This window comes from Sphingopyxis sp. H115, assembly GCF_001468465.1.
GTDB lineage: Bacteria > Pseudomonadota > Alphaproteobacteria > Sphingomonadales > Sphingomonadaceae > Sphingopyxis.
Window position 1 is genome coordinate 57,672 of record NZ_LNSA01000011.1, and the last position, 55,690, is coordinate 113,361.

Here is a 55,690-nt window from a genome sequence, read left to right on the forward strand (position 1 = left end):
CGATGGGGGTCGGCAGCTCGATCATTTATGCGCCCGGCTCCTACGCCGAAACCGACGAACTCGTCGCGCTGACGAGCGAAGCCGCGAAGTGCGGCGGCATGTATATCAGCCATATGCGGTCCGAAGGCGACCGGATCGAGGAAGCGGTCGACGAGCTCATCGAGATTTCGCGCCGCTCGGGCGCGCCCGCCGAAATCTATCACCTCAAGATGGCGGGACGCAGCAATTGGGGCAAGCTCGACGCCATCGTGAAGAAGATCGAGGATGCCCGCGCCGCGGGACTGCGCATCACGACCGACATGTACACCTATACCGCAGGCGCGACCGGGCTCGACGCCGCGATGCCGACATGGGTGCAGGCGGGCGGGCTCGAGCAATGGATCGAGCGGCTGAAGGACCCAGCGATCCGCGCGCGCGTTTCCGAGGAGATGAAGAAGCCCGGCAGCGACTGGGAAAATCTCTATTTCGGCGCGGGCGCCGACAAGATGATCCTGTCGGGCTTCAAGAATGACGCGCTGAAACCGCTGACCGGCAAGACGCTGGCCGAGGTCGCGAAGATGCGCGGCAAGTCGCCCGAAGAGACGGCGATGGACCTCGTCGTCGAGGATGGCTCGCGCGTCGGCACCGTCTATTTCCTGATGTCCGAAGACAATGTGCGGAAGCAGATTCAGCTGCCGTGGATGAGCTTTGGTTCCGACGCCGCATCGCAGGCGACCGAGGGCGTTTTCCTGAAATCGGGCGCCCACCCGCGCACCTATGGCAATTTCGCGCGCCTGCTCGGCCGTTATGTCCGCGACGAGAAGCTTATTCCGCTCGAACAGGCGGTGTACCGGCTTACCACCCTGCCCGCGACCAATCTGGGCATCAAGGATCGCGGCGCGCTGAAACCCGGCTATTATGCCGACGTGGTTGTCTTCGATCCCGCGACGATCGGCGACCGCTCGACCTTCGAGAAACCGCACCAATATTCGGTCGGGGTGCGCGACGTGTTCGTCAACGGCGTAGCAGTGCTGCGGAACGGTGAGCATAGCGGCGCGACGCCGGGGCGTGCGGTGCGAGGCGCGGGCTTCAATCGCTGTTCCTAGGCGGCGAGCGGCAGGCGTCCGAGCAAACGCCGCTGTTCGGCGGGTGATTTGAACAGGAAATCATGCGGCAGGCCGACCCGGACGCTCGCCTGGCAATACGGCGCCGCACGGTCGACATGGTGGTCCGCGAGCCGGCCGGCGAGGCGTAGCGCGGTGCGATCGAGCCGCGTGAGGTCATAGCGCGAACCGAGGTCGAGCTTGCGGCGGATATGATCGGGCAGCAGCGAAACCGACGCACGCGCGATGGCGCGATGCAGGAAGCGCGGCACGCCGGGCGCGGCGCGGCCCGACTGGATGATATCGAGGAATTCGAAGATGATCGGATGTGGCTCGAAGCGCGGTTCGAGGTCGGCCATCATCGCGATGAAGGCCGCCACCGTCGGCGGCGTGCGCCGCGCCCCGAACTCACGGCCGATCGCATCGCCATCGGCCATGAAGCGATCCTTGTCGGCGTCACTCAGGGCGTGGGCAAAACGGTCATAGGCCATCAGGAAGCCGTACGAAGCGGTCGCCGCGACCCAGTCGAGCAGCACGGGATCCATCGCGCGATATCTGTCTCCGGCCGGCGTTTCGCCCTTCACCTTGCCGTGCATGCGGTTGACTTTGCCGATCACCTCTTTCGCCACGCTCGCGGGACCGTAACAGGCGAGCATCGCGACGAGCCCGGTCCGGCGCGAACGGCCGATCGGATCGGCCTTGTAAGTCGAATGATCCCACACCCCCGACCGGATGCGCGGCTCGGCGAATTCGAGCAGGACGGCGGCGATGCCCCCGATGCCGAGTGCGATCGGGTTCTTGTACACGCGCCACTGGACGCTGTCGGGGGCAAGCAGCGCGGGCTCGCCGATGGGCGCGGCGAAATCGATCGCCGTCCCCAGATATTCGTCCTGCATCGGCAAACGCGCCACGCCGCTTTTCTCCCTAGAATTCATAACCCATCGTCAGGCCATAGGTTCGCGGCTGGTTGGCGAAGCGCACCACGACGTTGGCGTTGCTCGCGACCGCCGACCAATAATATTTGTCGAAGAGGTTCTTCGCCCACAGCGACACCGACCAGCCGCTTTCGTCTTTCAGGCCCAGGCTGGCGTTGACGGTGCCATAGGCGTCGACCTTGTACAGATCGAGATCCTCGAAGATCGTGTTCGACTTGCTCTGATATCGCGCGCTGACCGCACCCGTCAGGCTGACCGTATCGCTGACCGGCGTGTCATAGGCGAGTGTCAAACTGCCTTGGAATTTCGGGCTATAGATAAATTCGGCGCCATCGAAATTCTCGGGCTGCCCCGCTGCGTTGGTCCCGTCATAGTCGTTGATCCGCGTTTTCAGGTACAATGCATTTGCGGCGATCGTCAGCCCGGTCGCGGGGCGGATCGTCAGCTCGCCCTCGACGCCATAAGCCTCGCTGTCGGGGACGTTATCGAGGCGCGAGAGCGCGGTGTAGATCGGGTCGGCAAAATAGGTGCTGATCTGCTTGTCGCGATAATCATAGTAGAAGGCCGACAGATTAGCTTGAACCGCACGGTCGGCGAGCGTCGCCTTCACACCCACTTCGTAGGCGGTCAGCTTCTCTTGCTTCACCGGCGCATTCTGGCGCGCAAGGTTCGCCGCGTTGATCGGCGTCGTCCCGGACTTGTAACCGCGCGAGACCGACGCATAGAGCAAGGTATCGTCGTTCGGCGACCAGTCGAGCGCGACGCGCCAGGCGACATTGTCTTCCTTGAGCAGCGATTGCACTTCGCCGAACGTGCCCGTCACGGGATCGAAGCTGTTGCACTGCCCCTCTGAAATCTGCGGTGCGAGCACGCCGTATGTTTGCAGGTAGAGCGCGCGGTTCACGACATTGACGTTGGGCAGCATGTTGCCGTTGAAGTCGCGCGAACAGCCATTGTAGCGTTGCTTGTCCTCGGTATAGCGCACGCCGACGGTCAGCTTCAGCTGGTCGGTCAGCTCGGCATCGACGTTGCCGAAGACGCTCCACGTCTTGGTACGGATGCGCCCGAAATCCTCATAGGTGCGGAACGCCTGACTGAGTTCGAGCGGCGTATAGCCGCCCGAGTTGAAGATCGGGCTCGCGAGCAGCGGCACCCCCGCGCCCCTGATCAGCCCGACATTGGCGTTCTGACCAAGCAAAGTGCGGTTGGAGTCGATGATGCGATCGTTGGCATAATAGGCGCCGATGAGCCAGTTCACCGCGCCGGCCTCGCCCTCAACATGCAGTTCCTGCGCGAAGCTCTTGATCCGCCCGACGGTATTCTGGAGGAGGATTTCGAACGGCGCCCCGCTCCAGTCGGAGAGTGCGTCGCGCTTGAAGTCGTTGTAGCTGGTGAGCGAGACGAGCTTCATCGTCTCCCCCAGATCCTGATCCCAGCGCAGCTTCAATCCCCAGAAACGGTTATCTTCGGCAAGCGGCCCATCGAGACCGAGCCCCGTGCCGATATCGGCAGACCGTCCAGCCTCGGGCGCCCAGTCGGCTTGGCTCGCCTTGGTCGGGAAATTGTTGGCGAGATAAGCCGCCAGCCCCGGCGCATTGAAAAAGCGCGAGTTGCTGGTGCCCGTCGCCGGATCGGTTGCGGGGGTGAAACCGATCCCCTGCCCCGCCACCGTGTCCGACTTGTTGCGCCAATATGTGACCGACAGGTCGAAATGCGTGCCCGGCGCCGGATCGATCGCGAGCGACCCGCGCACGCCATATTTCTCGACCTCGCCGAGCCGTTCGTCGCGGCTGTTGCTGACTTGCCAGCCCTTGTCGCTATTCTCGCTGCGGAAGGCGATGCGGGCGGCGATACCCTCGCCCAGCGGGCCCGACAGATGGCCGCCGATATTGTAGGTCTGGTAGTTGCCCAGATCGGCCTTGATGCTGCCCTCGAAGCTGTCGGTCGGCTTGGCGGCGATGAAGTTGATCAGGCCGGCGGTCGTGTTGCGGCCATAGAGCGTGCCCTGCGGTCCCTTGAGCACCTCGACGCGTTCGAGGTCCATGACCGGTCCGGTGTTCATGATCGGATAGGCATAGGCGACCTCGTCGACATAAGTACCGACGGTCGAGGTCGAGGAAAGGTTGATCGTGTTGAAGCCGATCCCGCGCAGCGTATATGTGGGCACACCCTGATAGCTTTGCGAAACGGTGAAGCTCGGCGCCACCGTGGTCAGGTCGCGCATGTCGGTAACGCGCAGATTTTCCAGGGTTGCGCCGTCGACCGCCTGGATTGCCATGCCGACGTCGTTCATCGATTCGGCGCGGCGCTGCGCGGTAACGATGATATCGCCGTCGGCCGCAAGGCTGTCGGGTGCGGTTTCCTCGGCGGCAAAAGCCGGTGCCGCGACAACGAGACCGATTGCGGTGCTCGCGGCCAGGAAAATACGCATTGCCTTCATCATTCATCCTCCCTCAAACGGCTTGTCGCGGGGCTCGTCTTTGTGCGAGCGTCGGGCGAAGCCGGACCCTGACAGAACAAAGGATTGCGGCTGGTCGAACAAGCTGACACCTGTGTCAGGGAGTGGAGGGACGCGCGCGTGATCGAGGAGAGGGCCGAATGCTGGGCGGACATGCCGGCGCTGATCGCGGCGGTGCAAGCCGCTGGCGACGAGATCGGCCTGCCCTATGTCGCGGCACAGGCCGACCTTGGCGATCCCGAACCGATGAGTGACGCCGACGGACGCCCCTATGCCGAAACCAGCTTTCGCTGGATCGATCCGGATTACGCCTATTGGCGCGACCGTAAACTGGCCTTGCAAATCGCCTTCCTGACCGCGGCGCGGCTAATCGGCGAACCCTTTTACTACAGCGAGGGCCGCCTTCGTACCTGGCGACCCACCCATCTGCTCGACGAGGTCGATTGCTCGCAGGCCCAGAATACGTCCAATTTCGGCGAGGCGATCATCGCGCCGGTGCATCTGCCGCGCGGGCTGGTCGGCGCGGTCTTCTGGTGTTCGCGCGAGCCCGTCGGGGTCGAGGCGATCTTTGCTGGGCAAGCCGGCCATCTGCACAATCTCGCAGTCAAGCTGGTCGCGACGCACAATGAAGCGCGCGGCCGGCCGCGCAATGCGACCGTTCCACAGACGTTGACGCGGCGCGAAGTGCAATGCCTGCGCTGGGCGGCGGCGGGCAAGACCGATGGCGAGATCGGGATTATCCTGTCGCTGTCGGTGTCGACGGTGCGCTTCCACCTGCGCAACGCCGCGGCGAAGCTCGGCGCGACGGGACGTGCGCAGTCGATCCAGATCGCGGCGGGGCTCGGCTTCGTCGGTGCGCGCGCGGCCTGATGCAGGTGACAGCTTGGCCCGGCAGCGTTCGAAAGCCTAAGCGGAGGCCATGGACATGCTGAACGATCCGGCGTTTACGGCCTTTCGAGACGAGGTTCGCACCTTTCTCGCGGCGCATCTGCCCGACGACATCCAGCGCGGCGCGGCACGCGCGACCAGCGTTTTTGTCGACCCCGCGATCACGCTGCCGTGGCAGCGCATCCTTCATGCCAAGGGCTGGGCTGCACCCGACTGGCCGGCGGAGTTCGGTGGGCCTGGCTGGAACGAGATCGAACGCTATATCTTCGCCGCCGAATGCGCGCGCGCGGGCGCGCCCAACCTTGCCCCGATGGGGCTGAAAATGGTCGCCCCGGTCATCATGCATTATGGCAGCCCCGAACAGCGCGCCCATTATCTGCCGCGCATATTGTCGGGCGAGGATTATTGGTGCCAAGGCTTTTCGGAACCGGGGGCTGGGTCGGACCTTGCCGCGTTGCAGTTGCGCGCGGTGCCGGATGGCGCCGACTATGTGCTGAACGGATCGAAAATCTGGACCACCCATGCGCATTTCGCAAACCGGATGTTCGCGCTCGTGCGCACATCGAACGAGGGCAAGCCGCAGGCCGGGATCAGTTTCCTCCTCCTCGACATGGACGCGCCGGGCATCACCGTCGAACCGATCCGCACGCTCGCGGGCGACCATGAATTTAACCAGGTCTTCTTCGACGATGTCCGCGTGCCGCAGGCGAATCGCCTTGGCCGCGAGAATGAGGGCTGGTCGGTCGCAAAGCATCTGCTCACCTTCGAGCGCGGCGGCAAATATGCGCCCGGGCTGATCGGTCGGCTCGAGCGGCTGCGCAAGCAGACGGAAATCGATGCGGTATTGCGCGCACAGGTCGACCGCGAAGCGATAAACCTGCAAGCGTTGCAGGCACTCGAACTCAAGGCGATGCGCGGTGTCGGCGGCAGCAGCGCACTTTATGCGTCGGCGTTGAAGATCCTTGGGACCGAGACGGCGCAGCGGATCGACGCACTCGCCTGCGAGATTGCGGGTCATCCTGCGTGGGCCGACGCCGACGGTCAGGCGCCCGACGAACTGGCCGTCGTGGTGCCGCGCTATCTGAACGACCGCGCGGCAAGCATCTACGCGGGATCGAACGAAATCCAGCGCGATCTGATCGCGCGCCTCCTGTTGGGCTAGGCTGTCGCCTGGGCAAAGCGCGCCAGATGGTCGGCGCGCGGGCCGAACGCCGCGGCGATCGCCAGCGCGCGTTTGAAATGGCCGCCAAGGTGCAGTTCCTCGGTCAGGCCCATCGCCCCGTGGATTTGCACCGCGGCTTCGCCGACGATCCGCACCGCGTCCGCCGTTTCGATGCAGGCGGCGCTGACCAGTCGGGAACGCTCGGCGCGACCCTGATCGATCGCGCCGATCGCGGCCTCGACCAGCGCCGCGGCCTTCATCGCCGCAAGTTTCATGTCCGCGGCGCGATGGCGGAGTGTCTGAAACAGGCCGATCGGCCTCCCGAACTGCTTGCGCTGACCCAGATAATCGACGCTGTCGGCAAGCATCCGGTCGATCAGTCCAAGCGCTTCGGCACAGCGGCCGACAAGCACCAGGTCGGTCGCGAATTCCGCAAGCCCGCGCGCCGCGGCATCGGACGCCAGCACCTCGGCATCACCCGGCTTTAGCGTGAAGCGAAGGTCGGCCGAGACGCTGCCGTCGTGCATGATGCGGTGGCGTTGCTCGACCTTGTCGTGTTCGGCCGCAATCCGCAGCAAGGCATCGCCGTCGGCCAGCACAAGCAGATCCGCTTCGGCGGCGCCGGCGACCAGCGTCGCACTGCCCCGGACCGACGCATCCTCATCCACCACCGGCATGGTCGCCGACGACGCGGGACAGATGATCGCCGCCCGCTTGGCGCCCGTCGCCAGGTCCGGCAATGCCGCGTCATCGGGCGCCACGCGGCCGAGCAACAGCGTTGCCGCGGCATGGGATAACCAATCGGCCCCGGCCAGCGCGGGCCCGAGTTCCGCCATGACAAGCGCGATTTCGATCGCGCCGCCGCCAAAGCCGCCTGTCGCCTCGGGTAATGCAAGACCCGCAAGGCCCAGCGATTCGGAAAGCTCGCACCAACTGGGCCGCGGCCTGTCGGCGAGCAAACGCTGGATGCTTGCCTGCAACAGTTGCTGCTCGCCCGATAGCGGGAGGTCTATACCGCCCATGCCCGCGCACCCCGCAGGTCCGAAACGACGGGCTTTGTCGGCCGCCTCACCCATATCGGCATTATATCTCTCACACCATCCTCCCGCCTTCCGCCTAGCGGCATAGCGTCGAGAGGGTCTAGCTGATTGGCGTATCAGGTCGAGTGTCCGGTGCCCCCTGTCCTATGGCAGCAAAATGTCGCGGGGGAACACCGGCTGGCTGGGGCGGCAGGATACTCACCTAGTATCCAAGCAACTAACTAAAATAAAACGGTTTCTGTCCTCAACTTCGCCGGCGTTGCCACGCCGGGGTATTTCCAAAGGGGCCACGGCCAATGACGCGCATCCAAAACAGCATCCGCAAGGATGGCACTTATTATTTCCGCCGTATCATCCGTTTAGGCAAAGATAAGCCTTTCCGGATACGCATATCGCTTCGGACAACGGACCACTGCCGGGCGCGGATCATGACGCCGACGCTGGTCGTGAAAAGCGAAGCGATACGCATGAGCATGATGCAGACGATTAACCGCGATGGATTGACCGCCGATCAACGTGCCGAGATTTTTCGGCGTCAGATGCTCCGCGAGCGCGATCGTCTCGAAGCCGGACACGCGCAATTGCAACTCGCCGATCTTGGCGACCAGCTTCCGGAAGAGGCGCTCGAAACCCACCTCGACTTGAGTGAAGCTGTCAGCGCCGACCTTGCGCGCAACGGCGACACGGGTCCGCTTCTTGTGATCCGCATCCCGCCGGAGGATCCGGAAGCGGGCGAAGGACCGCCCATCGAGATATTGACCTGGGAAGACTACATCGGCGCGCTCGCCGGTGAGGACGTCAACGCTTTAGCGCCGCTCCATCTCAGCGACCTGCAAATCCCGCTGTCGCCGCTCAATCTGCAGATGGCCAAACGTATCATCCACCAGGCAGGCGTTCAGGCGATCAAGGAATATCGCGAGATCGTCGCCAATCCCGGTGCGGCCTATCCCCCTATCGCAATGGCATCGCCCGCCGCTTATTTGGCGCCCACGCCCTCGCCCGCGCCTATCGCGTCGGCTCCCCCTTCACTCCCGGTCCCCACCGCTGCAGAAATTGTCGACGGGGCCGACGCGTCGATGTCCCAGTGGCGCACAATGTCTCCATCCGAGGCGGCCGCTGCCTTTATCGAGGCTAATCCGCGCACGGGCGGCAGCGACGGCAACGCCCGCAAGAAAGGGCCAAGCTGGACCGAGAAGACACGCGAGCAGTTCAAACTGCCAGCCCTCCTCCTCGAGCAGGTCATGGAGGGGCGGCCGCTCGCCAGCGTAACCGACGTCGATCTCGGACGGCTCAACGCGCACTTTAACCGGCTGCATGGTCGCAGTTTCCGCAAGTCCCCGAAGCATCGAACTATGACGATCCAGGAAATTGCCGACCAGACCGACGCGCTCGTGCGGGCGAAGAAGATCTCTGAGGAGGAAATCGGCCTCGGCATCGGCACGACGAACCGGCATTGGGGTTTTCTACGCCAGCTCACCGACTGGTTCGCGCGTCATCAGACGATCGCGAGCCTCGATTATTCGGCCTTCATCATTGCCGATGACCGCGACCCCCGCACGCTTCGCGACACTTATTCGATCGAAGAGGGCAGACAGCTGTTCGGCTTGGCGCCATGGTCGGGGAGCGCGTCGACCAGCCGCAGGTTCGCGCCGGGCAAGACAATCGTCCACGACGCCTGCTACTTTGTGCCATTGATCGCTTGGTATACCGGCCTCAGACGTGAGGAAATTTGCGGTCTTGAACTGGCCGATATCGAGCAGGAAGATGGCATCTGGCATTTTAATATCCGCGACAACACAGTCCGGAAGCTCAAGACCAAGACATCAAACCGGCTGGTCCCCTTCGCCAGTGAACTCGTGCGGCTGGGACTGCCGGGCTATATGAGCGCGATGCGCGATGCCGGAGAAACGTTGCTCTTTCCGGAACTGTCCGCAGAGAGTGGCAAAGGAACGCTGGGCGATGCCTATTACAAGCTGCATTGGGTCAAAATCGCATCCCGCCTACCGTTCATTGAGCGCGGGCAGGCCATGCATTCATTCCGCCACACGCTGACCGACGAGCTCAAAGCGAATATGGTCGATCAAGAGGTGCGCGCCGACCTTGTCGGCCACAAGATTAGTTCGGAGACTGGCGGTCGCTATTCCAAGGCCACACGCCTCGCACATTTGCGCGATGCGGTGGCAAAGGTGCCGGTGGTCACGGAGCACCTTGAAGCGGCACCGATTTCGCTACTCCCGCCAGCCAAACGGAGACCTCGCCGATCGCGGTCGCGCCGAGACATATTCAGTAACTGAAGCTACACGTCGGCACCGGGAAACCTAGACGCTCAGGCCACCGCATCCGCTTTAACGTTTCGGAGCAAGGCGGTTGTAAAAGGTGGTTGTGCGCCTTGGAGCCTACGAGCGTCATATCAGATCGCATTGCTGGGCAAGGCTGATCTCTGTCCGCAGCCGGTCTGGCATCGGGCGCGGCATACAGCACTACCGCCGTCGCCAGCATTCCACTTCGCACATGGAAATAGGTTCCAGTGTCCAGCGTATCGACAAGATGCGACACGGTATCGATTACGTCGCAAATTCCTTGCGCGTGCCGGAGATCGGAGAGGCAGGATTGCGCACGCCACGCCGTCCTGAGGCTCTTGGCAAGTCTGTGACCGCCACCCTTCGCCTCAACCGAGCTGCCCAGCTTCATCAGATCGACCGTGATTGGCAGTGGAAGTGGCAAATCATTATTCGGTAGATCAAAAATCATGTTTCAGCCTTTCGAGCATATAGCCGCATAAGGACGCGGATCCGTAAAGGATCGAAAATACCCGAAGAACCACGCCAAATTTGTTTCATTCGGAACCCACCCACCGCCGGTCCACAAACCGTCTTCTTTTTGGCGTTGATCGACGCTTGCCGGAGCGACCAACATCGGGCGCAAGGTGACGCGCGGCAGGTCCGGCGAGGCATATTGAAGCGTACATTCGACGGCCTTTTCGCACAAACGGCGGCAATCGACAGTGGCGCGCCGCGACCCTTGAGGTTTAGCACTACCGTTAGGAGCTCGCGCGATAACATACCCGCTCGATCACTGCTGCCGATTTGGAAACCACCTTCGGCTTAACTGGGGCCTTGACGAATCATCGGATGCTGAGCGAAAAACATTGCAGGCCGTCCCGCCCGACCTGCCATAGAGTTAAAGCGGACTATCTCTGGATACCGGATCGACCTTCACATCGAGGTCGATGCTTAAACTGTGGCCATCGACCAGTTGGAAGGATTGATCCATGGCAGCGATTCCGCTCACCGAAGAGGCCGTCTACAGCGTCAAGCAAACGCTCCGTCACCGTTTCCCGAAGGACAAGTCCTCGCATTTGTCCGAGGCGCTTGCGGCCGCCCTCAGTTTCAAGACGAGCATGTCGCTCGTAGAAACCATCCGGCAAACTGACCGGCAGGACCCTGATTATATCTTGGCGGACGAGGGGCAATTCCTGAGCAGGCTGGCTCAGTTGTCCGATCGCAAGTTCACCAGCGCCGACCGCAGCCTCAACTTCGATAACCTTCGCTATCCGGAGCCTGTTCCCATCGTCCGCACAAGGTCGAAGGGATGGGACAGGGTTAAATATGCCAAGTCGATCCGGCGCCGTGCCTGGCGCAACATGATGATCGCGGCGCTCAACGAAGGGATCAAGCTCCGCGCCTTCACTGTCCGCCCGGGCGACAACCGCTGGCCGGGGGCCGATCGAGACAAGCGCGGTCATCTTGTTTGCTTCGTATATCCCTTCTCGATCGGCGGCCTCTCGGGGATCGCGTCCGTCAACGACGCCGGCTACGACGAATTGTCCGTGCACGCTTCGCTTTGGCCGACCGAAGACGCGGCGCGCTGGATCCAGAGTTCGAATGCCTGCTTTCTGGCCGGGGAGGTGTTCGCGTCAGGTTGGTTGGAACGGCGTGATGGCGCTTGGCTTCAAGTAGGACGTGAACTGAGTGCCCATCAGTTCGCTTGTCGCAAGCACAGGCTTGCCGAAGTAGCCGCGCTCACGGTCGAACCAAATGGCTACGCCGATCGCGGAAGCTTCAAACTTTAGCGGATCGGTGGGTCCAGGCGCGCCGTGCCCTTTGGGTGCCGCGCGCTAGCCCCCTCGTTTCAAGTCTGCAATCCACTGCTTCAGTGCAGGACTTTTGCCGTAGCTGATGACCCCCGATGTAGTCAGAGCAAAGGCCTTTCCGATATCGAGGTTCTCCAGGCCATTTGTGTGGAATGTGCCACTGAATGAAGCGTGACGATCGAGCTTGATAGGCAAGGCCGTTCCGTCGACGAACATCTGAGCTGATATCGGTGCTCGACGGGGCAACGCCCCCTTGCTGCGTCCGATCGTAAAGCCGATCTCCGAAATGGTGATTGGAAAGGCGCTCAGATTGACGACTTCGATCGCCATGCCGCTGAAGCCCGGCGCTATGCTCCATTTGGGAACGACACGGATCCGCACCCGCCTGTCGTTGATGCTGTTCCAGGTGTTCAAGATCCCGAGCACGGCACCCAGAACGGCGATCGCCAATGTCATCGCTGCCGGCCAAGTCATTCTCTCAAATCCCCCACCTGTTCCTGCATAGGCTCTTCACGGTCTGTCTATGCAGGCAATGTAGGACTGCGCGAAAATATGTGTACTGATCGGGCGCCGCGCGTCAAAGCGACATAGAGATGCTGCCGGGACATCGCCGACCCGGGCTGATCGGCGTCGAGTATGACGACATGTTGCGCCTCAAGGCCCTTCAGAAGCAGGGTCGAACCGACCGCCTTGGAAGGTACGACACGCCCCGCCTGCCGATTCCGTTCGCGAAGCAGAGCGATTGCAGAGCCGAGATCGGGGCCTCCTCCTGCAGCCATCGTCAGTGCCTCGATCATGATGTTGAATGCGCTGCGCCTATAGACCCGGCGTTCGCGATCCGAAGCCATGCTCTTCAGAAACGCGATCGCCTGCGGATAGCCTCCCTGGTTGAACAGGGCTATGGCGGTGAGCTCCTGCGGTGTAGGCGGCGTTCGATTTCGATCGGCCTGGATCGACTGAATTCTCTGTTGCAGCCGATCGCCATATACATTCGTCATGACCTGGGTCAGAAACGCGATGCAGGCTTGCAGCAACGTGTCGCCGCTGAGGCCATCCATATTCTGGGCGGCGTTCACAATATCCCGAAAGTCCACGGGTTCAACAACGCTCACGCCGGCTGCCCGACTTGCATAATCGTGCCGCGATCCTGCCCGAATAGGATCGCCGACGATAAGGATGCTCTCGTTCGGGCTATTCCGAGAGATGTCGAACTGGACTCGGACCTGTTCGGTGATCGTCGCATTGGTGTCCGTTCCGATCGGGTGCCAGAATATCCGGTTCGGGCATGATCGAAGGTCGATGGACAAACCTTGCGAGAGCGCCTCGCGGGCACTAAGCAACCATTGTCCGAGATCGTCGGCGCCAGCGTTCGACCAGCGCCAAGGGGTCGTCAGCCGACCGATCTCGGGGAAGGTCGCAGCAACGTCCGAGTGCCAGTCGGCGAGCGGGTCTCCACCGAACCCGAAAATCGCCTGCATGGGGTCGCCGAAAATGACGGTGGGGATTGCATTGGCAATTCCGGACACGATGGAATGCTGCGTGACGGAGCAATCCTGATATTCGTCGACGAGCAGGCGACCGTAGGTTGCCTGCAGTTCCCTTGTGATATGACCCGACTGGCATAGTCGGCCAATTGCCGCTTGTACCTCGGGATAGATGGGCGCCGCGATCGGGTCTTGCCGGAATCCAGCCCGAGCGGGGAACATCGAGATTAACCCCAGCGCCCAGCCTGCGATCGTATTGAGCCGGTAATGGCTGGCCGGCACTCCGTCGCGCTTCAGCCGCTGGTGAAGGGCTGCGACCCCGGCGGTCGTGTGCGTAAGAATCAGCGTCGGCTTCTCGGCCGGGGATGCCACCGACCGCGCGATCAATTCGGTTTTGCCGCAGCCGGCAGGCGCGACCACATGACCGCGGCGCGACGCGAGGATCATCGAAACGTCCGCCACTAGCCGGCGGCTGTCCCTGCCGCGGCGGGCGCCACGGGAACGGTCCAGGCTCCAGTCCACTGCATCAATCTCGTGACCGGAGCGGTGTAAACGATGCCGGTGTCGAACCAAGCCTGCGCAAAGACGGCTCTCGATACCCGCTCCGCTGGCTCAATATCCTTGAACCATTTTCCTTCGCCAGCACATTGGCCCAGCAAGCCGCGCATGTCTTCCGCGAATGCGGTGCGGCAGAGATCCAATGTGTAGCGGTTGCCGCTCAGCTTCTGGATCTTCGCATCCACCGCATCCTCGCCGCGCCAGTCGACCGCGATCTGGAGCAAATCGGAAATCTTCGCTGCGGGCGCCGCAGCGAAGATGGCCGCCTCGGTCGAAAAACCATCTTGCCAGCGAATGACATGGACCCCGGCTTGCGTCAGGGCCGCATAGGTCTCCGCAGAATAGAGTACGTCGGAATCCATGAAGAGCGCAGTGCGATATCCCATCGATGCAAAAAGCTGTGCCCGCTCGATCATCGACGAGCCCGCACCATCGGCCCAATGACATCCGCGCGCGAGAAGGCTCCTGCTGCCGCTGTCCTGAAGCCAAAGGTCCATTCCACGCACCAAGCCGATTTCCGTCTTTCCTTCGCAAACGATGACGCTCGGTGCGAGAAACGCCTCCGCGCAGGCCCGCAAGGTCTTCTGAGCCTGCTCGCTCGCGCCGAGGTGGCGAACGACGTTCGTCGTGACCTTGGTTTCGGGCAGCATCAGATCGTCGAAGGTTGTTGCGGGCGTTGTCGTCCGCTCTGTGCGGACCGCGAACAATTGGGGCGCGGCGAGTTCACGCAGCACGATCGGCGAGTGCGTCGTCATAAAGACCTGCTGGCCCCCGTCGTCGGTCTTCGCGCCCAAGGAATCCAGAAGCCGCACGATGCGGTACGGCTCAAGGCCAAACTCGACTTCGTCGATGATGAAGATGGATGACCGGCCGACTTCCTTCTGCAGTCCGGCGACGAGAAGCCGCATCGAACCAGATCCCAAGCTCTTCATCGGGACATGGTCCTCGTCATGCAGCGCGATCGCCCCGCCCGACAGCGTGACGCCCCGGACATCGAGGAGCGCTCTGACTTCATCGACCCGGATCCCCATAGTGTCTGCAATGCGTTTGGAAGCCTCCAGGATCGGCTCAACGCCTTCGCAGCCTCGATCGGCGAAAGCCTGCCGCGCCTGCCTAGACGCGCCTGCGAGCGCGGCCGCCGCCTGCGTGGCGTCCGCCGACAGTTTCCCGAGGATGGAGCGCGGGCCAAGTGCCATATGGTGAGCGGCAACCGTACCAAGCCGCACAGGGGCAACCAGCTGACGATGTTTCCACTGGAGATTTCGCTCGCGTCCCTCTGCGCCCGCCCCTTCGGAATGAAGCAGCCATTGCGGCTCGAGATCGTCGCGAACGACGAGGCGCAGCGTCAACACCGTCTCTAGGTGAGAAGCGGGCTCATCTTCCATGGCGCCGTTGACTGGATTCCAGCCCCGAAGAAAATGCCCATAAACCTCAAGATTCTTCAATTCGTCGGACAGCGCGCCGAGCGTGACGTCGATGATGATCGGCTCGCCGATGTTGCAGCGATGGAAGTCGGCATCCGAGAAGGTGAAGGATTGCCTGGCGCCGAGCGTCAGCTCGATCGCATCAAGGATCGTCGACTTGCCCGCGTCCCCCGGTCCAATGAGGCAGTTTAGGCCTTTTCTCGGCCACCATTTCAAATAGGAAATCCCACGGAAATTCCGTATTTCTACCTCGCAGATCGCTACCATTATCCTCCCCCGCGCTCCTCAAGGCGCTTTGGGCCACATTGAGGGGCGGAGCTGAGATCATCAACAAGATTTGGATCCGGGACGGCGGTAGAGAATCGCCAAGGGCCCACTGAACTCAATCACGATCAACTGATCCGCGTCGTATCCCATTGGTATTCTTGCGCGAGCCATCGCTTACGTTTCGATCTGGCAATGCCTGCTTTTAGAATGCAGGCCACTGGTATCAAACAACCGACTTCGGGCGAAAAGCAGTCTTCGTCTGAGTGTCAGTCGAATGACCGCTTTCGGGGCTAGGCAGACGCGACGTGAATGGCCGCCATCAGGCGCGAAGCGGAAGTGCCCGAGAGGAAACTTGCTCGACCGCGTCCGCTGGTCCGGTTCCTAAACAGCGGTTTGCTTAAGGGGCGATTGTGCCGAGATCAGCGGCGCATTGTTGTTTGTCGTTGTTTGTCCGCGAGGCAAGCGCATCCATTCGCCTACACACCCGAGCCGCGATGGCTGCCGCGCAAATCCGGCTGGTTGCCGCCCTCAACTGCAATGACACGCCTCTTTAGATTGTATCTAATATTGGTCAAATTGGAATAGATGAAAAAAAATCACTCATCCGCTTGGGAGAACCTATCGACCATCCTAAAAATCAGGGTCGGCAAAATAAAAATGTCCGACGAGATTAAATTTTGTCTCGAAGGAGTGAAAAATGAAAAGTTGGATGAAAACGAATGATGTACTGCTGGACCAGTATTACACACGTCAACACGTAGCACAAAACCTCTATGGCGTTTTCCAAAAATTCCGCAATCCGGGGCGATACCAGCTAGTTGAACCGAGCGCCGGTACGGGATCGTTTTTTAGACTGATGCCCCAAGGAAGCTTGGCGTTTGATGTTGATCCGAAATATCCGGGTATCCGCACCGCTGATTTCCTATCTGTTGAAATCCGCAGCGAACGGGAGGTGGCTGTGGTCGGCAATCCGCCGTTCGGCCGGAATGCCAGTATGGCAGTACGCTTCTTCAACCATGCTGCATGGCAGGCGAGTGTCATCGCACTGATACTGCCGCGAACTTTTCGGAAGGCTTCCATAGAAAATCGCCTCGATCGTAACTTCCATCTAATCCACGAGGAGACCGTGCAGCGTGACGCGTTCCTATTCAGGTCCAAGCAGTACGACGTACCGGCGGTATTCCAAATCTGGGAGCGTCGCGATGACCTGCGAGAGTTGCGACATGTCGCAATCCATCATCCAGATTTTAGTTGGACGACGGCAGATCGAGCCGACTTCGGGATACAGCGCGTCGGTGCGCGAGCAGGTCGCGTACACCGAGACTTCACGCGGAGTCCGTCTTCCCACTATTTTATTCGAGGTAATGTGGAGTCAATAATGAAACGGCTCAACTTTACCAAGGTCGTGCACAACGTGGCGGGCAATCCGAGCTTGTCAAAGTCCGAAATCGTGTCGCTCTATCGCCAATTGACCGGGAGGTAAGCATTCACCCGAAAAGCCATCATCTGAGATCTCCGCTTCCTTGGAGACACTGGCTCCGCGACGTCGCACGGTTCGAATTTAAAGAATGCCGTATTTTGCGGGCAAGGCGAACCGCATGCAAGTCATTCTGGTAAATTGTCGCAGTCAAAATGGGCCTAACAGCCGATTTCAGCGGCTCAGGGGATAGAGTGAGCGAAACGTCGTCACACGCATCGTGGAGCGCATGGCGGCGTGCAACAACTTGCGATCTTCCGACGTTGCCGCCCAAGTCACTGGGACTTGGCGACCGCTAACCGCTTCCACGATCTGAGTGTGCCTAGCTGCCGACAGCCGGACGGCGATCCGGACGATTAGCAATGCAAACAGGCGCGGCATTTCGCGCGTAACGAGGGCCGTGACATACGCGGCAATGACTACAGCAGTTGGTTCAACGATAAACATTCTATTTTCTCCTCCGATCTTCAGATCACCCTATCCGCTCAATTTCTCTCCTATTCTGGTCTGGAGGCCTCACTATCCGATCCTTCTGAAGCCAGAACAGGCAATGCGATATTCAGGGTGTTCGGCACCGGGCGTTACCGGTGCTCGGTGCCGACCCGATCTCAGCGGGATTTTTGCGCTGTCGCTGCCATGACATATTCGGGCGGGACGATTCCGGTACGGTCCCACCAACGCTCGGCGAGGCGCTTGCGAGAGTTGTCCGTCCGCAGCCAGTTCTGGCGAACCTTGCCGTAATCGCGGTGCTCCGGGTCATATCCTCGCAAGGTAATGAGGAAATGCACGTGCGGTGCGATTTCGGGCTGATCGTCGGTTTCCGCTTGGTGATGGATCGCCCAGTCGACGACCATGCCGCGGGCCACGAGATAGTCCTCGGCAAAGCCTTCGATCAGATTGCGCCAGAAGGCGAGGTCCTCATGGCGCGGCAAGCTGCCAACGCAATGCGCGATTGTCGGCTCGTCGGGCCGATACCGGACCGCATTCTCATCCGCTTGTGCCCACAGCGCGATTCCCCCCAGCTTGGGTCCGGCGGCGCGGGCAGGAGCACATCGGCCCGCCGCCGCAAGGTCAGAGCGCGACGCCCAGTTCGGCGTCGGACCCCATTCATCGACGCTATTCTGGCGGTTGATGTAGGCATAGCTCGCCTGCGCCGTGCGGTGCGTGCGCAAGAGTTCGGGCGTATATCGGCTGGAGCGTTCCCGGATTACATATCGAGTGTTGAACGGGCGGATGTTGTGGATGGTCGTCATTTGGTACGTCTTTCTATAAAGGAGAAAGGGACCGCATCGCTGCGGTCCCCTTGCTGAGGTTATGTGTGATGGAGGGATGGCGAGACGGCGCCGCAGCGGCTGCTGGACGTCGATTCACCGGATATTTAAAGCTGGTCGCTAGACCGTGCCCTGACGGGCATGACAGCGGCCCGTCGCATGCGAAGCGTTGTGCATATGCACGCTCGCAGGCCTCGCTGCTCGCGCGACCCGAGCAGCGAGGCCATTTTTTCATCGATACTGGGTTTACGCGTTAGGCGCGCTCAGGCGTGGAACAGGCCGTCCTCGAAGCTGACCCATCTCGCGGTTTCGTCGCCCGCAGCAAGGCGTTGTCGATAGTCGCGATAATGATGCGCGAACGAGTCTGCACGGCGGATTGGGCGTGAGTTCCCGATATCGGCGAGCGCGGCCTTGAGATACTCGCTGGCATCGATCCAGTCGCGCAGGGCCAGCATGATCTCGAAGAAGGGTTCCGGTCGCGCGATGCGGAACGCCTCGACATGCGCCCACAGCATCAAGCGTGCGGTCGCGACGCGCAGCGCATGGTCTTCGGCTGCCGCAGGCGCCGAGCGCGACCAGGCAAGCTCGATGTCCGCATCGCCGATCTCGGGCATCGGGATCGAGAAACGACGGCACGCTGTTCGCTCATCGAACCCGTGTTCACCCATTGCTGCGGGACCTATAGCCGTATCGCCAAAGCAAAGTTCTGCAAGAGCCGGCTCGACGAAGAAGCGCCGGCTCATCGCGTCCATCGCCAGCGTCATGCGATCTGCGGTGGACACGATCTGGACCGCGCCGGGCAACAGCGTCTTATCGAGCAAGTGCGGCAATGGGATTTCCGACTTGCGCGCGTCGGAGACGCAGATCGTGTTGATCCAGCGATGACCATCATCTTGATCGACCATCGTCAGAACCGCCGCCGCAACCGGCCTGCGTGCCAGCGCCGGATGCTCGTCTGGTATGTCGTTGACGGGAATGCATGCCAGACCGATCACCTGCAGGCATTTGGGAAGTTGATACTCGTTCACGATATTCTCCTTTCGGAGGATCAGGGATCCGAGACAGAACTCCTGCCTCTTTTCCTTTCACCCTGTTCCTCGCTTCCCGCGTCAGCGTCTCCACGGTTCGGCGGGCGCTCAGCCGCGTCCCGCTTTTCCATCCGGCGGACATGCGAGGTCGGTCTGCGGCGGCGCCGCAGGGGTGGTCGTCATTTATGGGTGGCAAGTATTTCTGGCAGCCGGTGATCGGCGGCGGCGACCGCCGGTTAGTCTCTTCCCCATAGACTGGTACATGGCCAGAAGACCGACGGTGCGCCTGTCGTGTCGGCGAAACGAACGATGCCTGTCAATCCGATCCGCGCCTTACTTCTTCAGCAACTTCGGCCAGAGCTTCGCGCTCGTCACAGGCGATGACCGGATCACGCCCTCGTCCCCACGTATATTCCTTGAGCACTTTGCAGAAACAACGAATGTCGGTGTCGAACAGCCACATCGCAGCCCGGCACGAACTGCAAGCGGGATCGGGCGTCAACGTCACACCGGATACCGGATGGCTGAGTACTGGGCTGACATGATCATCATTTCGCCGCAGGGTTTGGAACTGGCTCGGCTGGAAAACATCATTGGTCGGCACTGCAATTCTCCTTGGTCAACGGTAAATTCGGTCATCGCGACCAATCAGGCGGCGACTGCCCTAGTGCCTGTTGCATGGCGGTTCTCGGCTCATCTGGCTTGATCGGCCCCGACCCGCGATCGGCATCGGTGTATTTATGCGGACCCGCGCGGGCGACGCTCGTGTCACGTTCGCGGTATTCTCCTGGATCCCAGTCCCAGCGGGCCAGCCGCTGTGCGACGAGCGCCCGGACCCGGCGACGCAGGCGCATATGCAGCCGATATCCATCCGAAGCATTGACCGGGGATGGTACTACGTCGCGGTCGATGGTGCTCGCCCTGTCGGCCTCGGGGCTTGGGTCCGCAGTATGGGATGCAACATTTTGTCCGCGACCTGCAGAAGCATCGATAGCCGGGTACCAGCGCTCAGCACGCCGCGAACGCTTGCGCACCGGTTCGGGCTGCGCGATCGGCCGTGCTTGAACGGGGATCCCGAGTTCGGCGCCGAGCCGTTGAGCTTGGCGAATAAAGTCCTTGCCGCCAAACGCAGCGACATCTCCATGACGATCCCTTGCCACCAACAGCGCAGCCCGAAGGGTCGCATCGGAAGTATTTTGCAGCCAGATGCGGTTGCCGCGCTCGACGAATGCAGGTTGCCTAAAACCCTCTTCGATGGACCAATATTGGATCGCATTTCCCACTTCGACTGACCGATAACCTCGCAATTCGCGCCGGCCCGGTTGGCTTGGCGCCCAGCCCAGGTCAAACGACGCATCGTTTCCCTCGAGCGATGGGAGGTCGATAGCCGCGGGATCCGGAAATTCGTCGATTTCAGCGCGCAATTGGCGCAGTGCAGTGATCCGGGCATCATATTGCGCTCGAACGTCGGCGATCCGAGATTTGAACATTGATGAGACCGCTGACTGAAGCGCGCCAACCCCGATGACCGCAGGGTCGGGCTCAAGCGCTGCAACCTCGGCGCGGCAAATCCGACGCTCAGCTTCCAGCATCGTCACCGCGGCCAATTTTTCCGCCATTAGCCGAGCGATGCGTTCTTGGATAATACCACAAGCGTCGGCGCGATGCTGGTCGCGTGTCGCCCAGGCTCCCGCCCTTTCCGGGTCGATGATGCGTGGAATGAACCGATGCTCCGGCGGTGCGGGCGCCGTCCAGGGGCCCCATTTCTTGATCAGCTTCGGCATGCTCAGCTTTCGGTCCACGACCGACATCTTGACGTGATGAAGGCCGTCCGCGCTTCGTAACTCGCCGCCCGACCCAGTCTGAACCGCCATCACGCCGTGCTCGGCCAATGCCGTCTGGGCATCGCTCCAGTTCTGGGCGGCATGCAGAAGTGGTGCGAGTTGCTTTTGGGCAAATCGCGTAAATGACTCGACGCCGCTTTCTTCCTCCCATTGCAGGGTTTTGAGCGAGGGCGAGGGATGCTTCGCTTTATCGGTCTTGGTTTCGATAGGCTCGACCCGGCGAACGTTGTGGGCATCGGCTACATAGCGGGCTCCTGGTTCCGGTCTCAGTCCAAGCTCATATTCCAACCGGGCACACGCCCGCTGCATTGCTTCATGCGACAAACCTCCAGGACCAAAGGGAGTCGCTCGCCCTTCCTGGTCGAGCGTTAGGACCAGCAGATGCGGATGTAGATTGTCGGTGTCGCCATGCAGGGCCCATAGGATCAGTGCGTCTGTGCAATCGAGTTCTTCGGCCAACACCATCGCAATCCGGCTGCAGGAGTTGCCATCAAGTATTTCATCGCCATGCACCGACGCGATCACATGCCGCGCTGGCTTCTTCGACCGCGAAGAGCGCAGCGCAAGTCGGCGTTCCATTTCATCGCGAGCGGCGGCCCAATCCATTTTTTGCCCTTGGGTGAGGCCGCCAAGGTCGATGACGCGTTCTTCCGGTGCGCCGGGCGACTTGTCGGTCAACAGATAATGGGCAAGATCCAGACCAAATTCGTGTGCCTGGCCATCACGCTTGGCGATTTCCATATAGCGGGCGAGCGACCGCGCGTGGCGGGGTCCCGCGCCGCCCTTTTCTTTCGCCGGTTTTTCGACAATGACCATCGTCGGGAGATGGAGGCGCTGCATGGCGCCGCCAATCTAATCTTCCGTAACAATCGCCTACGGCGCGGAACTGCTAATGACTTGAACTAATTTGCCATGGCTGCAAGAAGCGAAGCGCCGAGCAGCCGTGGCGTCGGCTTCACCTCTCAGGTGAAGCCCCATCCTGTGTCAAATAAATGGACCGGTATTACGCTGCGCGTCAAAGCGCAATCGCACCTAATCAGCTGGAACGCGACGTGATCGTGGGGGTCATGTCCAAACATGACATAACATAACAAAGCAGTGCAATGATCCGGCAGGAGGCTCGTATGGTCAGCGACGGCATAAGCTTGCTGACACCGGGTTCGATCAACCCATCGACATCACCACGTCAGTAGTCAGGTTCCGGCATGCGAGCGGCTTTGAGGCGATCTTCAGTGCCGCGTATTCGGGCGATGCGTTTTAGCCAAGGGGTGATGTCTTTCGCTCCCAAATAGGCGTCGGCATCGTCGACACCATCGAAACCGAGCGCCTTGGCATAGGCCTCGCTAATGTCCCCATATTTGGTGGAGTGTCGACTTTCTACGATGCCCCGGGGCGTCGCCTCGGCGCGTTCGAACTTCCTCACCGAGCTGATGCTGATCCCGACCGCCTGTGCAACATCGGCCATTGAACGTTTTCCGATCCAGCGCGCAAGATAGCAGCGATAATTGCGCCATCCCCCCGGCGCGTCGCCTAGACCGGCTTCTTGAGGCAAATGTTTGCCCAACACCTCCTCACGCAAAAGAATATCGCGAAATGCGCGTGACATTTTGCGTTGGCCGCTTTCAATTCTCGAGATTGTCTCCCGGCTGTAGCCAGTCCGCCGGGCGAGCTTGGCCTGTGTCAAATTGCACGCTTTCCGGGCCTTTCGTAATTCAGTCTCGGGTTCGAACAGTCGCATTGAGTATAACTTTCTCTAAAATTCCGCATGCCGATGAGACCGCAGATTAATCCTGACTAAAAAAATATGTGACATTTTGCATTTTAGTCAATGCCGCCAGACTAAAATGCAGGAATGAACACATCATCGCCCCTACCAAAGCCCGCAAGCGCGGCGCTATCCGATGGACGAACGACGTTACCTCAAGGCAAGCGTACATTGTTTGATGCCGCGGCCATCGAGACGGTGGTCAATGCTCAGCGCGAGGCAGACGTCCAAGATCCTCCCCAGCGGCGCGTCCCCCTTATGGGCGTCATTCGAACGGCAGCGCCGTTAATCCTTATTCGCCGTGCCAACGGCTGGACCGACGCGCAAATCGTCGAATTCCTGCATGAGCTTGGCGTTGCAATCTCGGCAGAGACTTTGCGGGTGTACCTCAGCCGCCTGCGCCGCGAAAATCCGGAAGAACCATCCATGGAGATGGACCAGATCGCGGAGCCGGCTGACGAAATGGATCCGCATGCCGCGGCAGCCCCGTCCGATCCCGCGCCGCCAGATAAACCGCCTGAGATCGTCGAACCACCGTCTGCCCAGGATGAAGCCATCCTGACGCCGCCCCAAACTTCATCAGCGTCCAAGGCCAAGACGATTGAGACCCCGTTCAAGCCGGGCATCGATCTCGATGAAGAAATCTGATCCGAAACGAAGGAGAAATGCAAATGACGACCAGAGGCATAAGACGCCGCATTGCAGTCATCGGCGCCAAAGATAAGGGGGGCGCAGGCCTCAGCACGACGGAGACCGCGCTAGCGACCGTTTTGCGGGCCACTGGCGAAGGTCATTTCCGTGTCCAGATCGTCGACGCCGACAAGGCCAATGGCTCTCTGACTCAGCGTTTGGGCGAGCGCGATGACTCCGGCAAACTGCTCGCTGAGCAGGATCCCTATAAGGGGATTATCAAGGCTGATCTGTTCGATCGCGACGGCGCCCGCCCAATCTTTCACGCGATAGAATCAGATGCCGAATTTGTAATCATCGATACGCCGTCAGGGTCGCTCGATCGCTTCGGATCCCTGTCTGAATCGCTGACGGCCCGCGATCTTGTCGATCATATTCGTCACAATGATCGCGAGCCGATCGTTCTTGTCCCGTTTGGACCGACCGTTGCTGCTATTCGTGGCGTTGGCAAGGCGATCGATACCTTCGGCGAGGTGTCCTATGTCGGGGCACGCTATATGGCGGGAGTGCGCGATGACGACTATCGGCTCTGGTCGTCCGATCCTCTCACCAATTTTTATGGCCGCACGGTCGGCGGCAACGTCCGTCGTAAGTTCGAAGAAGCAGGCGGTCAGGTTATCGACATGCCACCCGCCCCCATGCGGCCGTTCGCGCTGGCGGAGGCGCTGAGCCTGACATTTGCCCAGTCCGCGACTCATGTCGGTGGCGATTATGAACAATATGACCGGCTCAACATGGCATCATGGCTCAACAAATGGGTTCGCGAGTTCCAGAAGATCGAAGACCTGCTGGGCCTCGAAGGCATCGAATGGAGGCCTTTCTGATGAAAAAGCCCCATATCGATCTGCAAAATCTGTCCTCTACCTCGGCGCGAGAGCTGCTCGAGAAATATCTGTACGGCAGCGGCGACGTCGAACTGATCCTGCGCTTCGCCGAAGAACACAACCTTGAAAAGGACAATCTCGTCTGGCTGTTGACAGGCATATTGAAGGTCGGGAGCAACCTCGTGAACGATTTGCTGAGGGCTACCCAATACACGGGAGAGGTAATTGCAGTCGCGGAAACGCAGCGGCGGACGAGTATGCAGGACGCTGAAGAATTGGCGGGTCGACTGGTAGCTCAAATTTCTACCGCCGCCAGTCAGAGCGCCGGACAACTCGACATGCGGATTGCAAAAATTGAGCGGCTGGGGCGCGACGTCAGCCAACTTGCCGCCCACTTTGCGTCGGCGTACGGGGAATTCAAGTACACGCGTGATTCATTCCAAAAATTCATCGAAACGGAAATGCGCGTATGGGCCATAGAGTTTCTCGCACGAGCCCGCGAGCAGCTCAATCCGCAGCCCTGGAGGCTTTATACCATTAGCGCAGTCCAGACTGCGCTGATCATCGGCCTGTTCATTTGGCGATGATACTGATTGCCCACCTTGTCGCCGTGAAAAACCGTGCGCCCCAAGCCTCGGCGCATGTCGATCTGCCACCCTCAAAAAATTAACGGCGCGGTCATGTGCCATTGGAGCCTAACGCAATGAAAATGTGGTATAGACATGAGGGCAGGAGCAAAGCGTCCAAGCTCGCACTTGAAATACTTGAATATGTGGATGAGCATTTGAGGGGTTTCGAGTGGCGTCCCCGAATTACATCGATCGGTATAAGGGCAGACTGCGGTGACATTTATGACTTCGAGGTCGAGCTTGAATTCTCCCCGGGCGCATTTGTCGTTGTTCGATATGGCGATTGCGACGACACAGAACGAGGAGGGATATGCACCGACAGCGATGCGATCGGTCAGGCTATATTCGCCGTGTTTGAGGACTTTCGCGACAGAGGGATAAATGTTCTCTCCGCAATGCTTTATGACGCCCGCCATGAGGCACTGAAGACGCTTTCGACTTGGTCAGGAGGCGCAACGCATGCCGAACTAGTAAAACCGCGGCTGTTGAGAGACGAGTGGTGCGGAAGACAAGAATACCTATCAGATTTAGAATTTCGAGTGCTTGATAATAGACTCAGCCCTTCTGAACTCAATATTGTTGCAGACCATCCAAGTTTGCTGAACGCGAAGCTCAAAACGCACAGAGAACTTATGGACTTAAGATTTTCCAGGAAAACCGAACTGGCGCGCCAAGGAGCGGACGGGTCGATCGACCAAATCGCAATCAATGCTATCGCGCAGCGATGTGATATCGCTGACGGAATAAGGTGGGTCGCCAATCGGACTGTTGAAGCACGTCATATTGATTTGTACTTGTATGTCCGAGACGGACACATTGGCTGCGAAGGTTACGACGCGCAAAATTCCAATTTTCACTGGAATGGTAGCTCGCTCACGTTGTGGAATTGCACCCTTCCCGAGATCGCGATCAGCCAATTGGCGGGTCAGCCGATAACTCGCTTGATCGAGCATCCCATACTGTCCAGCGACATGATCATCACTGAAGCCAGTTCGATAGAAATTGGCGATCAACAGGCCATCCAGGTAAATTTCGACCAGCCGAAGCGACTATTTTGCAAAGTGTCCGGTCGTTCATGGTGAACATTTATATGGAAGGTTCCTACATCCAGTTTAGCATTATCCCAACAAGATCGCTGCCTTGCCGGGTGATATAGATTTCGCTTTCGACTTGTTCTGAACAGCTTCCTTGCCGAGACATCCCTCCGGAGAAAGCTGTCATGTCCTACGCGAATACAGAAGCTCCGTCATCGCGCGGACACGCTCAATTGGCCGTCGGCTCGACGACATGATAGACCACGCTCAACGGCCAGCTTGCATCTTCCCCGCGACGAGCGATCACCGAGCCAGGCCGCCCGCACCGACGATGACCGACAACAAATGGCTTGTCAGCGCAGACGCGCCCTTTCGGTAGGCGATTTCACCCCAATCATCCCAACGGTGCACCCGCCCGGCGAGCCAGGCGAAGAGATCATCGCGCGAATTTGCATCGGCGAAGGACTGCGACCACGCGATATTGCGCGTCGGCATCCGCGCGCCAACCTTAAGTCCGGTCAACGTCACCAGGTATCGCCTTCCCAGATTTTCGCGCGCGAACAGATGGCGACGAAACCCAACCTGCTGCTCAAAAGTGTTTAGTGCCCGCTCCCGTGCCTCGGCGTCGGGCCCCGCACTCGCACTTACCGCGGCAACAACCGCCGCTATTGGCAAGCGCTCGAATTCCGGCTCGCGCGTGGCCTGCAGCATCATGAGGACCGACTTCCCCAATGAGCTCAATCCCCCATCGAAGACGTTCCTCCCCTCCGATGTCTCGACCATACCGATGCTGGCGAGCCAGCACTGATAGAATCGCCAGAACATCATGTCCCCGCCGAAAACATCGTGGTTGCTCTCCGTGCCAAACCAGCTCGCATTGATCGCGGTCATTACCCTCAGCATCAGTTCATGCTGTTCGGGTGCGAAGTGGACCGGCGGGAAGCCAAGTTCTCCTTCCCAGAAGGCGTCCCTGACGCTCGACCAATGGCGTCCCGCTGCATCCTCGTAGCCGCGCGGATTGGCTCGAAACCACCATCCCCATGGGAGCTCGCTGGCGTGGCGATCAAAGTCGGCCACGGCCACCTCCGCGACTGGGATCGAGGCCGATCGGCGGCGGCTGGTCGTCGCGCTGGGGCGCTGCGTCCCCCTCCGCGATCGCGCGCAGCTGGGCAGCGAGCGCAACCGTTTCCCGGACAACATAGGCATCGTCGCGATAGGTCCGTGCGAGTTCCGATGACTTGGGCCTGGAGGAACCCTGCGCATGCCTGGGAATGAGATCGTACGCATGATCGCAACTGAAGCCGAACCACCATGCGTGCGGGTCTTCGACCCGGTGATCGGTAGCGTGCGTTACCGGATGGTAGACCGCCGGGCGTAATGTCACGTGGCAGATACGGCGCGCCTCGACGGCTAAACGACGCGCCGGACTCGGCCCTTCCTCGCACAGTCTTGAATAGGTCAAACCGCCATGCACCTCGATCCCGATGTCCGACGGAACTGCGCCATTATCCCAGCCCCAGAGTGGGTGGTCGTGGGGAATGCCGACATATCCGGACAGAAAACCATCTTCCGTGTCACGCAAGATGATGCAGTCATAGCCACTCGCCTCGTCGCGCCAGCTGATCTTGTCCGCCTCTCCGAGCCACGGCCCCTTGCCATCGGGCCGCGCTGCCTGATCATAGAATATTTCTTCCGCGGGAACGACGCACGCGCGGGTCGCATAAGCGCGACCGGTTACGAGAACGACGCCGCCCTCTCGCATGACATCGCCTCCGTCGCCGATCAGCTTCGCCAGAGCGAGGTCGGAGCCGAGGATCGGCAGCAGTGTGCCGTCCGTGGCCGGCGCAACGGCAACCGTGGCTGCCTTTCGCATCACGGACGTCTTGCGCTGCCCAGCGGGCACTAGCGCCTTGGACTTGGTGGTTTTAGCCATTTCTTCTCTCCAGCTTAATCTGCGGCACGGATGCTGATCGCTTCCGGCTACGCGTCATGGTGCTGCCCCCGGGGCGGTCTCCGAGTGCGTATCATTTTCGCATGTCGGCCAAGCGATGATCGGTCCGAGACCCCAGGTTTCGCTGCCGAGTGGACTGCCCAGATGCGAGGGTGGGGAATGGTATCCCGACGGTGGTTCATGCGATGCCATCAGTAAGATTCGTAGTTACGTTATCGTTCGCTATATCAGACAACGACTAGAGTCAATCGGTCGGACGAAGTCGTTCGTTTGACCGAACGCTCTTTGATTCCTATGGCGTTGCTCTCATGTTAGGTTGTGTCGAGGGAGGTCATGGACATGTCGTTGGCGATGAGGCTGCAGAACCTTCGCACGGCAAAGCGGCAATCGCTTCAAACAGTGGCTGACGCCATCGGTGCGTCGAAGGCGCATATCTGGGAGCTTGAGAAAGGCACCGCCAAGAATCCGTCGATCGAACTTGTCCGAAAGCTCGCCGATCATTTTGAGGTATCTATCGCAAGCCTTGTCGGGGAGAAGCCGGACGAAGATAGCGATGACGAGCATTTGCTCGTCATGTACCGTGATCTGAAATCTCTCGATCACCAAGATCGCTTGGTTCTTGGAGACATTATAAAGGGAATGCAGAACCGTCGGTCCGGGCGGTAGCGGAGCGGGCGCTCTTAGCACTGGTTCTAATGCCCTACCCATACCGTCGTGGTCGTCACCGGCGCCACGTCCGCAGCAAAGGAGTTCGGCGCGGTCGGCGCTTTGGTCGATTCGGCTATTGCCGGTTCTGTCAGCCGGTCTTTGGGACGAATATTCGCATAGCGGACATTCGGCTCGATCGATCGAGGATGTTCAAGAAATTGGTAAGTTAACCGCGCTAGAATCCTTCCCATGAAATGGCTTTTTGTAATCGCACTCGCGCTGACCCCGCTTTCCGCGTCCGCGCAGGACATTAGTGGAACGGGCCGTGCAAAGGACGGCGACTCCCTCGACATGGCAGGGATTGCCGTCCGCTTACATGGCGTCGATGCCCCCGAGCTTTATCAGACATGTTCGCGGCAGGGTCAAAGCTGGGCATGTGGGAAAGAAGCGATGGCGAAATTGGGGCAATTGGTGAATGGTGCCGAATTGCGCTGTGAGCAGCGCGATGTTGATGACTATGACCGGATCGTCGCCAGCTGCACCGCGCGGCAGATAGATCTAGGCCAAGCCATGGTCGAAGCGGGCCTTGCAGTTGCGTTGCCTCAGTTTAGCGATCGCTATCTCGGCGCCGAGGCGCGCGCCAAGGCCCTCAAACTAGGCATCTGGAGTTCCGACTTCCAAAAGCCAGCGGACTATCGGGCCGCCAATCCCAGGGCACATCGGCCCAAGCCGCAGGCATCCGCCGTGCGTCAGCCTATTGCATCACCGGCGCCGTCCGGCGTCTATTACCGCAATTGCAATGCGGCATGGGCAGCGGGTGCTGCGCCGTTATACCGCGGTCAGCCGGGATATCGGCCAGAAATGGATGGCGACGGTGACGGGGTGGCTTGCGAGCCATTTCGGCGGCGCTGAGCATTTAGGCTGGGTTGAAAGGCCTTCATCCAAAGTTTCTGGCGCGGTGTTGCGACTTTGGGTAGGCCAACGACATGATGATGATCGGCACGAGAATCGAAGAGACGGGAACCTTGCTCCGCGACGCGGGCGGATTCTCGCTTCGCCGTGACCTTGGCGGTCGGTGGCGCCTCGACCTCCACCGCGTTCCGGTCGACCATATCGAAAAGCGTGTTCGCATTACCGGCATCGTGGTCGGTGAAGACCTGGTCGATGTCGACGGTGTGGCTCCCGAGAATATTGCTTCTTCGCCGCTGGCGGCCGGCGCGTAGCCCCACTGCACCACCTGCACCGCTAGAACAAATATTTGAGCGCCTGCCATGCCCCGACGAGGAATGAGCCACCCATCAACGCGGTCGCAATCCAGAATTCGATAGCGAGCGCCCGGTCGCGCCATTTGGTTCCGCGTACTTGCATAGGCTCGGCATGACAGCGCGAAATATTGTAGGAAAGCGATTAATCCACGCTTGGTGGCGACAAAATCCTACGGAATAGGCGACACCCCCCGAACTCACATTCAGGCGTGCGATACCGCCGACTCTGGCCGTTTTCGGTCAGGCCGCTTTCAGTCTGAACCGAAGAGAAGCGGACGTTCGCCGTGCGCCGGCTGGCCATGGGCGACTGCGGCTCGCACAAGCGATTCTCGATCTGGCGATTTCATCCGGGCGAAGATTTTGCGTTGCATATACCCCGTAGGTTGAGCAGCTCGCGCTCAACGTCGTCGGTCGAGCAACGACCAGCATACTCATTAGCTGAACGGCACATAAATTGTCGAAAACATTGAACCAACCAATAAAATCACTTAGTTCAATGGGTTATATAAAAATTATAGGCCTTCAAACTATTGAAACTATACCGACCGGCTATTGGACATCTCTCCCACGATGCTGGATGATCAGATACCATATATTGATTTCAAGAAGAGGACGGGTGCCGTGACTCCAGTCTATAATCAATCGTTTTTGAGCGTCGCGAGTGCGGCTTTCCTGCTATCGACACTTTCGGCTTGCGGCGGCGCATCAGGGGAAGGCGAGAAATCCGACAGTGCGGAACCGCGAACGCAAGCGGCCGTCGCTCGCGACCCCAATTATCCCGAGATCGATATCCCGCCCGTTTGGGATGCCAAAGGACAGCTGGTCCAACCAAAAGACTTTCGCGAGTTGGTCTTCCTCGGGGCGCCGCTGACACCGCACGGTCTTAACGGCGGGAAAGCGTCTTTTCCCGAGTTCCACAATGTCTACACGCAGCCAGCAGCCTTCAAGGCCTATCGGGCGACCGGCAAATGGCCTGAAGGCACCATGATGATCAAGGAACTACAGCTCGTCAGTGATCCGAAAGGCGAATTTCCTGACGGATCAACGACGGCACCATCCGGGCGAGGATATTTTCCCGGTCCGCCCAATGGCCTCGACGTTTCAGTCAAGGACAGCAAACGGTTCGCCGATTCAAATGGCTGGGGCTATTTCAACTTCAATCATTCCGCTCCGCCCTATCTGGCCACGGCAGCGCTCAAATCCGTCGACGAATGCGCGGGGTGCCACATCGCCAATGCAGAAGACATGGTCTACATCAAATTCTACAAGCCCATACTCGATCCGCTACCGCTCCCCCGCGGTTGACATGACGCTGCTGCAGCCATCGGCGTCTGCGGCGCGACAGGCGATGCAAGAGCAGCGGCCATGCTCAGTGCTCATAGGAACGACGATTTGCTGACCGGGAAGACCATTGCGGTCATCTGCGCCGTCGCGCTGTTCACCACAGCCTGCGGCAAAAAGAGCGATGCGGGTGCGCCCGACGATACTTACGCGTCGCTGGTCAACAAAGATGGGACGATCTCCTTTCCCGCAGACTTCCCCGAGAGTTACATGTTCATTGGCACCTGGTCGGTCACGGCGCCCTCGGGAGAGGCAGAAATTCATTCCGTCTATTCCCGACCGGCGGATGTTGACGCCTTTCGGAGCGCGGGGAAATTTCCTGACGGCGCAGTCTTGATCAAGGAAGTCACAATTGCGAAGAGCGCCGACCTCGTCACAGGCCGCGCATCCTGGGCCGGTGATCGCAAGATTTGGTTCCTCATGGTGAAGGATCGCAAGGGACGGTTCGCGGGCAACCCCCTCTGGGGTGACGGGTGGGGCTGGGCGCAATTCGACCCGACCGACACCAAGAAGCAAACGGCGACGAATTACCAAACCGACTGCAAATCATGCCACATTCCGGCCAAGTCATCCGAATGGGTTTACACCTATGCCTACCCAGCGCTGGGTGAGAAAGGCCAAGTCGGCCTGCCGGTGAATTCACATAGAGGTAACCCGCCCGGGATAGTTCCCGCCGTCGCAACGCAGGCCATGACGAGCGGCGTGGCTTCAGGCAAGATGGCTTTCGACAAGACTTGCAGGGCATGCCACTCCATAAACCCTGGTGGTGCCGGCATCGGACCAACGCTGGCTGGCGTCGTCGGCCGCAAGGCGGGCACCGTGCCAAACTTTGATTATTCGGACCAGATACGGAATTCCGGCATAACCTGGACAGCCGACAATATTGACAAACATATCGAGGCGCCAAAATCCTTCATTCCCGGGAATCGCATGGGAAATCTCTTCCCCAACGGGATCAAGGATCCGGGTCAGCGCCGCGATATCATCGTCTATCTGAAAAGCGTCGCACAGTAGTCGACGGCGGCTTCCCGCTCGCGAGCGGCGGTAAGACGCATGAGCCACTGAAGGTGGCTAGTCAGATTGATGCTTGAGGCACAAAACAACTCAACGGACTATTCAGCCAAGGGCGATTTTTTGCCAAGGCCCGAATGTCCTCAATCAAAGGAATGACACATGGCCAAACGTGATGCGGTTTTCCCCGCAAACCGACATGCTCTCTACGAAGAGCATGGATATTCCGCAGCGATCCGGTCGGATCGTTTGCTTTTCGTATCCGGCCAGGTCGGAAGTCGTGAAGACGGTTCGCCGGAACCAGAGTTCGCGGAGCAGGTTCGGCTGGCCTTCGCAAATCTGGAAGCGACCCTGCTGGCTGCGGGATGCGGATTTGACGACATCGTCGATCTAACGACTTTCCATACCGATCCCGAAAATCAGTTCGAAACGATTATGGCCGTGAAGAGCAAGATCTTCACTGAAGCGCCTTATCCGAACTGGACAGCACTTGGTGTGAACTGGCTGGCCGGATTCGATTTCGAGATCAAGGTAATCGCCCGCATTCCAGACTGACCGCAACCCGTGCTAGGCCAGTAAAATCCGAAACGAAAGAAAGTCGCGTCATCGCTGATTTCCTCGGAGCTGGCCTTTGGGGCCTGTTTACAGCCAGCGGCCTTTTGATCGGTGCCGTTGTCGCGGACCTGTTTTCAAACCGGCTGTCTCATCGCCTCATCGCGACCGTGATGGGGTTTGGCGGCGGCGTGCTTATCGCCATTGTCGCTGTCGAGCTTATGGGGAACGCAATCAAAACTGGCATGTCCGCCGCTGCGATCACAGCGTTGCTGGGAGGGGCGGCAATCTTCAGCGGCATCAACTGGTATCTCGCCACAAGCGGCGCGAAAAATAGGAAACGTTGCGGCGAATGCGTGAAGCAAACGACCGAAAATGAGCATGCCGGAAGCGGCGTCGCGATTGCTGTTGGGACGGTTCTTGACGGCATTCCCGAAGCACTCGTGATCGGCCTGTCTATGGTTGGCGGCGGGAAGATCGGGATGGGCGTCGTCGCCGGGTTTTTCCTCGCCAACATTCCTCAGGGACTCTCAAGCGCCTCGGGGATGAAGCTGGCTGGACGATCACGACGCTACATTTACGCGATCTGGGCGGGCATCCCGCTCCTGATAGGGCTCACAGCCGCCTTCGGGAATTTTGCTTTGGGATCAGTCTCAACCGACGCAACGACGGTCATTCTCTGTTTCGCTGCAGGCACGGTGCTGGCGATGCTCGCGGAAACCATGATCCCGGAAGCCTTCGATCACGCGCCGCCGATGATCGGTTTGATTACCGTGACGGGCTTTCTTTCGGCGTTTCTGCTGGTGCAACATCATGTTTGATATGCGGGGCGGGCTTGAATAGCAGATCTTACTGCAGCTTCATCCTTAGGTCAGGCCAGTTGGAAATACATCGCCGGCAGCGTAACTCGCTACGATAACAGCCTCAGGTGACGGCCCTTGGACCGCTGTAATATTGGAGATGGAAATTGGGACCGCATTCGGAGCGCAAGGAACAACGGCTTCTCCTGTTCTCCGCCACCGGCACCCTCGCCCTTTCCCTTGTTGGCATCGCTATTGGCCTGTTGAGCGGCGCAAAGTCGATCTTGTTCGACGGTGTGTACAGCCTTGCCGACGCAGGGCTTACGCTGGCCGCCTTTTTCGCCGCGCGGCTGATCGCGCGTGGCGCAGACCGCCGGTTCCAATATGGCTACTGGCACATCGAGCCGATGCTTGGGTTCGTCAACGGCAGCGTTCTGCTCCTCGCCTGCGCCTATGCATTGATTGACGGAGTAGACACCGTGATGATGGGAGGACGGAACGTGAGTTTCGGGCCCGGTATCGGATATGCCGGCGCGAGCGCGCTCATCGGCTTCGGGATGTATATTTATATCCGGCGCCGCGCTCGCGGCCTCGGGTCCTCGCTTCTGAATATCGACGCGGCCGCGTGGCTTTTCGGCGCACTTCTCAACGCCGGGCTGAGCGCCGCATTTGTCACCGCGGTCGTGCTCGAGGGAACGCAGGCGGAGAAGCTCTCGGCCTATTTCGATCCGGCAATCCTCATCCTCCTTGCAATCTTCCTGGCTCCGCTTCCCCTTCGGGCCTTGGCAGCGGCCGGTCGCGAGATACTGCAGATCGCGCCAGCCGATCTCGATGCGCAGGTCAGCAGCATCGCACGCGAAGTCGCGGCACGGCACGGCTTCGTCGAGCATCAATCCTATGTGACCCAGGTCGGCCGCGCAGGGTTTATCGAGATCGGCTTTGTCGGTGTCGCGGCATCGACCACGATGACGCTTGGCGAGCAGGACGCCATTCGTCAGGAATTTGCGGACGCGATGGGCGGGCTGCGCCCCGGATATTGGCTCACGATCGACTTCACGGCCGATCGCCGTTGGCTCTAAGCGCGAGCAACTCCGGGGCGGCTCACGGTAACGCGCAAACGGGCGCCCGCTGTTCGGCGGACGCCCGTTAGTTTCAGACGAGCATCTTTTCGCGCAGCAGCAAATCGAGGCCGCCGTCGGCATCGAGCGCCACCAGATCATCCGACCCGCCCACATGCGTACCGTTGATGAAGATCTGCGGAACCGTCCTGCGTCCACCAGACGCTGTCTGCATTGCACGGAACTGCACCGGATCATCTTCGACGTCGATTTCGATCCAGTCGGTCACCCCCTTGGCGCGAAGATGCGCCTTGGCCCGGTGACAAAAGGGGCAATAGTCCTTGGTATAGAGGGTTATGTTCGGTTTCATTTCATGTCTCCGATCAAGCTGCCTCAGACTGCTCGCCGGCCGATGGAAGGACCCAGGCGGCGCGCGGAAAGTGGCAGGTGTAACCATTGGGACGGCGCTCCAGATAATCCTGGTGCTCCGGCTCCGCCTCCCAGAAGGGGCCAATCGGCTCCAACTCGCTCGCTACCTTTCCCGGCCAGAGGCCGGATGCGTTGACGTCCGCGATCGTCTGCAACGCGGTTTCACGCTGCGCTTCGTCGGCATAATAGATCGCCGAGCGATAGCTCCCGCCGCGGTCGTTGCCCTGGCGATTGCGCGTGGTCGGATCGTGGATCTGGAAGAAAAATTCGAGGATCCGGCGGTAGCTGATCTGATCGGGATCGAAATTGATCTCGATCGCCTCGGCGTGCGTGCCGTGGTTGCGATAGGTCGCGTTCGGCACATCGCCGCCGCTGTAACCGACACGGGTGCTGACGACGCCGGGGAGTTTGCGGATCAGGTCCTGCATGCCCCAGAAGCAGCCGCCGGCAAGGATGGAACGTTCGGTCATGATCAATTCTCCTCGATCTGGTTCAGAAATTCGGAATAGCCCTCGGCTTCCATGTCATCGCGGTGGACGAAGCGGAGTGAAGCCGAGTTGATGCAGTAGCGCTGGCCGCCACGGTCGCGCGGACCGTCGGGAAACACATGTCCCAAGTGGCTGTCGCCATGAGCCGAGCGCACCTCGGTGCGGATCATCCCGTAGCTGTCGTCGCGTATTTCATCGACATTGGCGGGGACGATGGGCTTGGTGAAGCTCGGCCATCCACTGCCGGAATCGAATTTGTCGGTCGAGGCGAACAAGGGCTCGCCGCTGACGATATCGACGTAGATGCCGGGCTCCTTATTGTGCAGCAGTTCCCCACTGCCGGCACGCTCGGTGCCGCCTTCCTGGGTGACATGGCGCTGTTGGGGCGTCAGCTTCGCAATGGCTTCGCTGGTCTTGAGGTAGGTCATTCGATATCTCCTTTGTCTGACAGTTGCGGCACGTCTTTCCACCCCGGTGCGCCGCATGCGCGCCGGTGGAGACAGTCCCGAAATTCGAAATTTGGCTCAGAGGCGGTCGAGGATGCTCATGAGAACCGCCGGGTCGAGCCGGTTGCGATAATTGGGATCGAGAAAACTATATCTGATGATCCCGTCGGTACTGATCACATAGGTTGCCGGCATCGGAATGCGCCAGTCGGCGCCGTCGTCGCCTGCGACCATCCCGTCCGCAAGCGCCGCCCGGCGCATACTCTCGGGCAGTTCGAAGGCGAGGCCATAATCGCTCGCGACCGTCATTCCGCGATCGGCGAGCAACGGAAGCGTCATTTCCTCGGCCCGCGCCATTGCGATGCTGTCGGCGAGCGGCTGCGGGGAGATCGCGAGCAGGCTCGCTCCTCTATCCTCGACCGCTTGCGCCGCCTTCGACATCGCCCGAAGTTCGGCGCGGCAGAAGGGGCACCATCCGCCGCGAAAGAAACTCAGGACCACTGGTCCGCCAATCAATCGGCCACGCAGCGAGACTGTGCCGCCGAGGGCGTTTTCCAGCAGGAACTCCGGCGCGACATCTCCGGCCTGGACAGCCGAGACCTCGATGCCCATGGCCAGGATCTGCCGATCGCCTTCGGCGATTGCCACCCTCCCCTCGTCGCCGGCTGCCTGGAAATAGGCTTGCTCGATCATGCTCATGTCCGTTCGGAAGTTCATTCGACTCTTCTGCATCGAAAATTGGGGAGGGGAAAGGCTGGCGCGGCTCGCGCCAGCCTTTCCTTCAATGTCCACCTCGAGCCGGGCGCCGGGAGTCACGCCCAGCCCAAGGTGGATCGAGCGAAGCGACGAAGCCGGGAAGGGGAATTACCGGCTCGGACGTCGCGTCCGGGCTCGAGGCTTTTGCGGCGGTAAGGGAAGGCCGCCGCAACCCGCAAGGAAACGGACCCCGCGATCCAGGGCCGCGAAAGCGGCGTCGGTTCTGATCTGGCATTCATGATGGTCATCTCAAAACTCCAGGAGGCTTTGTCTCGGGTCCGTTTTTGCGGATGAGCCGTATTTAGGCTGTAGCGATTGCTTGCGGCAGATGGGTTGAGTCGATAGGACCTATTCCGCAGGGGAATGAAATGGATCGACTTGCCGTCATGGAGCAGTTCCTCGCCGTGGCCGAGGCGGGTTCCTTTTCCGCGGCGGCGCGACGGCTCAATGTCGGTCAGCCATCGATTTCGAAAGCCGTGGCGCAGCTTGAGGCCTATCTCGGCGTCCGGCTGTTCCAGCGCTCAACCCGCAGCCTGACGCTCACCGAGGCGGGCCGTCGCTACCGCGACGGCGCCGAGCGTGCGATTGCAGCCGCCGCCGCCGCGGAGATTGCCGCCAAGGAAGACGGGGGCCGTCTCGCCGGACCGGTGCGCGTCGTGGTCCCGACTTGCCTTGCCCGGCTGCATCTCGTGCCGTGTCTCCGGGAATTCTCTGATCGCTTTCCCGAAGTCACGCTCGATCTGGAGATCACCGATCGCGAAACCGATGTCGTGGCATCGGGCGTGGATATCGCGCTGCGAATTGGCACGCTCGCCGACACCGCGCTCGTCGCCTCTCGCATGGCGCGCACGCGGATGGCGCTGGTCGCGAACAAGGCCGAAAATGGTCTCGACGCCCCGCACAATTTCATGGGGCAGCCCGCGATCATCTCGCGCCTTCATCATGCGAAGAATAGCTGGGTCTTCCGCGATGGCAGCGCGCGCATCGCGATCATGGTGCATCCTGCGCTCATTCTCGACAGCGACGACGCAGCCCGGTCGGCAGCGCTTGCCGGTCTCGGCTATGCGATGTTGCCCCGGCCCTTCGTCGCCGATCTGATCGATACCGGCGATCTTGTCGAGTTGCTGCCCAACCATATGCTCGAAGACATTGATCTATGGGCCCTGCTGCCGGCTGGCCGCGACCAGACCGCGAGAGTGCGCGCTTTTCTCGACTGGCTCCGCCCGCAGATGAACGCGATCTTTGCCGATGAGCGACCCGGCTTGCTCTCATGAACGCTATTGCGGTTGCCATCGCTGCTTCGATGCTGAGTTTTGCGATGGGTTTCGCGATCAGGCGGGGGACGGTCTGCGTGGTCGTTGCGGCGCAGGATCTTGTCGTGCGGCGCCGACCCGACAAGTTCATCGGGTTCGCGACGGCGGCTTGCTGGTCAGGGCTTCTGCTTGTTCCACTGGCATGGACCGCACCAGCTGTTTTCCATCTGTCCCCGGGCTACGACCAGCTGATCCAGGCTTTCCTGTTCGGGTGTCTTTACGGGATCGGCGCGTGGGCGAACCAGGCTTGCGGCTTTGGAACACTCGCGCATTTGACCGGCGGCAGGCTCGGATATCTTCTGACCCTCGCCGGCTGGGTAATCGGCGCCTCGTTCATATCCAAAGTCTACAGGCCCCAGCAAATTCCCGAGCCCTCGCTGCTTGCGACGTCACCGCTCGCCGCGATAGCGGCGTGGCTGGCCTTCGCCGCAGTCTGCTGGTGGAGCTGGCCGCGCCTGCGACTGTTGCGCCGCCGGTCGCGCTGGCGCAAGATGCTGCTTGGACGCGCGCGGATGCGTCCCTTCGAGGCCATGCTCATCATCGGCATCGGCGGCGGCCTGCTGTACGCCTGCGCCGGGAGCTGGACCTATCTGGGCCTCCTGTCCAGCTACGCCTCGCAGCTCGTCATGCACGATTTCGCCCCGATTTCTCCTTTGCCGGCGCTTTTGGGCACCGCGATGATGATCGGCGGCGGACTATTTGCAGCCGTCCGCTCCGCCAGCTTCCGGTTGCGCGGCACCAACTGGCGTCAAGGCTCGCGGCATCTCGTCGGCGGCACCATCATGGGGTTGGCCACCCAGCTCATCCCGGGCGGCAATGGGGTCATCATCGTCTACGGGCTGCCCTCCTTCGCTCCCCATGCCCTGACCGCCTATTTCGGGATGACATTGACCCTCATGCTCATCTTCGCCGCCACAAACTATTCCCGCAGGGCATAGAAACCATGCCCACGGGCCAACTGTTTTTGCGCGCTCGATGCGCGCAATATGCGCATCGTGTAATCAGGAAGGGACAGCGGGATGACCGATTTCGACTATGACGTGGCGATAATCGGCGCGGGCACCGCTGGAATGTCGGCGTACCGGGAAGCGCTCAAATATAGCGATCGCGTCGTCATGATCGATGGCGGCCCCTTGGGGACCACATGCGCCCGCGTTGGCTGCATGCCCTCCAAATTGCTGATCGCTGCGGCAGAGGCGCGCCACCGTGCCGAAAGCGTCGGCCTGTTCGGACTTCGCGCCGGACCCGTCGAGGTCGATGGTGTGCAGGTCATGAACCGCGTCCGCGCCGAGCGCGACCACTTTGTTAGCTTCGCCACCGAGGCGATTGCGGGGTTTGCACCCGGAGGCCTGCTTCGCGAGCAGGCGCGTTTTGTCGATGACAATCGGCTCGAACTTGCGAGCGGCAAGCAGATCAGCGCGCGCAGCATCGTGATCGCAACGGGCTCGCGGCCGGTCGTACCCGCAGGCCTGGAACCGGCGGGCGATCGGCTGATTTTCAACGACCAACTGTTCGACTGGACCGATCTGCCGTCCTCGGTTGCAGTCTTCGGCACCGGCGCGATCGGGTTGGAGCTCGGGCAGGCTTTGCATCGCCTCGGTGTCCGCACCCATATCTATGGGCGCGGCGGCAGCGTCGGCCCGCTCACCGATCCCGACGTCGCGGCTTATGCGGCGGCACAGTTCTCGAGCGAAATTCCTATCGACTGGATGGCAGCCGATGCAAGCGTCGCGCGCGACGGGGACGCTGTGATCGTCCGGTCAGCGGGGGGCGAGGAGCGGTTCGATTATCTCCTCGCGGCCGCAGGCCGACGGGCCAATGTCGACAATCTCGGACTGGAAAACACCTCGCTCACGCTCGATGCCCATGGCGTCCCCACTTATGATCACCTGTCGATGCGCGCCAGTTACAGCGACATCTTCATCGCGGGCGACTCGGCGGTCGATCTCTCGCTCCTTCACGAGGCCGCGGACGAAGGCCGGGTGGCAGGCGAAAATGCCGCGCGCTATCCGCACAGCTATCGCCGCGCGCGCCGGACCCCGTTGACGATCGTCTTCACCGATCCCCAGATCGCCATCGCCGGGCGCAGCCATGCCGACCTTCTTCGCGACCGGATGGATTTCGCCATCGGCGAAGTGTCGTTCGAAGACCAGGGACGGGCTCGCATATTGGGGCTCAACCGGGGATTGCTGCGCGTCTATGGCGATCGGCCGAGCGGGTTGCTGCTTGGCGCCGAAATCTTCGGTCCAGCGGCGGAACATCTCGCTCATCTCCTCGCCTGGTCGATCGAGAGCCGGCTCACCGTCGCCGAATTGCTCGAACGACCCTTCTATCATCCTGTCATTGAGGAAGGGCTGCGCACCGCGCTTCGCCACCTCAACCACCATCTCGGGTTCGGACCGAATCCGCCGCTGCGCTGCATCGACTGTGGTCCGGGAGGCTAGGCCAAGCGGTGCCCGCCTTCGGCTCGGATAGAATATCGGCACCTTGCAACGGTGCAAATCCGGCAGAGCCTTTGCCCGAGCCTGGATCGCGCACGGCCGAGGGGGAGATCCGCCCTGATTCCTGCTCGCGCGAGCGAAGCATAGCGTTCCGGCCTCACCTCCCCGGTGGGGCGGAAAGCCCGCGAGGATCGATGAGCAAGCTCGCGGCGCCTGTCGCTGGGGGAGCCTCACGCTCCCCGCCACAGGTCCGCATCGTAACTTGCGGTTTGTTGGTGCCTTAGACCTGGGCGTCGGCAGGCTTTTTCCGTCGGATAGCCGCCGAGAGTAATACCAGCGAAGCGGCAAGCAGAACGGCGTCTTTCAACAGAAATTGCCCGGGGATGGCCGAAATGGCCGGGAACCCGCCGGCGGTCGGCTCTGCGACACCAGGCGTTGACAAGAAGAATGTCAAGGTGATGGTATAGGTCGCCACCGACATGGCGCCGCCGAGGACCGAGAAAATCGGTTTGAATGCACCGAGGATCAGGGCAGCGGCCGTGGCGAGTTCCATCGTGCCGATGAACTGGCTGGCGCCCTGGACGCCGAACAGCGGGTGAAGCCAGCTCATAAGCGGGCTGTGTTCGATGAATGGGGCAATGCCTTGCGCCTCATAAGCCGTGAATTTCATGCCGCCGAACCACAGAAAGACAATGACTAGGGCCCATCGCAGCAGAGCGAGTTCGCGCATTTGATGCTCGGGGACGCTGAATGAATATTTCTCCAATAAGCTCATAATCAATGCCCTTTTTGTTGATGGAAATGTGGCGAGAGGCGTCAGTTTGTAATTCCGGGACCGACGATGTCGGTCGGACAGTTGGTGCACTTCTCTTCGTCGCAGAAACGGCAGGTCGTGCGCGCGCGCACTTCGTCGCGCGGCAATGACGCGAGGATGGTTTCCGCGACGCGCTCCAGCGCAGCGCGGTCCTTCTCGCCGACCGCAGCGAGCAACCCGGTGATCGCTGTGCTGCGCAGATTCAGGAGCGCCCTGCGTTCCGTCTCGCCGCCGGACGTCAACGACACGTGCATGACGCGGCGATCGCCGGGGGATTGCGATTTCGAGACGAAATTCTGAGCGACCAGCCGTTCGACCACGCGGGCAGCACCGGCATGCGACAGGCGCAGGGCCTTGCCGATCTGGTCGATCGAAAGGCCCGGTTCATGGCCGATGAGGCTCAATGCCGCCGCGGTCTCCCCGCCGGCCGGAAAGCGCTGTGATATCGCACCGCGCATCTCATCCGACACCCCCTGCGCGAGGGCGCCGAAGAGATTGATCAGCCGATCGGAAGGTGAAGCGTCCTTGGTCAATCGCATTCCAGTATATATGCGTCGCGCATATAAATAGCGCAGCGGCTGGAGAATGCAAGAGGCGATGCGAGCTTCAGAGCTTGAGCCTCTCCTTCATGGGCTCGCGATCCGTCTGTTCGATGGGGTACCAGCGGTAGCCGGATCCGTCGGCGGCAATGTGACCCACCCCCGGGAACGGAAGATGGGGCGCCGCAATCATCATACGGTCGCGAGCGAAGCGGGTGAACGCGGCTTTCCGCACGGCGCGCGCCTCGTCCTAGCGAACATCGAAAGTGATCGTCACGTCGGGGCGTGGAAATTGAACCGCGCCGGCGTGGATGACATCGCCGACGAAGACGATACTCTGCCCCTTGCTGGTCAAGGTGTAGAAGGCGGTGCCCGGGGTGTGCCCAGGCTGCAGTTCGGCACGAATGCCCGGCACGACTTCGCCATCGGTATCGATCGGCTTCACCCGGCCGGCCGTGACATAGGGCGTCAGCGTCTGCTCGGTCTGGGTCCAGAAGCGCTTGTCGATCCCGCTTTTAGCCGCGTTGGCAACATCGGAGAAAAAGCGAATATCTGCACCGCCGGCATAGACCGTCGCGCGCGGGAAGACGATCTTGCCCGCCTTCGTGAGACCGCCGCTATGGTCGCTGTGGACATGGGTGATGAGTATGTCGGTGATTGTCTCCGGCGCGGCCCCAGCTGCTGCCAGCGCTTCGAGCAGCCTGCCGCCGTTGCCTAGGCCGAAAAGATCGCCGGCACCGACATCGACAAGGATCCGCCGCCCGTTGAAGTCGATCAGATAAGCGTTGATCGAAGCCTCTGCGGGATTAGCTAGGAAACTGCGGGCAAGAATTTCGTCGATCGTTTGCGCCGAGACGCCGCGCAGCAACTGGTGCAGGTCCAGCGGGACCGACCCATCCGACAATGCCGTTATCTGGGCATCGCCAATCGTAAATCGATAAATTGCGGGAGCGGTCTGGCGGACGGTCCCGGCTATGGTGTCGGGCACCGCGGCGGGCGTCGGAGCCGCTAAACCGGGAGAAGAGGATATCGGGCCAAGCAGCGCCAGGGCGAGAGGGAGAATAGTGAATGGCTTTTTGATCATCATGGCGACGTCCTTGATTGAGTTGCGATGGATGAAGAACTGTCAGTCATTATCCCAGCGCTGGCGGGGTCTTGCGAGACATTGTCGCGATCGACAGCGTGCTCGGCGACAGAGTTCGGTTCAGGCAGGGCCACTTCCGAAAAATGCTGCCGAATATAGTCCAGCTTGGGATCGATGAAGCGGCGGCAGAAGGGTCGGCTCGGATCGGTTCGATAATAGTTCTGGTAACGCTCGTCCGAAGCCTTGAAGCTTCTGAACGGCAGAACCAGGGTATGCGCCGTATTGCCGAATTCCTCGGCAAATCGGACGATCGCCAATTCGGCCTCATGCCGCTGGTTGTCATCGAAAATATAGATCGCGCTGCGGTACTTGTCGCTAGGAGAGCGGGCCCGGGTGGCTGAATGCGTTCTCAGATGCACCTCGCACAGCGTTGCCAACGGAATGATTGAAGGATCGAAGGTGACGATCACCCCTTCTGACCAGCTATCTGCCGGAGCGTCCGATTGGACAAAGCCCTGGTCGACCTGCGCAACGCCGCGCAGCGCCTGGAACACCCCTTCGGTGCACCAATGGCACCCCCCTCCAAAGCCGATCTTCGCCATCTTCACCTCTCGCGCCTAGACGTATTTCTTTCCGCGGATCAGCGCCGTCTCGCGCGCCTGAGCCTTCTGGCTGCGGACGCAATCAATGTAAGCATCAGCGCGCCGATAAGAACGCCCAGTAGCAGTGGACTGTGGACATGCATCATCGCTGGGCGCAAATACAGGCCGACTAACCCGAGGATCACGAAAGCGACCGATGCAAGTCGCAATGCGCGCCAAGCACGGGGTTTGTTGTCTTTGAACCAAAGGGAAGTTCCGAAGATATTGATCATAAATGGTTGCCTTCCGGCAGCAAGGTTCAAGGTACGCAGTAAGTCAGAGCGGCCGTGCACATTCCGAACGAAGCCAGGTTTCCTGCACGCTGCTGAAGCCGGCCTCGCGTAATGTCTGGGTCGCCGCAGCCAACCGCTGGCCCCGCCGATGCAGGAGGTTAACGAACGCGCGGAGTATTTCGAGCCGGGGATCAGCGAGTGTCCCATTTGCACGCCGTCCCGGGAGAAGTTGATGTTTCTTGAAGAGGGCCTGCGCGAGACCGGCTCGCGATCCGAACCTTTGGCCTTTCTCGCTCCGCGCCAGTGCGATTACCGTCAGTTCCATCGGCGTGAAGATGAAGGCGCCGGATGGAAGTATCTCTGGCTCGATGAGGTGCAGCACTGTGGCGCGAGCTCCCTTGTTCTCTTCATCGTCTTCGCGGCCGTACCTATTTTAACGAACCGCGGCGCCGTTGAAGATTGTCCGTTCGGCTAAGACGCTCTCATTCATCCTGGGGCGCAGCGTCAGGCACGCCGTCGCTTCTGTGTCAGCCGTTGCGCCGACTATCGCAGTGAGCCAGACGTTTTTCCAATAGGCTGTGCCTATAGTTTTCATAGCGCCGGATAGCGTGACGCGTCACTTATTGCGGCATCTCGACATGCCCACCGAAGCCAAAGCGCATCGCCGAGAGAAGCTTGTCGCCAAAAGTGTGGTCGACGCGGCTGCGGTAGCGCGCAAACAAGGCGGCCGAAAGGACATAGGCCGGGACGGCTTCTTCCATTGCCGCATCGATCGTCCACCGGCCCTCGCCAGAGTCCGAGACCTGGCCGGTGAATTGCTCGAGCATCGGATCCCTGGCCAGGCCGATCGCGCAAAGGTCGAGCAGCCAGGACGAGATGACACTGCCGCGACGCCAGACTTCGGCCACGTCGGTCAGGTTGATGTCGAAGCGTTCATCAGGCTCGAGCCGTTCGGAGGACTTGCCCTTGAGAATGTCGAAGCCCTCGGCATAGGCCTGCATCAGGCCATATTCGATTCCGTTGTGGACCATCTTGACGAAATGCCCGGCGCCGGTTGGGCCGGCGTGGATATAGCCGCGCTCGGCGCGACTGTCGGGCGCGTCGCGTCCAATGGTGCGGACGATCGAACCATAGCCCGGCGCGAGCGTATCGAAGATGGGATCCAGCAGATCGACGATCTCCTTGTCGCCGCCGATCATCATGCAATAACCGCGTTCGAGCCCCCATATCCCGCCTGATGTGCCAACATCGATATAATGGAGCCCCTTGTCCCTTGCCGCAGCACCACATTTGATGTCGTCTTTGTAGAAGCTGTTGCCGCCATCGATGATGATGTCGCCGGGCTCCGACAATTCCATCAGCTTGTCGACCGTGTCTTGGGTGGGAGCGCCCGCCGGGAGCATTACCCAGAAGATCCGCGGCGCAGTGAGTTTGGCGACGACATCTTCAAGCGAATTCGCTCCGATGGCACCTTCACCGGCGAGCTGAGTAACCGCGGCCGGATCGCGATTGAAGGCGACGACCTCGTGGCCGCCGCGCATCAGCCGACGCGCGATATTGGCACCCATGCGGCCGAGGCCGATCATTGCAAGACGCATTGTTCAAATCCTTCTGTCAGAAGTTCACCCGGCGCGGACAGTTCCGACCAACGCCCCGCCGTCACGATCCAACGAGACCGCACCGCTCGCTGGCAGGTTACCATGAGTATGCAAATTTCGCCGCGCCTTGGCACTGAATGGAGGATGAGTTCATCGCCAGACGAAGTCCAATAACCAGGCGCTATAGTTTCGATACCCATTTAGCGACATGCGCAGTGCCGGGGCGGACATTGCGAACAGAGCAGCGACTGCGACACCCTCAGTCCGGTTGGAAGCCAAGCACGAAATCCACGACCTTTTTCGCAGACATCTCGCACGGCTTGAGCGATGTTTTGCCTGATGTGAACCGATACAGGTTGAAGCTGACGATGTCGGTCCCAGCCAACTCCCTGGCAAACAGGCTGTTGCGGCGCCCGTCGTCGGACCGCCGGACGATCAAGCCGAAACGCCGGCCTTCGTGAATGCCTTCGCTATGACCCTCGGGAAGCCTTTTGAAGGCAGCGTCGAAATCGGTAAGCTCCATCTCGTTCCACCAGTATCAGAAGACGCACAGCATGTTCGGGCCCGCCAACTCTGGCGCGCGCAACGAGCCCCAGGAACAAGCGCGCATTCGACTAGGCCCTCTCCATCTCATGTGTCGGTTCAACCCCCATCAGCGCCAGGCCGTTGCGGATGACCTGCCCGATCGCGGCGGCCAGGAACAACCGCGCGCGGCTAACCGGCAGGTTTTCCGGGTAGGCGAAGCGGCGCGTCGGGTCGGCATTTCCTGTGTTCCACAGCGCATGGAATTCCGCGGCCAGCCCCTCAAGGAAGAAGGCGATCCGGTGCGGCTCGCGCGCTGCCGCAGCCGCCTCGACGATGCGGGGGAATTCTGCCGCACGCTTCACAAGCGTAAGGCTCGGACCGTCCAGAAGAGCGAGATCGGGCGGGTCGCCCAACTCGATACCCGCTTCGGCCGCGCGGCTTGCTAGCGAGCAAATCCGCGCATGGGCATATTGCACATAGAAGACCGGATTATCCTTCGATGCCTCGACGACGGTCGCAAAGTCGAAGTCCATGGACGCTTCCGCTTTGCGGGTCAGCATCATGAAGCGAACGACGTCCTTTCCGACTTCTCGAATGACATCGGCCAGCGTGACGAAATTGCCTGCGCGCTTGGACATCTTGACCGGCTCACCCGCGCGCAGCAGCCGCACGATCTGCACCAGCTTGACGTCGAACCGCTTCCTGCCTTCGGTTAGAGCTTCGGCGGCGGCAACGATGCGCATCACGGTCCCGGCATGATCGGCGCCCCAGATGTCGATCAGTTCGTCGGCATCGCGCGCCTTCTCGAAATGATAGGCCAGATCCACGCCGAAATAGGTCCAGCTCCCATCCGGTTTACGGATAGGACGGTCCTGGTCATCGCCAAATTTCGTCGACCGGAACAGCGGCAGCGCGATCGGCTCCCAGTCCTTGGAGACTTCACCCTTCGGAGGTTCGAGAACGCCGTCATAGACAAGATCGCGCTCGCGCAGCCAGGCCTCGGCATCATCCGGCTTTCCGGCAGCGACGAGGTCCGCCTCCGACGCGAAGCGGTCGTGACTTATGCCGAGCAGCGCCAGATCTTCGCGGATCGTCTCCATCATCGCGGCAACGGTCCGCGCACGAAAGATTGCGAGCCAGTCCGTCTCCGGGGCGTCGGCATAGCGGCCCCCAAAATCGGCGGCCAGCGCCTCCCCGACCGGCTTCAGATAATCGCCCGGGTATAGACCTTCCGCTATCTCGCCGAGGCTCTCGCCCAACGCCTCGCGATATCTCTGGTGTGCCGAGCGAGCGAGAATATCGACCTGCCCGCCGGCATCATTGATATAATATTCGCGGATGACGCGATGGCCGGTGAAAGCGAGCAGGTTGGCGAGCGCATCTCCGACCACTGCCCCTCGGCAGTGCCCCATATGCATCGGACCGGTCGGGTTGGCCGAGACAAACTCTATATTCACCGTCTTACCCGCGCCGACGGGCGACATGCCGTAGCGGTCCTTCTGGTCCGCAATCACCGCCAGCTCGTTTTGCCAGGCCTGGTCGGTCAGCCGGATATTTACAAAGCCCGGGCCAGCGACGGCCACGTCTGCAACATCCTCCAACATGGCCAACCGGCCCGCCAACTTCTCAGCGAGTTGGCGCGGATGCGTGCCGGTAAGTTTTGCCAGGACCATCGCCGCGTTGGTCGACAGATCGCCATGCGCCGGGTCGTGCGGACGCTCCACGGTCAGCCCCGCCCGGTCGAGGCCCGCAGGAACGTCCCCCGCCACCTGCAGATCGCCAATTACCCGCGCGAGATGATCAAGGATGCGCGCATGAAGCGACACAGCCATCAGCGAAGGCCCGCTGCGCCTTGGCTGCTATCCAACCTCTACGCCTTTCCAGAAAGCGATGTGATCCCGGATGGCTTCCGCAACCGGATTCGGATCGGGATATGACCAAGCCGCGTCCGCGTTGAGCGCGCTGCCTACGCGGATATGGAAGTATCTCGCGGTGCCCTTGATCGGGCAGACAGAAGTGTGTGCGCTCGCTTCAAGGAGCTCCTGATTGACCGCGGAAGGTGGGAAATAGTGGTTTCCCTCGACGACGATTGTCTCGTCGCTTGCGGCGATGGTGGTGTCGTTCCAAACTGCTGAGACCAACGGAATATCCTCTCATATTGTCAATGGCACGGCGTTCGCAGCGGCCCGTGAATCAGGGGCGTTCGAGGAGTGCGACGGTGCCTTGGCCGCCGTCGGCGCAGATGCTGACGATTGCCCGTGATCCGCTCGGCATGTCCCAGAGCTCCTTCACTGCCTGGCTGAGGTCGCGCGCGCCTGTCGCGCCGAAGGGATGACCGATTGCTACCGAGCCCCCGTTGGGATTGACGCGGTCCCAGTCGAAGTCGCCCAAATCCGACTGGACACCGGCGGTTTCGCGCACCCACTCCCGGTCGGTGATGGCCGCGACATTCGCCAGGACCTGGGCGGCGAAGGCTTCGTGGATTTCCCAAAGAGCGATATCGGAGAAGCTTAGTTGATGCCGCGCGAGCAGACGTGGAATGCCATAGGAGGGTGCCATCAACAGACCCTCGGTGTGGAAATCGACGGCCGACACCTCGTAATCGATGAGCCGCGCGTAGGGGGTGCCCGCCGGCAGTCGTGCCACGCCGGCTTCGTTTGCCACCCAGCAACCGGCGGCGCCATCCGTTATCGGCGAGCTGTTGCCGGCAGTCAGCGTTCCCCTGCCACTGTCGCGATCGAAGACGGGCTTGAGTGCGGCAAGCCGTTCGGGCGACGTATCGGCGCGGGGGTTCGCATCGCGCGCCAGTTCAGGAAGGGAAATCGCGAGATCGTCGAAGAAACCTCGCTCCCAACCAGCGACCGACCGCTGGTGGCTCTTTAGCGCCCAATCGTCCTGCGCCTCGCGCGAGATCCGCCAGGCCTTGGCGGTGTCCTCCATATGATCGCCCATTGTCCTGCCGGTGATCCGGTTGGCCCATCCCTTGGTCGGGAGCACATAGTCGTGGAGGGCAAGAGACTGGAGGGCCGCAAGCGCCGCCGCTGGATCTTGCGCAAAGAGGTCGGTGAGCCGCTTCGATGCATCGGCCGTCAAAGCGATGGGAGGTCGGCTCATGACTTCGGCACCGCCCACCATCGTGAGATCGGTTCCTCCGCCCAGCATCCCTGCCGCAGCGAAAGTCGCCGTCATGCTGGTAGAGCATGCCAAAACGACCGAAAATGCGGGGACATTCGGATTGAGCTTGGCGTCAAGCCAGGTCTCGCGAGCAATGTTGCTCCAACCCAAATTCGGGATCACGGTACCCCAGATGAGAAGATCCGGCTCTGCTTGCGCCGCCATCGCCTGCACAAGAGGGACGGACAAAGAGACGGCATCATAAGCAGCCAAAGCCCCTCCGCCGCGGCCGAAGGGAGTGCGAAGGCCGGCGGCAACAAAGACGGGTTCAGCAAAGCGGCTCATGACGATCTCCAAATATTATCCGCAGGGTGAAAGGTGGGGCGCGACGGAGTATGCGCCGCTAACCACCATAGCGCTCGGTCTTGATTATCGAGGGGTCGACCCCGGCCAGCAGCGCGCCCTCGGTCGCAATGTTGACGAAATCGTTGGATCCGCAAACGAATATCTGTGTGGGCTTTCGGTGAAGCCGGGCGAGAACCTCTTCGACCATGGCGCTGTCGATCCGCCGCCCGAAATCCGATGCGCGGATCGGATCTTCGCGCGTGATCGCCAGCGCCAGGACAAATGCGGCATCGTTGATCTCGACGGAATGTAGTTCTTCCGAAAACAGAACATCCTCAGCGGTGCGCGCGGACAGGAGCAACGCGGTTGGCACGGCCGGGTCTTGTGTGCGGCGATGCCGGATCATCGCCATCAACGGCACGAGCCCGGAGCCTGCTGCGATCAACAGCACCGCGTCTACGGCAGGTTCAGGCCATAGGAAGTGCCCGCCGAGCGGACCGCGAAGCTCGATCTCATCGCCGACTATCGCGATATCGTGAAAATAGGCCGACACCTCGCCATCGGGCAGGCGTTCGACAGCGAGCTCGATGATCGGGGACGAGGCTGCCGATGACGCGATCGAGTAACTGCGCATCGCGCTATAGCCATCAGGCGCGGTCAGCCGGACATCGACATGTTGGCCTGCGATGTGCGCGAACGGCCTGCTCAATCGGAGGAAGAAGCTTTTGATGCTCGGCGTCTGCTGGACGATTTCCTCGATCACGCATGATTGCCATGACGCGGTTTGCGTGCCGTTGTCAGTCATCGGTGTATCGTTGCTCGCGCCACGGATCGCCGTAAATATGATAGCCGCGCAGCTCCCAGAAGCCGGCCTCGTCACGGGTTGTGAATTGCAGCGCCTTCACCCATTTGGCGGACTTCCAGAAGTACAGATGCGGAACCAGCAGACGCGCCGGCCCGCCATGATCGCGGGTAATCGGCTGGCCGGCAAATTTGAGAGCGACCATCGCTTTCCCGGACAGCAGGTCCGCCAGCGGGACGTTTGTCGAATAATCGTCGTAGGAATGCGCCAGGACGAAATCAGTGGGCCGGTCGAGCCCTGCATCCGCAAGGATGTCTTCAATGAGGACGCCCTCCCATATGGTATCCAGCTTGGACCAAGAGGTCACACAGTGAATATCCTTGGTCACCTTGGTCTTTGGCAGGGCGTTAAACTCGCTCCAGTTCCACACTTTGACCGGCTTCGGGCCGACTTTGACGGTGAATTTCCAATCAGCCAGCTCCACGTTCGGCGTCGGCCCCGCCGTGAGAACCGGAAAATTCTCCACGAGATGCTGACCCGGCGGAATCCGGCCGGACTGGTCGCCACTTGAACCGCGACCGGTGAAACCTCTGGTGACCATAGTGCCCCCTTTTTGCTCGATGCGACAGACGATAACCGGCTTCACTTCAGACCTGATACGCGTGGCCGCGGTACGAACCGATGGCTTGAAGCCTGAAACGCCCGATGCTTCATCGGATTTTCGATGATCGCATTTTCGTGAATCGGTGATTTGATGCTTATGGACTATAACGCGACGCCGGGCCGATTTCCCAATACCCTATCGCTATAGTTTTTATAGCTTTGAATAAATTACGCGCGCATCACGTCGGCTGCAGATTTAGGCACGGCATGAGGCTCGGTCCGCCTGCTTTCCAGGTTGGCTGCCGCGCCTCACAGCTTCGTAAGCGCCTCTCAGGGATAGAACGGCAACAAGGTATGGAAACTATGTTCCGCCGCTATTGGAAATAGTCGGTGCACATCTTCATAGTCCTGCGTGCGAAACCCTTGAACCCCGTGCGAATTTTCGAAGAAGTGGCGCTCTGATCGATCGAGACTTCGGGGCGCAGCAAGATGGAGACATTGATGAAAGCCGTTGGTTACAAGGTCCCGGGACCCATCGCCGAGGATGCTGCGCTGGTCGACATCGAGCTGCCCCAGCCTGTCGCGGCAGGATATGATATCCTGGTTGAGGTGAAGGCCGTCTCGGTGAACCCGGTCGACTATAAGGTCCGCGGCAGCTCGCCGCCAGCCGATGGTGAATGGAAGGTGCTGGGGTGGGATGCGTCCGGGATCGTGCGCGAGGTCGGCCCCGACGTGACGCAGTTCCAGCCGGGCGACGAGGTCTATTATGCCGGATCGATTACCCGGCCCGGCACCAATGTCGAGTTCCATCTTGTCGACGCCCGGATCGTCGGTCGCAAACCCGCCTCGCTCGACTGGGCGGAAGCAGCAGCGCTGCCGCTAACGACGTTGACCGCCTGGGAGGCGATGTTCGATCGCCTCGACGTGGCGAAGCCAGTCCCCGGTGCGGCGCCGGCGATCCTCATCATCGGTGGCGCGGGTGGGGTCGGGTCGATCGCGATCCAGATCGCGCGCCAGCGCACAGACCTCACCGTCATCACCACCGCCTCCCGAGCGGAAACCCAGGAGTGGGTGAAGGAGCTTGGCGCGCACCATGTCATCGACCATAGGCGCCCGCTCGCGGCACAGATTGCCGAGCTTGGCATCGGCGCTCCCGCGTTCGTCTTTTCGACCACGCATACAGAGCAGCATGCCGCCGACATCGCCGAGCTGATCGCGCCGCAAGGGCGGTTCGCGCTGATCGACGATCCCACGGCATTCGACATCATGCTGTTCAAGCGCAAGGCGGTGTCGATACACCATGAGCTGATGTTCACCCGGTCGATCTACGGCACGCCCGATATGCATGAGCAGGGCAAGATCCTCGACGCGCTGGCCGTGCTGGTCGATGAGGGCAAAATCCGTACGACACTGACCGAGCGACTGTCGCCGATCAATGCTGCCAATCTGAAGACAGTGCACGCACTGATCGAAAGTGGCGCGGCGAAAGGCAAGACCGTCCTCGAAGGATTCTGATCTTTTCCAGTCCAAGTAACGCCGGACGATAACGCCGCGGCGAAGGAAATCCCATGACCAAGTCCATTGCCACTGCCTCGATCAACCGTGAAACCGCAGTCGCCCTCATCGACGCAGCGATAACCGCCGCCCGTGCAATCGGCATCCCGGCTGCCGTCGCCGTCGTCGACGCAACCGGGTATCTGCGGGCGTTCGAGCGCACCGACGACGCGCCGTTTCTCACCGTCGATGTTGCCATCGACAAAGCGTGGAGTTCCGCCTCCTTTGGATATCCGACCCATGTCTGGAACGACTATGTGAGCAACGATCCCAAAGTGGCGCCGCTGGCCTATCGCCCCCGGATGGTCGCCGTCGGTGGCGGCTATCCGATCCTTGAGGACGGAAAGCTGATCGGCGGAATCGGCATCTCCGGAGGCACTTATCAGCAGGACCAGGATGCCTGCGTTGAGGCACTCCAGAAAATCGGGTTCGAACTGCCAGCCTGACGACTGTCAGGCCATCGTCGGTGGCGATGGCCGGCAGATCTCACCTTGCGAAGGATCTTATGATGGAAGCGTTTGTCGTATTCACGCGGGAAGACACCACGGATGTGGATGAACTCGCGGCTTATTCTGCCCGCGTCGGCCCGTCGTTCGATGGGCATGACGTCACTTTTCTCGCCGCTTATGGCGCGATGGAGAATTTGGAGGGGTCGCCGATCGAAGGCGCCGTCATCTTGCGGTTCCCCACGATGCAAGCCGCGCATGACTGGTATCATAGCCCCGCCTACCAAGCTGTTGCTGCGCATCGCTTCGCCGGTGCCCGCTACCGCGGGTTTATCGTCGAGGGGCTGCGTTGACTCCCCCGCATTATAATGGCGGTACTGACCAAGAGCTGTGCGCCCAAACACCAACACCGGGAGTTTCTAAATGATCGAGGCCGAGGCACGCATCGCTACGATCGAATCGAGTCGATATCTGACGAGACTCGCTGAGGCGTGGGTTCATACTTACCCGGTTCGATATGACGCGCTGACAGCCGAAATCCAGCTTCCGGGCGGCGAGCTTATATTAACTGCGGACGGCGACAGCCTCTCCTTGAGGCTCGTGGGCAAAGATCGCGAACGTTTCGATGCAACCAAGCAATCGGTCGCCACGCTTGTTGATCGCGTCGCGGAGCACGACACCGGGGTCCGATGCGTTTGGAATGACATATCATGATAGCGCGCACCACAATTCGCCGCGGTTCTTCATCGCGCTGGAGGATCAGATGAGCATGCTCGAACCCCAAGCGCCGGATCTTCGGGTGCAGAAATGGATCGGCGCGGACGGAGAAAGCACCGGGCCGCTCAAGCTGTCGGATCTCGGCTCCGGCCCAAAGATCCTGTTCGCCTTCCAGCACTGGTGCCGCGGCTGCCATGTGCATGGCTTCCCGACGCTACAAAGATTGCATAGTGCATTGAGCCCCAGGGGCGTGGGATTTGCGGTGATCCAGACCGTCTTCGAAGGTGCGGATGAAAACACCTTCGAGAAGTTGCGTGTGAACCAGCTCGAATATGCGCTTCCTGTCGCCTTCGGCCATGATGAACCACTGGTCGGCGCGACGCTGCCTACCTTCATGGAGGATTATCGCACGCGAGGAACGCCCTGGTTCTCGATCATTGACGCTGGCGGCCGTATCGTCTTCTCGGACTTCCATCTCGACGCGGACAGGATCGTAAAGGATCTGGAGCTGGTGTAATCCGTGCGGCCTTGGCTCTTCCTGACCGCCAGCCACCTCGCAATGCTCGGCATTGGTTTTGCGGCCGGCATTTACACGCTGCCAATCCTCACCGCGGCCAGGCCGCCGAAGCCGGCAGCCTATCAGGCCATCGTCGACGTGCCTGTCGGGATCGATGTTCGCGACTACAACACGGTCGTCATCTGGTGCGAAGCGTTCGACCAGTTCATCAGCGCGGCAGCGTATCGACCGTCGCGTCAGGCGCTAAAATGAGCCCGGCGATGGATAGCATGCGGTCGGCGGGCCGACGTGGCCTCAAGCTCGCACCGGTGGCGGCGTTGCTGGCGAGCGTCGCGGCTCTGCTGCTGGGTAATGGTTTGCTGGGCACGCTCCTGATCGTCAGGGCCGGCCAGGAGGGCTTCTCGTCCGGCGCGATCAGCGCGATGATGTCGTTCTACTTCGCCGGTTTCACGATCGGCGCGCTCATGTTGCCGCGGATCATCGTCGCCGTGGGTCATGTCAGAACCTTTGCTGGCTTTGCGGCGATCGCCTCGATGACTGCCCTTCTCCATGTTGCGCTCGTGGAACCGATCGCCTGGATACCGCTTCGCCTGATCACGGGCTTCGCCTACGCGGGCATGATCCTCGCAACGGAGAGCTGGCTCAACGCCCATGCAGTGCCATCCACGCGCGGCCAACTCCTGTCGATCTTCGGAGTCGTCTCGATGGGCTCATGGGCCATCGGCCAGGCCTTGCTCAACGTCGCCCCGCCCGCCGACATGACCTTGTTCCTTATCGTGTCGCTGTTAATTTCCGCGGCGGTGGTTCCGATCACCTTGCTGCCCAGCCATCCGCCGGCGCAGGTGACACAGGAACGGGTCGCGTTCAGCGACCTCGTGCGCGCATCACCGCTCGCTGCGGCTGGCGCTTTCCTCGCTGGCCTGGCTATCGGCGGTTTTTGGGGCATGGGCCCGAACTTCGCCCAGAGGATCGGACTCGATGTCGGCGGCATCTCCGCTTTCATGGCTGCGGTGCTGGGTGGGACGCTCCTATTGCAGTGGCCCCTCGGCTGGCTTTCGGATCGCGTGTCGCGGAACCTTGTCATCGCCGCTGCGGCCCTGGCGTCCGCAGCGGCGGCCGTCGGCGTCGCCCTCGCGGTAGGGGCGCCCCTGCCGCTGCTCCTCGCGGCGGGCGCGCTGTTCGGCGGCTTTGGCATCCCGATCTATTCATTGTGTCTCGCGGTTGCCAACGACGACCTTCCGGCCGGCCGGCTGCTCGGTACCGCCCGCGGGCTTCTGCTGCTCAACGGGATCGGGACAGCCGCCGGACCCCTTATCGGGGGTGCTGCGATGACTATCGCCGGCCCCGGTGGGCTGTTCCTTTATGCGGCCGCATTGCTTGCCATATTGGCGGTGTTGGCTATCGGGAGCAGCCAGCCAAGGCGCCGCATCCACGCCAAGGCTGCCCGCTCTCCAAGCACACCGATGATCACGGGATCTCTTGATGTGATGATATGCATGGAGTCAGAGACGGAGGCCGCCCGGCACTAGCGCGCCTACTGCGACGGGCGTCCTATTCTACATCTTCTACGATGAGGTCCCGGCCGTTGAACTGCACGGTCTCTCCTGTTCGTGCTCCTTCGATCGCCTCGAAGATCGGCGCCATCGTTGAAATGCCCATGAACTCACGCCCATCACAGGTGAACTTGCTCGTTGACACTGCGATCA

Annotated in this window: 61 protein-coding genes (2 of these 61 only partly in view); 29 read left to right on the forward strand and 32 right to left on the reverse strand. The window is 60.7% G+C overall.

Annotated elements, in window-relative coordinates:
* Positions 1–1,085, forward strand: partial view of an N-acyl-D-amino-acid deacylase family protein gene (locus ATE71_RS09760; protein ID WP_058803315.1) — the 3' portion only. The gene continues 613 nt to the left of window position 1, outside the view; only the last 1,085 of its 1,698 coding nucleotides appear in the window; the start codon falls outside the window, past its left edge; its stop codon occupies positions 1,083–1,085.
* Here ATE71_RS09760 and ATE71_RS09765 read toward each other — a convergent pair.
* Together ATE71_RS09765 and ATE71_RS09770 are read right to left on the reverse strand one after the other, a co-directional pair.
* Complete coding sequence (locus ATE71_RS09765; protein ID WP_235587983.1) at positions 1,082–1,993, reverse strand: oxygenase MpaB family protein; 912 nt, start codon at positions 1,991–1,993, stop codon at positions 1,082–1,084. The genes ATE71_RS09760 and ATE71_RS09765 overlap by 4 nt on opposite strands.
* 13 nt (positions 1,994–2,006) lie before the next feature.
* The gene (locus tag ATE71_RS09770) at positions 2,007–4,460 is read right to left on the reverse strand and encodes a TonB-dependent receptor (protein ID WP_058803317.1); all 2,454 of its coding nucleotides are present in this window, start codon (positions 4,458–4,460) and stop codon (positions 2,007–2,009) included.
* Between the two features lie 135 nt (positions 4,461–4,595).
* Between ATE71_RS09770 and ATE71_RS09775 the strand changes: the two genes are divergently transcribed.
* Positions 4,596–5,345: a helix-turn-helix transcriptional regulator gene (locus ATE71_RS09775; protein WP_058803318.1), complete on the forward strand. Its 750-nt coding sequence runs from the start codon at positions 4,596–4,598 to the stop codon at positions 5,343–5,345.
* A 49-nt stretch (positions 5,346–5,394) separates the two neighbouring features.
* On the forward strand, positions 5,395–6,525 hold the full coding sequence (locus ATE71_RS09780; RefSeq protein WP_058803319.1) for an acyl-CoA dehydrogenase family protein: 1,131 nt from the start codon (positions 5,395–5,397) through the stop codon (positions 6,523–6,525).
* Here ATE71_RS09780 and ATE71_RS09785 read toward each other — a convergent pair.
* Positions 6,522–7,547 (reverse strand): acyl-CoA dehydrogenase family protein, encoded by a 1,026-nt coding sequence (locus ATE71_RS09785; protein ID WP_058803320.1) that lies wholly within the window; start codon positions 7,545–7,547, stop codon positions 6,522–6,524. The two genes, ATE71_RS09780 and ATE71_RS09785, sit on opposite strands and share 4 nt — an antisense overlap.
* Before the next feature lie 314 nt (positions 7,548–7,861).
* Between ATE71_RS09785 and ATE71_RS09790 the strand changes: the two genes are divergently transcribed.
* On the forward strand, positions 7,862–9,859 hold the full coding sequence (locus ATE71_RS09790; protein ID WP_058803321.1) for a site-specific integrase: 1,998 nt from the start codon (positions 7,862–7,864) through the stop codon (positions 9,857–9,859).
* Positions 9,860–10,836: 977 nt separating this feature from the next.
* Positions 10,837–11,637, forward strand: a complete 801-nt coding sequence (locus ATE71_RS09800; protein ID WP_058803323.1) for a hypothetical protein — start codon at positions 10,837–10,839, stop codon at positions 11,635–11,637.
* 45 nt (positions 11,638–11,682) lie between these two features.
* Here ATE71_RS09800 and ATE71_RS09805 read toward each other — a convergent pair whose 3' ends face one another.
* The 3 genes from ATE71_RS09805 to ATE71_RS09815 all read right to left on the reverse strand — a co-directional run bounded on the left by ATE71_RS09805 (position 11,683) and on the right by ATE71_RS09815 (position 15,391).
* Positions 11,683–12,114 carry a hypothetical protein gene (locus ATE71_RS09805; RefSeq protein ID WP_058803324.1) on the reverse strand — a complete coding sequence of 144 codons (432 nt, stop codon included), beginning with the start codon at positions 12,112–12,114 and terminating at the stop codon, positions 11,683–11,685.
* Between the two features lie 65 nt (positions 12,115–12,179).
* The gene (locus tag ATE71_RS09810) at positions 12,180–13,589 is read right to left on the reverse strand and encodes a UvrD-helicase domain-containing protein (RefSeq protein WP_058803325.1); all 1,410 of its coding nucleotides are present in this window, start codon (positions 13,587–13,589) and stop codon (positions 12,180–12,182) included.
* 14 nt (positions 13,590–13,603) lie between these two features.
* Positions 13,604–15,391, reverse strand: a complete 1,788-nt coding sequence (locus tag ATE71_RS09815) for an ATP-dependent nuclease (RefSeq protein WP_058803326.1) — start codon at positions 15,389–15,391, stop codon at positions 13,604–13,606.
* Between the two features lie 697 nt (positions 15,392–16,088).
* Here ATE71_RS09815 and ATE71_RS09820 point away from each other — a divergent pair.
* Positions 16,089–16,874, forward strand: a complete 786-nt coding sequence (locus ATE71_RS09820; protein WP_058803327.1) for a hypothetical protein — start codon at positions 16,089–16,091, stop codon at positions 16,872–16,874.
* A 168-nt stretch (positions 16,875–17,042) separates the two neighbouring features.
* Here ATE71_RS09820 and ATE71_RS09825 read toward each other — a convergent pair whose 3' ends face one another.
* From ATE71_RS09825 to ATE71_RS09845, 6 genes are all read right to left on the reverse strand, one after another.
* Complete coding sequence (locus ATE71_RS09825) at positions 17,043–17,315, reverse strand: hypothetical protein (RefSeq protein ID WP_058803328.1); 273 nt, start codon at positions 17,313–17,315, stop codon at positions 17,043–17,045.
* Positions 17,316–17,476: 161 nt separating this feature from the next.
* Positions 17,477–18,121 (reverse strand): MobA/MobL family protein, encoded by a 645-nt coding sequence (locus ATE71_RS09830; RefSeq protein WP_058803329.1) that lies wholly within the window; start codon positions 18,119–18,121, stop codon positions 17,477–17,479.
* Between the two features lie 281 nt (positions 18,122–18,402).
* The gene (locus ATE71_RS09835) at positions 18,403–19,167 is read right to left on the reverse strand and encodes a hypothetical protein (RefSeq protein WP_058803330.1); all 765 of its coding nucleotides are present in this window, start codon (positions 19,165–19,167) and stop codon (positions 18,403–18,405) included.
* A 316-nt stretch (positions 19,168–19,483) separates the two neighbouring features.
* Complete coding sequence (locus ATE71_RS22095) at positions 19,484–19,771, reverse strand: hypothetical protein (RefSeq protein WP_152998724.1); 288 nt, start codon at positions 19,769–19,771, stop codon at positions 19,484–19,486.
* A 31-nt stretch (positions 19,772–19,802) separates the two neighbouring features.
* Complete coding sequence (locus ATE71_RS09840; protein WP_160328029.1) at positions 19,803–21,827, reverse strand: relaxase/mobilization nuclease domain-containing protein; 2,025 nt, start codon at positions 21,825–21,827, stop codon at positions 19,803–19,805.
* A gap of 370 nt (positions 21,828–22,197) precedes the next feature.
* Entirely contained in the window at positions 22,198–22,749 is a 552-nt protein-coding gene (locus ATE71_RS09845; protein ID WP_082665166.1) for a helix-turn-helix domain-containing protein, read from the reverse strand.
* A gap of 198 nt (positions 22,750–22,947) precedes the next feature.
* Between ATE71_RS09845 and ATE71_RS09850 the strand changes: the two genes are divergently transcribed.
* The 4 genes from ATE71_RS09850 (at position 22,948) to ATE71_RS09865 (ending at position 26,001) form a co-directional block, all read left to right on the forward strand.
* Positions 22,948–23,424: a hypothetical protein gene (locus ATE71_RS09850; protein WP_058803333.1), complete on the forward strand. Its 477-nt coding sequence runs from the start codon at positions 22,948–22,950 to the stop codon at positions 23,422–23,424.
* A gap of 23 nt (positions 23,425–23,447) precedes the next feature.
* On the forward strand, positions 23,448–24,290 hold the full coding sequence (locus ATE71_RS09855) for a hypothetical protein (protein WP_088473969.1): 843 nt from the start codon (positions 23,448–23,450) through the stop codon (positions 24,288–24,290).
* A complete protein-coding gene (locus ATE71_RS09860) occupies positions 24,290–24,877 on the forward strand; it encodes a hypothetical protein (protein ID WP_144036813.1) in 588 nt (195 codons plus the stop codon). The genes ATE71_RS09855 and ATE71_RS09860 overlap by 1 nt, the downstream gene beginning before the upstream one ends.
* Positions 24,878–24,993: 116 nt before the next feature.
* A complete protein-coding gene (locus tag ATE71_RS09865; RefSeq protein WP_058803336.1) occupies positions 24,994–26,001 on the forward strand; it encodes a hypothetical protein in 1,008 nt (335 codons plus the stop codon).
* Between the two features lie 255 nt (positions 26,002–26,256).
* On the opposite strand, the gene ATE71_RS09870 is transcribed toward ATE71_RS09865, so the two are convergent.
* Both ATE71_RS09870 and ATE71_RS09875 read right to left on the reverse strand, forming a co-directional pair.
* Positions 26,257–27,030: a hypothetical protein gene (locus ATE71_RS09870; protein WP_058803343.1), complete on the reverse strand. Its 774-nt coding sequence runs from the start codon at positions 27,028–27,030 to the stop codon at positions 26,257–26,259.
* Positions 27,017–27,886, reverse strand: a complete 870-nt coding sequence (locus ATE71_RS09875) for a hypothetical protein (RefSeq protein WP_040590188.1) — start codon at positions 27,884–27,886, stop codon at positions 27,017–27,019. The genes ATE71_RS09870 and ATE71_RS09875 overlap by 14 nt, the downstream gene beginning before the upstream one ends.
* Positions 27,887–28,237: 351 nt before the next feature.
* On the opposite strand from ATE71_RS09875, the gene ATE71_RS09880 reads away from it, so the two are divergent.
* From ATE71_RS09880 to ATE71_RS09890, 3 genes are all read left to right on the forward strand, one after another.
* Complete coding sequence (locus ATE71_RS09880; protein ID WP_003045066.1) at positions 28,238–28,570, forward strand: helix-turn-helix domain-containing protein; 333 nt, start codon at positions 28,238–28,240, stop codon at positions 28,568–28,570.
* A gap of 231 nt (positions 28,571–28,801) precedes the next feature.
* Positions 28,802–29,464 carry a thermonuclease family protein gene (locus ATE71_RS09885; RefSeq protein WP_003045064.1) on the forward strand — a complete coding sequence of 221 codons (663 nt, stop codon included), beginning with the start codon at positions 28,802–28,804 and terminating at the stop codon, positions 29,462–29,464.
* Between the two features lie 74 nt (positions 29,465–29,538).
* Positions 29,539–29,775 (forward strand): DUF5818 domain-containing protein, encoded by a 237-nt coding sequence (locus tag ATE71_RS09890; RefSeq protein WP_049754565.1) that lies wholly within the window; start codon positions 29,539–29,541, stop codon positions 29,773–29,775.
* A 22-nt stretch (positions 29,776–29,797) separates the two neighbouring features.
* Here ATE71_RS09890 and ATE71_RS23045 read toward each other — a convergent pair whose 3' ends face one another.
* The gene (locus ATE71_RS23045; protein WP_268801421.1) at positions 29,798–29,920 is read right to left on the reverse strand and encodes a hypothetical protein; all 123 of its coding nucleotides are present in this window, start codon (positions 29,918–29,920) and stop codon (positions 29,798–29,800) included.
* A 467-nt stretch (positions 29,921–30,387) separates the two neighbouring features.
* On the opposite strand from ATE71_RS23045, the gene ATE71_RS09895 reads away from it, so the two are divergent.
* The 5 genes from ATE71_RS09895 to ATE71_RS09915 all read left to right on the forward strand — a co-directional run bounded on the left by ATE71_RS09895 (position 30,388) and on the right by ATE71_RS09915 (position 34,600).
* The gene (locus tag ATE71_RS09895) at positions 30,388–31,122 is read left to right on the forward strand and encodes a cytochrome P460 family protein (protein WP_081611190.1); all 735 of its coding nucleotides are present in this window, start codon (positions 30,388–30,390) and stop codon (positions 31,120–31,122) included.
* A 60-nt stretch (positions 31,123–31,182) separates the two neighbouring features.
* On the forward strand, positions 31,183–32,172 hold the full coding sequence (locus ATE71_RS09900) for a cytochrome P460 family protein (RefSeq protein WP_003045056.1): 990 nt from the start codon (positions 31,183–31,185) through the stop codon (positions 32,170–32,172).
* A gap of 159 nt (positions 32,173–32,331) precedes the next feature.
* Positions 32,332–32,724 carry a RidA family protein gene (locus ATE71_RS09905; RefSeq protein WP_003045053.1) on the forward strand — a complete coding sequence of 131 codons (393 nt, stop codon included), beginning with the start codon at positions 32,332–32,334 and terminating at the stop codon, positions 32,722–32,724.
* 104 nt (positions 32,725–32,828) lie between these two features.
* A complete protein-coding gene (locus ATE71_RS09910) occupies positions 32,829–33,542 on the forward strand; it encodes a ZIP family metal transporter (RefSeq protein ID WP_003045050.1) in 714 nt (237 codons plus the stop codon).
* Between the two features lie 146 nt (positions 33,543–33,688).
* Positions 33,689–34,600, forward strand: coding sequence for a cation diffusion facilitator family transporter (locus ATE71_RS09915; RefSeq protein ID WP_003045047.1), 912 nt, complete (start codon positions 33,689–33,691; stop codon positions 34,598–34,600).
* Positions 34,601–34,673: 73 nt separating this feature from the next.
* Here ATE71_RS09915 and grxC read toward each other — a convergent pair whose 3' ends face one another.
* From grxC to ATE71_RS09935, 4 genes are all read right to left on the reverse strand, one after another.
* Positions 34,674–34,949 (reverse strand): glutaredoxin 3, encoded by a 276-nt coding sequence (gene grxC, locus ATE71_RS09920; RefSeq protein ID WP_003045043.1) that lies wholly within the window; start codon positions 34,947–34,949, stop codon positions 34,674–34,676.
* 13 nt (positions 34,950–34,962) lie between these two features.
* On the reverse strand, positions 34,963–35,478 hold the full coding sequence (msrA, locus tag ATE71_RS09925) for a peptide-methionine (S)-S-oxide reductase MsrA (RefSeq protein WP_003045039.1): 516 nt from the start codon (positions 35,476–35,478) through the stop codon (positions 34,963–34,965).
* 2 nt (positions 35,479–35,480) lie between these two features.
* A complete protein-coding gene (msrB, locus tag ATE71_RS09930; protein ID WP_003045036.1) occupies positions 35,481–35,924 on the reverse strand; it encodes a peptide-methionine (R)-S-oxide reductase MsrB in 444 nt (147 codons plus the stop codon).
* A gap of 96 nt (positions 35,925–36,020) precedes the next feature.
* Positions 36,021–36,659 carry a peroxiredoxin-like family protein gene (locus ATE71_RS09935; protein WP_160328030.1) on the reverse strand — a complete coding sequence of 213 codons (639 nt, stop codon included), beginning with the start codon at positions 36,657–36,659 and terminating at the stop codon, positions 36,021–36,023.
* Positions 36,660–37,066: 407 nt separating this feature from the next.
* Here ATE71_RS09935 and ATE71_RS09940 point away from each other — a divergent pair, with 407 nt between their 5' ends.
* From ATE71_RS09940 to ATE71_RS09950, 3 genes are all read left to right on the forward strand, one after another.
* The gene (locus ATE71_RS09940; RefSeq protein WP_040590183.1) at positions 37,067–37,972 is read left to right on the forward strand and encodes a LysR family transcriptional regulator; all 906 of its coding nucleotides are present in this window, start codon (positions 37,067–37,069) and stop codon (positions 37,970–37,972) included.
* Positions 37,969–38,949, forward strand: coding sequence for a YeeE/YedE thiosulfate transporter family protein (locus ATE71_RS09945; RefSeq protein ID WP_003045029.1), 981 nt, complete (start codon positions 37,969–37,971; stop codon positions 38,947–38,949). Before ATE71_RS09940 ends, ATE71_RS09945 begins: the two co-directional genes overlap by 4 nt.
* Positions 38,950–39,030: 81 nt before the next feature.
* The gene (locus ATE71_RS09950) at positions 39,031–40,455 is read left to right on the forward strand and encodes a dihydrolipoyl dehydrogenase (protein ID WP_003045026.1); all 1,425 of its coding nucleotides are present in this window, start codon (positions 39,031–39,033) and stop codon (positions 40,453–40,455) included.
* Positions 40,456–40,732: 277 nt separating this feature from the next.
* Here ATE71_RS09950 and ATE71_RS09955 read toward each other — a convergent pair whose 3' ends face one another.
* From ATE71_RS09955 to ATE71_RS22100, 5 genes are all read right to left on the reverse strand, one after another.
* Positions 40,733–41,227 carry a YkgB family protein gene (locus tag ATE71_RS09955; RefSeq protein ID WP_003045023.1) on the reverse strand — a complete coding sequence of 165 codons (495 nt, stop codon included), beginning with the start codon at positions 41,225–41,227 and terminating at the stop codon, positions 40,733–40,735.
* Positions 41,228–41,268: 41 nt separating this feature from the next.
* Entirely contained in the window at positions 41,269–41,805 is a 537-nt protein-coding gene (locus ATE71_RS09960) for a MarR family winged helix-turn-helix transcriptional regulator (protein ID WP_003045020.1), read from the reverse strand.
* A 250-nt stretch (positions 41,806–42,055) separates the two neighbouring features.
* Positions 42,056–42,892: an MBL fold metallo-hydrolase gene (locus ATE71_RS09965; protein WP_196795411.1), complete on the reverse strand. Its 837-nt coding sequence runs from the start codon at positions 42,890–42,892 to the stop codon at positions 42,056–42,058.
* The gene (locus ATE71_RS09970) at positions 42,889–43,491 is read right to left on the reverse strand and encodes a peptide-methionine (S)-S-oxide reductase (RefSeq protein WP_011540442.1); all 603 of its coding nucleotides are present in this window, start codon (positions 43,489–43,491) and stop codon (positions 42,889–42,891) included. Before ATE71_RS09970 ends, ATE71_RS09965 begins: the two co-directional genes overlap by 4 nt.
* A 38-nt stretch (positions 43,492–43,529) precedes the next feature.
* A complete protein-coding gene (locus ATE71_RS22100) occupies positions 43,530–43,763 on the reverse strand; it encodes a hypothetical protein (RefSeq protein ID WP_152998725.1) in 234 nt (77 codons plus the stop codon).
* A gap of 232 nt (positions 43,764–43,995) precedes the next feature.
* Between ATE71_RS22100 and ATE71_RS09975 the strand changes: the two genes are divergently transcribed.
* Positions 43,996–44,238, forward strand: coding sequence for a hypothetical protein (locus tag ATE71_RS09975; RefSeq protein WP_152998726.1), 243 nt, complete (start codon positions 43,996–43,998; stop codon positions 44,236–44,238).
* A gap of 145 nt (positions 44,239–44,383) precedes the next feature.
* Here the strand turns inward: ATE71_RS09975 and gnd are convergent, their stop codons facing one another.
* The 7 genes from gnd to ATE71_RS10010 all read right to left on the reverse strand — a co-directional run bounded on the left by gnd (position 44,384) and on the right by ATE71_RS10010 (position 50,748).
* Positions 44,384–45,361: a phosphogluconate dehydrogenase (NAD(+)-dependent, decarboxylating) gene (gnd, locus tag ATE71_RS09980; RefSeq protein ID WP_003045013.1), complete on the reverse strand. Its 978-nt coding sequence runs from the start codon at positions 45,359–45,361 to the stop codon at positions 44,384–44,386.
* Between the two features lie 259 nt (positions 45,362–45,620).
* Entirely contained in the window at positions 45,621–45,884 is a 264-nt protein-coding gene (locus ATE71_RS09985; protein ID WP_003045008.1) for a hypothetical protein, read from the reverse strand.
* 91 nt (positions 45,885–45,975) lie between these two features.
* Complete coding sequence (gene argS, locus ATE71_RS09990; RefSeq protein WP_040590197.1) at positions 45,976–47,712, reverse strand: arginine--tRNA ligase; 1,737 nt, start codon at positions 47,710–47,712, stop codon at positions 45,976–45,978.
* 33 nt (positions 47,713–47,745) lie between these two features.
* Entirely contained in the window at positions 47,746–48,027 is a 282-nt protein-coding gene (locus tag ATE71_RS09995; RefSeq protein WP_003045002.1) for a DUF427 domain-containing protein, read from the reverse strand.
* Between the two features lie 52 nt (positions 48,028–48,079).
* A complete protein-coding gene (locus ATE71_RS10000) occupies positions 48,080–49,345 on the reverse strand; it encodes a thiolase family protein (RefSeq protein ID WP_011540440.1) in 1,266 nt (421 codons plus the stop codon).
* Positions 49,346–49,403: 58 nt separating this feature from the next.
* Positions 49,404–50,150 (reverse strand): ferredoxin reductase, encoded by a 747-nt coding sequence (locus ATE71_RS10005; protein WP_058803337.1) that lies wholly within the window; start codon positions 50,148–50,150, stop codon positions 49,404–49,406.
* Complete coding sequence (locus tag ATE71_RS10010; RefSeq protein WP_003044992.1) at positions 50,143–50,748, reverse strand: sulfite oxidase-like oxidoreductase; 606 nt, start codon at positions 50,746–50,748, stop codon at positions 50,143–50,145. Before ATE71_RS10010 ends, ATE71_RS10005 begins: the two co-directional genes overlap by 8 nt.
* A gap of 503 nt (positions 50,749–51,251) precedes the next feature.
* Here ATE71_RS10010 and ATE71_RS10015 point away from each other — a divergent pair.
* From ATE71_RS10015 to ATE71_RS10045, 7 genes are all read left to right on the forward strand, one after another.
* Positions 51,252–52,265 carry a zinc-binding alcohol dehydrogenase family protein gene (locus ATE71_RS10015; protein WP_041382899.1) on the forward strand — a complete coding sequence of 338 codons (1,014 nt, stop codon included), beginning with the start codon at positions 51,252–51,254 and terminating at the stop codon, positions 52,263–52,265.
* A 53-nt stretch (positions 52,266–52,318) separates the two neighbouring features.
* Positions 52,319–52,750, forward strand: a complete 432-nt coding sequence (locus ATE71_RS10020; protein ID WP_003044986.1) for a GlcG/HbpS family heme-binding protein — start codon at positions 52,319–52,321, stop codon at positions 52,748–52,750.
* A 62-nt stretch (positions 52,751–52,812) separates the two neighbouring features.
* Positions 52,813–53,103, forward strand: a complete 291-nt coding sequence (locus ATE71_RS10025; RefSeq protein WP_003044983.1) for a DUF1330 domain-containing protein — start codon at positions 52,813–52,815, stop codon at positions 53,101–53,103.
* Positions 53,104–53,173: 70 nt separating this feature from the next.
* Entirely contained in the window at positions 53,174–53,464 is a 291-nt protein-coding gene (locus ATE71_RS10030; RefSeq protein ID WP_003044977.1) for a DUF2218 domain-containing protein, read from the forward strand.
* Positions 53,465–53,513: 49 nt separating this feature from the next.
* Positions 53,514–53,984, forward strand: a complete 471-nt coding sequence (locus ATE71_RS10035) for a peroxiredoxin family protein (RefSeq protein ID WP_011540436.1) — start codon at positions 53,514–53,516, stop codon at positions 53,982–53,984.
* A gap of 3 nt (positions 53,985–53,987) precedes the next feature.
* Positions 53,988–54,236: a DM13 domain-containing protein gene (locus tag ATE71_RS10040; protein WP_003044972.1), complete on the forward strand. Its 249-nt coding sequence runs from the start codon at positions 53,988–53,990 to the stop codon at positions 54,234–54,236.
* Complete coding sequence (locus ATE71_RS10045; protein ID WP_011540435.1) at positions 54,233–55,513, forward strand: MFS transporter; 1,281 nt, start codon at positions 54,233–54,235, stop codon at positions 55,511–55,513. Before ATE71_RS10040 ends, ATE71_RS10045 begins: the two co-directional genes overlap by 4 nt.
* A 22-nt stretch (positions 55,514–55,535) precedes the next feature.
* Here the strand turns inward: ATE71_RS10045 and ATE71_RS10050 are convergent, their stop codons facing one another.
* Positions 55,536–55,690 carry the 3' portion of a hypothetical protein gene (locus tag ATE71_RS10050; protein WP_003044968.1) on the reverse strand. It continues 298 nt past the right edge of the window, so only the last 155 of its 453 coding nucleotides appear in the window; the start codon falls outside the window, past its right edge; its stop codon occupies positions 55,536–55,538.

Bases quoted from the DNA above. Each gene is read 5' to 3' on its own strand.
- ATE71_RS10025 (WP_003044983.1), top strand. From the start codon at position 52,813: ATGGAAGCGTTTGTCGTATTCACGCGGGAAGACACCACGGATGTGGAT.
- grxC (WP_003045043.1), bottom strand. From the start codon at position 34,949: ATGAAACCGAACATAACCCTCTATACCAAGGACTATTGCCCCTTTTGT.
- ATE71_RS09860 (WP_144036813.1), top strand. From the start codon at position 24,290: ATGAAAAAGCCCCATATCGATCTGCAAAATCTGTCCTCTACCTCGGCG.
- ATE71_RS09820 (WP_058803327.1), top strand. From the start codon at position 16,089: ATGAAAAGTTGGATGAAAACGAATGATGTACTGCTGGACCAGTATTAC.
- ATE71_RS10010 (WP_003044992.1), bottom strand. From the start codon at position 50,748: ATGGTCACCAGAGGTTTCACCGGTCGCGGTTCAAGTGGCGACCAGTCC.
- ATE71_RS09960 (WP_003045020.1), bottom strand. From the start codon at position 41,805: ATGCGATTGACCAAGGACGCTTCACCTTCCGATCGGCTGATCAATCTC.
- ATE71_RS22100 (WP_152998725.1), bottom strand. From the start codon at position 43,763: ATGATCAATATCTTCGGAACTTCCCTTTGGTTCAAAGACAACAAACCC.
- ATE71_RS09880 (WP_003045066.1), top strand. From the start codon at position 28,238: ATGGACATGTCGTTGGCGATGAGGCTGCAGAACCTTCGCACGGCAAAG.
- ATE71_RS09900 (WP_003045056.1), top strand. From the start codon at position 31,183: ATGCTCAGTGCTCATAGGAACGACGATTTGCTGACCGGGAAGACCATT.
- ATE71_RS09955 (WP_003045023.1), bottom strand. From the start codon at position 41,227: ATGAGCTTATTGGAGAAATATTCATTCAGCGTCCCCGAGCATCAAATG.
- gnd (WP_003045013.1), bottom strand. From the start codon at position 45,361: ATGCGTCTTGCAATGATCGGCCTCGGCCGCATGGGTGCCAATATCGCG.
- ATE71_RS10005 (WP_058803337.1), bottom strand. From the start codon at position 50,150: ATGACTGACAACGGCACGCAAACCGCGTCATGGCAATCATGCGTGATC.
- ATE71_RS09810 (WP_058803325.1), bottom strand. From the start codon at position 13,589: ATGATCCTCGCGTCGCGCCGCGGTCATGTGGTCGCGCCTGCCGGCTGC.
- ATE71_RS09840 (WP_160328029.1), bottom strand. From the start codon at position 21,827: ATGGTCATTGTCGAAAAACCGGCGAAAGAAAAGGGCGGCGCGGGACCC.
- ATE71_RS09790 (WP_058803321.1), top strand. From the start codon at position 7,862: ATGACGCGCATCCAAAACAGCATCCGCAAGGATGGCACTTATTATTTC.
- ATE71_RS10020 (WP_003044986.1), top strand. From the start codon at position 52,319: ATGACCAAGTCCATTGCCACTGCCTCGATCAACCGTGAAACCGCAGTC.
- ATE71_RS09935 (WP_160328030.1), bottom strand. From the start codon at position 36,659: ATGAACTTCCGAACGGACATGAGCATGATCGAGCAAGCCTATTTCCAG.
- ATE71_RS09970 (WP_011540442.1), bottom strand. From the start codon at position 43,491: ATGGCGAAGATCGGCTTTGGAGGGGGGTGCCATTGGTGCACCGAAGGG.
- ATE71_RS09985 (WP_003045008.1), bottom strand. From the start codon at position 45,884: ATGGAGCTTACCGATTTCGACGCTGCCTTCAAAAGGCTTCCCGAGGGT.
- ATE71_RS10045 (WP_011540435.1), top strand. From the start codon at position 54,233: ATGAGCCCGGCGATGGATAGCATGCGGTCGGCGGGCCGACGTGGCCTC.
- ATE71_RS09950 (WP_003045026.1), top strand. From the start codon at position 39,031: ATGACCGATTTCGACTATGACGTGGCGATAATCGGCGCGGGCACCGCT.
- ATE71_RS09770 (WP_058803317.1), bottom strand. From the start codon at position 4,460: ATGATGAAGGCAATGCGTATTTTCCTGGCCGCGAGCACCGCAATCGGT.
- ATE71_RS09845 (WP_082665166.1), bottom strand. From the start codon at position 22,749: ATGCGACTGTTCGAACCCGAGACTGAATTACGAAAGGCCCGGAAAGCG.
- ATE71_RS10030 (WP_003044977.1), top strand. From the start codon at position 53,174: ATGATCGAGGCCGAGGCACGCATCGCTACGATCGAATCGAGTCGATAT.
- ATE71_RS09905 (WP_003045053.1), top strand. From the start codon at position 32,332: ATGGCCAAACGTGATGCGGTTTTCCCCGCAAACCGACATGCTCTCTAC.
- ATE71_RS09830 (WP_058803329.1), bottom strand. From the start codon at position 18,121: ATGACGACCATCCACAACATCCGCCCGTTCAACACTCGATATGTAATC.
- ATE71_RS09865 (WP_058803336.1), top strand. From the start codon at position 24,994: ATGAAAATGTGGTATAGACATGAGGGCAGGAGCAAAGCGTCCAAGCTC.
- ATE71_RS09940 (WP_040590183.1), top strand. From the start codon at position 37,067: ATGGATCGACTTGCCGTCATGGAGCAGTTCCTCGCCGTGGCCGAGGCG.
- ATE71_RS09785 (WP_058803320.1), bottom strand. From the start codon at position 7,547: ATGGGCGGTATAGACCTCCCGCTATCGGGCGAGCAGCAACTGTTGCAG.
- ATE71_RS09805 (WP_058803324.1), bottom strand. From the start codon at position 12,114: ATGACATTGGCGATCGCCGTTCTGGGTGCCGTGCTCGGGATCTTGAAC.
- ATE71_RS09855 (WP_088473969.1), top strand. From the start codon at position 23,448: ATGACGACCAGAGGCATAAGACGCCGCATTGCAGTCATCGGCGCCAAA.
- ATE71_RS09965 (WP_196795411.1), bottom strand. From the start codon at position 42,892: ATGATGATCAAAAAGCCATTCACTATTCTCCCTCTCGCCCTGGCGCTG.
- ATE71_RS09780 (WP_058803319.1), top strand. From the start codon at position 5,395: ATGGACATGCTGAACGATCCGGCGTTTACGGCCTTTCGAGACGAGGTT.
- ATE71_RS09800 (WP_058803323.1), top strand. From the start codon at position 10,837: ATGGCAGCGATTCCGCTCACCGAAGAGGCCGTCTACAGCGTCAAGCAA.
- msrA (WP_003045039.1), bottom strand. From the start codon at position 35,478: ATGACCGAACGTTCCATCCTTGCCGGCGGCTGCTTCTGGGGCATGCAG.
- ATE71_RS09895 (WP_081611190.1), top strand. From the start codon at position 30,388: ATGCTGGATGATCAGATACCATATATTGATTTCAAGAAGAGGACGGGT.
- ATE71_RS09885 (WP_003045064.1), top strand. From the start codon at position 28,802: ATGAAATGGCTTTTTGTAATCGCACTCGCGCTGACCCCGCTTTCCGCG.
- ATE71_RS10015 (WP_041382899.1), top strand. From the start codon at position 51,252: ATGAAAGCCGTTGGTTACAAGGTCCCGGGACCCATCGCCGAGGATGCT.
- msrB (WP_003045036.1), bottom strand. From the start codon at position 35,924: ATGACCTACCTCAAGACCAGCGAAGCCATTGCGAAGCTGACGCCCCAA.
- ATE71_RS23045 (WP_268801421.1), bottom strand. From the start codon at position 29,920: ATGCAAGTACGCGGAACCAAATGGCGCGACCGGGCGCTCGCTATCGAA.
- ATE71_RS09945 (WP_003045029.1), top strand. From the start codon at position 37,969: ATGAACGCTATTGCGGTTGCCATCGCTGCTTCGATGCTGAGTTTTGCG.
- ATE71_RS09875 (WP_040590188.1), bottom strand. From the start codon at position 27,886: ATGGCTAAAACCACCAAGTCCAAGGCGCTAGTGCCCGCTGGGCAGCGC.
- ATE71_RS09815 (WP_058803326.1), bottom strand. From the start codon at position 15,391: ATGGTAGCGATCTGCGAGGTAGAAATACGGAATTTCCGTGGGATTTCC.
- ATE71_RS09975 (WP_152998726.1), top strand. From the start codon at position 43,996: ATGTTTCTTGAAGAGGGCCTGCGCGAGACCGGCTCGCGATCCGAACCT.
- ATE71_RS10035 (WP_011540436.1), top strand. From the start codon at position 53,514: ATGAGCATGCTCGAACCCCAAGCGCCGGATCTTCGGGTGCAGAAATGG.
- ATE71_RS09890 (WP_049754565.1), top strand. From the start codon at position 29,539: ATGATGATGATCGGCACGAGAATCGAAGAGACGGGAACCTTGCTCCGC.
- ATE71_RS09825 (WP_058803328.1), bottom strand. From the start codon at position 17,315: ATGTTTATCGTTGAACCAACTGCTGTAGTCATTGCCGCGTATGTCACG.
- ATE71_RS10000 (WP_011540440.1), bottom strand. From the start codon at position 49,345: ATGAGCCGCTTTGCTGAACCCGTCTTTGTTGCCGCCGGCCTTCGCACT.